This window comes from Melghirimyces algeriensis (assembly GCF_900182565.1).
GTDB classification, from domain to species: domain Bacteria; phylum Bacillota; class Bacilli; order Thermoactinomycetales; family DSM-45169; genus Melghirimyces; species Melghirimyces algeriensis.
Map to the genome: position 1 here is coordinate 113,548 of NZ_FXTI01000004.1, position 57,671 is coordinate 171,218.

60 protein-coding genes and 1 other annotated feature (2 of these 61 only partly in view) are annotated in these 57,671 nt (G+C 45.1%); of the genes, 46 read left to right on the top strand and 14 right to left on the bottom strand.

Annotated features, from left to right (window positions below; all coding sequences use genetic code 11):
• The 3 genes in view from FN782_RS07660 to FN782_RS07670 are tightly spaced (at most 3 nt apart) and all read right to left on the bottom strand, a layout consistent with a single transcriptional unit that may run on beyond the window.
• Nucleotides 1-294 carry the 5' portion of a GntR family transcriptional regulator gene (locus tag FN782_RS07660; RefSeq protein WP_142505194.1) on the bottom strand. The gene continues 102 nt to the left of window position 1, outside the view, so only the first 294 of its 396 coding nucleotides appear in the window; it begins with the start codon at nucleotides 292-294; its stop codon lies beyond the left edge, outside the window.
• Between the two features lie 3 nt (nucleotides 295-297).
• Complete coding sequence (locus FN782_RS07665) at nucleotides 298-981, bottom strand: hypothetical protein (protein WP_142505195.1); 684 nt, start codon at nucleotides 979-981, stop codon at nucleotides 298-300.
• A 2-nt stretch (nucleotides 982-983) separates the two neighbouring features.
• A complete protein-coding gene (locus tag FN782_RS07670; protein WP_142505196.1) occupies nucleotides 984-1,703 on the bottom strand; it encodes a hypothetical protein in 720 nt (239 codons plus the stop codon).
• 158 nt (nucleotides 1,704-1,861) lie between these two features.
• Between FN782_RS07670 and FN782_RS07675 the strand changes: the two genes are divergently transcribed.
• From FN782_RS07675 to FN782_RS07720, 10 genes are all read left to right on the top strand, one after another.
• Nucleotides 1,862-2,551 (top strand): DUF421 domain-containing protein, encoded by a 690-nt coding sequence (locus FN782_RS07675; RefSeq protein ID WP_185956130.1) that lies wholly within the window; start codon nucleotides 1,862-1,864, stop codon nucleotides 2,549-2,551.
• A 93-nt stretch (nucleotides 2,552-2,644) separates the two neighbouring features.
• Entirely contained in the window at nucleotides 2,645-3,073 is a 429-nt protein-coding gene (locus tag FN782_RS07680; protein ID WP_142505198.1) for a CBS domain-containing protein, read from the top strand.
• Nucleotides 3,074-3,268: 195 nt separating this feature from the next.
• Entirely contained in the window at nucleotides 3,269-3,955 is a 687-nt protein-coding gene (locus tag FN782_RS07685) for a DUF421 domain-containing protein (protein WP_142505199.1), read from the top strand.
• An 81-nt stretch (nucleotides 3,956-4,036) separates the two neighbouring features.
• Complete coding sequence (locus FN782_RS16770; RefSeq protein WP_185956131.1) at nucleotides 4,037-4,546, top strand: YhjD family protein; 510 nt, start codon at nucleotides 4,037-4,039, stop codon at nucleotides 4,544-4,546.
• 274 nt (nucleotides 4,547-4,820) lie between these two features.
• On the top strand, nucleotides 4,821-5,303 hold the full coding sequence (spoVAC, locus tag FN782_RS07695; RefSeq protein ID WP_142505201.1) for a stage V sporulation protein AC: 483 nt from the start codon (nucleotides 4,821-4,823) through the stop codon (nucleotides 5,301-5,303).
• A gap of 28 nt (nucleotides 5,304-5,331) precedes the next feature.
• Complete coding sequence (gene spoVAD, locus FN782_RS07700) at nucleotides 5,332-6,336, top strand: stage V sporulation protein AD (RefSeq protein WP_142505330.1); 1,005 nt, start codon at nucleotides 5,332-5,334, stop codon at nucleotides 6,334-6,336.
• Nucleotides 6,337-6,987: a GDSL-type esterase/lipase family protein gene (locus tag FN782_RS07705; RefSeq protein WP_142505202.1), complete on the top strand. Its 651-nt coding sequence runs from the start codon at nucleotides 6,337-6,339 to the stop codon at nucleotides 6,985-6,987.
• A 57-nt stretch (nucleotides 6,988-7,044) separates the two neighbouring features.
• Nucleotides 7,045-7,295 (top strand) — a binding site (T-box leader).
• Nucleotides 7,296-7,347: 52 nt separating this feature from the next.
• Complete coding sequence (gene aroF / locus FN782_RS07710; RefSeq protein ID WP_142505203.1) at nucleotides 7,348-8,364, top strand: 3-deoxy-7-phosphoheptulonate synthase; 1,017 nt, start codon at nucleotides 7,348-7,350, stop codon at nucleotides 8,362-8,364.
• A gap of 77 nt (nucleotides 8,365-8,441) precedes the next feature.
• Entirely contained in the window at nucleotides 8,442-8,858 is a 417-nt protein-coding gene (locus tag FN782_RS07715; RefSeq protein WP_142505204.1) for a DUF2642 domain-containing protein, read from the top strand.
• Between the two features lie 119 nt (nucleotides 8,859-8,977).
• Nucleotides 8,978-10,063 carry a S8 family peptidase gene (locus tag FN782_RS07720; RefSeq protein WP_142505205.1) on the top strand — a complete coding sequence of 362 codons (1,086 nt, stop codon included), beginning with the start codon at nucleotides 8,978-8,980 and terminating at the stop codon, nucleotides 10,061-10,063.
• 284 nt (nucleotides 10,064-10,347) lie between these two features.
• Here the strand turns inward: FN782_RS07720 and FN782_RS16775 are convergent, their stop codons facing one another.
• The 3 genes from FN782_RS16775 to mgtE all read right to left on the bottom strand — a co-directional run bounded on the left by FN782_RS16775 (nucleotide 10,348) and on the right by mgtE (nucleotide 13,459).
• Nucleotides 10,348-10,524, bottom strand: coding sequence for a hypothetical protein (locus FN782_RS16775; protein WP_185956132.1), 177 nt, complete (start codon nucleotides 10,522-10,524; stop codon nucleotides 10,348-10,350).
• Between the two features lie 61 nt (nucleotides 10,525-10,585).
• Nucleotides 10,586-11,926 (bottom strand): hemolysin family protein, encoded by a 1,341-nt coding sequence (locus tag FN782_RS07730; RefSeq protein WP_142505206.1) that lies wholly within the window; start codon nucleotides 11,924-11,926, stop codon nucleotides 10,586-10,588.
• Nucleotides 11,927-12,091: 165 nt separating this feature from the next.
• On the bottom strand, nucleotides 12,092-13,459 hold the full coding sequence (gene mgtE / locus FN782_RS07735; RefSeq protein ID WP_142505207.1) for a magnesium transporter: 1,368 nt from the start codon (nucleotides 13,457-13,459) through the stop codon (nucleotides 12,092-12,094).
• 570 nt (nucleotides 13,460-14,029) lie between these two features.
• Between mgtE and FN782_RS16780 the strand changes: the two genes are divergently transcribed.
• Nucleotides 14,030-14,179 (top strand): hypothetical protein, encoded by a 150-nt coding sequence (locus FN782_RS16780; RefSeq protein ID WP_185956133.1) that lies wholly within the window; start codon nucleotides 14,030-14,032, stop codon nucleotides 14,177-14,179.
• A 75-nt stretch (nucleotides 14,180-14,254) separates the two neighbouring features.
• Here FN782_RS16780 and FN782_RS07740 read toward each other — a convergent pair whose 3' ends face one another.
• Nucleotides 14,255-14,806 carry a protease complex subunit PrcB family protein gene (locus FN782_RS07740; RefSeq protein ID WP_142505208.1) on the bottom strand — a complete coding sequence of 184 codons (552 nt, stop codon included), beginning with the start codon at nucleotides 14,804-14,806 and terminating at the stop codon, nucleotides 14,255-14,257.
• A gap of 264 nt (nucleotides 14,807-15,070) precedes the next feature.
• Here FN782_RS07740 and FN782_RS07745 point away from each other — a divergent pair, with 264 nt between their 5' ends.
• From FN782_RS07745 to FN782_RS07820, 18 genes are all read left to right on the top strand, one after another.
• A complete protein-coding gene (locus tag FN782_RS07745; RefSeq protein WP_142505209.1) occupies nucleotides 15,071-16,762 on the top strand; it encodes a DNA repair helicase XPB in 1,692 nt (563 codons plus the stop codon).
• Entirely contained in the window at nucleotides 16,759-18,630 is a 1,872-nt protein-coding gene (locus FN782_RS07750; RefSeq protein WP_142505210.1) for a helicase-associated domain-containing protein, read from the top strand. Before FN782_RS07745 ends, FN782_RS07750 begins: the two co-directional genes overlap by 4 nt.
• Before the next feature lie 489 nt (nucleotides 18,631-19,119).
• Nucleotides 19,120-20,112: a hypothetical protein gene (locus FN782_RS07755; RefSeq protein ID WP_185956134.1), complete on the top strand. Its 993-nt coding sequence runs from the start codon at nucleotides 19,120-19,122 to the stop codon at nucleotides 20,110-20,112.
• The gene (locus tag FN782_RS16785) at nucleotides 20,105-20,272 is read left to right on the top strand and encodes a hypothetical protein (RefSeq protein ID WP_185956135.1); all 168 of its coding nucleotides are present in this window, start codon (nucleotides 20,105-20,107) and stop codon (nucleotides 20,270-20,272) included. The genes FN782_RS07755 and FN782_RS16785 overlap by 8 nt, the downstream gene beginning before the upstream one ends.
• 84 nt (nucleotides 20,273-20,356) lie before the next feature.
• Entirely contained in the window at nucleotides 20,357-20,776 is a 420-nt protein-coding gene (locus tag FN782_RS07760) for a YlbF/YmcA family competence regulator (RefSeq protein WP_142505212.1), read from the top strand.
• Nucleotides 20,777-21,306: 530 nt separating this feature from the next.
• The gene (locus FN782_RS07765; RefSeq protein WP_142505213.1) at nucleotides 21,307-21,567 is read left to right on the top strand and encodes a YlbG family protein; all 261 of its coding nucleotides are present in this window, start codon (nucleotides 21,307-21,309) and stop codon (nucleotides 21,565-21,567) included.
• Between the two features lie 114 nt (nucleotides 21,568-21,681).
• Nucleotides 21,682-22,911: an MFS transporter gene (locus FN782_RS07770; protein WP_142505214.1), complete on the top strand. Its 1,230-nt coding sequence runs from the start codon at nucleotides 21,682-21,684 to the stop codon at nucleotides 22,909-22,911.
• Between the two features lie 131 nt (nucleotides 22,912-23,042).
• The gene (locus FN782_RS07775) at nucleotides 23,043-23,333 is read left to right on the top strand and encodes a hypothetical protein (RefSeq protein WP_142505215.1); all 291 of its coding nucleotides are present in this window, start codon (nucleotides 23,043-23,045) and stop codon (nucleotides 23,331-23,333) included.
• Nucleotides 23,334-23,461: 128 nt separating this feature from the next.
• Nucleotides 23,462-24,055: a hypothetical protein gene (locus FN782_RS07780; protein WP_142505216.1), complete on the top strand. Its 594-nt coding sequence runs from the start codon at nucleotides 23,462-23,464 to the stop codon at nucleotides 24,053-24,055.
• 307 nt (nucleotides 24,056-24,362) lie between these two features.
• Nucleotides 24,363-25,163, top strand: a complete 801-nt coding sequence (gene minD / locus FN782_RS07785) for a septum site-determining protein MinD (RefSeq protein WP_142505217.1) — start codon at nucleotides 24,363-24,365, stop codon at nucleotides 25,161-25,163.
• 20 nt (nucleotides 25,164-25,183) lie between these two features.
• Complete coding sequence (locus tag FN782_RS07790) at nucleotides 25,184-25,447, top strand: cell division topological specificity factor MinE (RefSeq protein ID WP_142505218.1); 264 nt, start codon at nucleotides 25,184-25,186, stop codon at nucleotides 25,445-25,447.
• 110 nt (nucleotides 25,448-25,557) lie between these two features.
• Nucleotides 25,558-25,719, top strand: coding sequence for a hypothetical protein (locus FN782_RS16790; RefSeq protein WP_185956136.1), 162 nt, complete (start codon nucleotides 25,558-25,560; stop codon nucleotides 25,717-25,719).
• A gap of 141 nt (nucleotides 25,720-25,860) precedes the next feature.
• Entirely contained in the window at nucleotides 25,861-26,079 is a 219-nt protein-coding gene (locus FN782_RS07795; protein WP_142505219.1) for an alpha/beta-type small acid-soluble spore protein, read from the top strand.
• Nucleotides 26,080-26,213: 134 nt separating this feature from the next.
• Nucleotides 26,214-27,788 (top strand): acetate--CoA ligase, encoded by a 1,575-nt coding sequence (locus FN782_RS07800; protein ID WP_142505220.1) that lies wholly within the window; start codon nucleotides 26,214-26,216, stop codon nucleotides 27,786-27,788.
• A 61-nt stretch (nucleotides 27,789-27,849) separates the two neighbouring features.
• Nucleotides 27,850-28,383, top strand: a complete 534-nt coding sequence (locus tag FN782_RS07805) for a hypothetical protein (protein WP_221930166.1) — start codon at nucleotides 27,850-27,852, stop codon at nucleotides 28,381-28,383.
• 183 nt (nucleotides 28,384-28,566) lie between these two features.
• Nucleotides 28,567-30,075, top strand: coding sequence for a glucose-6-phosphate dehydrogenase (zwf, locus tag FN782_RS07810; protein ID WP_425462694.1), 1,509 nt, complete (start codon nucleotides 28,567-28,569; stop codon nucleotides 30,073-30,075).
• 26 nt (nucleotides 30,076-30,101) lie between these two features.
• Nucleotides 30,102-30,743, top strand: coding sequence for a cyclase family protein (locus FN782_RS07815; protein WP_142505222.1), 642 nt, complete (start codon nucleotides 30,102-30,104; stop codon nucleotides 30,741-30,743).
• 171 nt (nucleotides 30,744-30,914) lie between these two features.
• The gene (locus FN782_RS07820) at nucleotides 30,915-31,244 is read left to right on the top strand and encodes a hypothetical protein (RefSeq protein ID WP_142505223.1); all 330 of its coding nucleotides are present in this window, start codon (nucleotides 30,915-30,917) and stop codon (nucleotides 31,242-31,244) included.
• Between the two features lie 50 nt (nucleotides 31,245-31,294).
• Here FN782_RS07820 and FN782_RS07825 read toward each other — a convergent pair whose 3' ends face one another.
• Nucleotides 31,295-31,741, bottom strand: coding sequence for a hypothetical protein (locus FN782_RS07825; RefSeq protein WP_142505224.1), 447 nt, complete (start codon nucleotides 31,739-31,741; stop codon nucleotides 31,295-31,297).
• A 288-nt stretch (nucleotides 31,742-32,029) separates the two neighbouring features.
• On the opposite strand from FN782_RS07825, the gene FN782_RS07830 reads away from it, so the two are divergent.
• Nucleotides 32,030-32,965 carry a S8 family peptidase gene (locus FN782_RS07830; protein ID WP_185956138.1) on the top strand — a complete coding sequence of 312 codons (936 nt, stop codon included), beginning with the start codon at nucleotides 32,030-32,032 and terminating at the stop codon, nucleotides 32,963-32,965.
• On the opposite strand, the gene FN782_RS07835 is transcribed toward FN782_RS07830, so the two are convergent.
• On the bottom strand, nucleotides 32,955-34,247 hold the full coding sequence (locus FN782_RS07835) for a S8 family peptidase (RefSeq protein ID WP_142505226.1): 1,293 nt from the start codon (nucleotides 34,245-34,247) through the stop codon (nucleotides 32,955-32,957). The genes FN782_RS07830 and FN782_RS07835 overlap by 11 nt on opposite strands.
• Nucleotides 34,248-34,511: 264 nt before the next feature.
• Here FN782_RS07835 and FN782_RS07840 point away from each other — a divergent pair, with 264 nt between their 5' ends.
• On the top strand, nucleotides 34,512-36,491 hold the full coding sequence (locus FN782_RS07840) for a peptidoglycan D,D-transpeptidase FtsI family protein (RefSeq protein ID WP_142505227.1): 1,980 nt from the start codon (nucleotides 34,512-34,514) through the stop codon (nucleotides 36,489-36,491).
• Between the two features lie 91 nt (nucleotides 36,492-36,582).
• Here FN782_RS07840 and FN782_RS07845 read toward each other — a convergent pair whose 3' ends face one another.
• Nucleotides 36,583-36,777 (bottom strand): gamma-type small acid-soluble spore protein, encoded by a 195-nt coding sequence (locus FN782_RS07845; RefSeq protein WP_142505228.1) that lies wholly within the window; start codon nucleotides 36,775-36,777, stop codon nucleotides 36,583-36,585.
• A 79-nt stretch (nucleotides 36,778-36,856) separates the two neighbouring features.
• On the opposite strand from FN782_RS07845, the gene asd reads away from it, so the two are divergent.
• The 8 genes from asd (at nucleotide 36,857) to FN782_RS07885 (ending at nucleotide 46,109) form a co-directional block, all read left to right on the top strand.
• Complete coding sequence (asd, locus tag FN782_RS07850; protein WP_142505229.1) at nucleotides 36,857-37,702, top strand: archaetidylserine decarboxylase; 846 nt, start codon at nucleotides 36,857-36,859, stop codon at nucleotides 37,700-37,702.
• Between the two features lie 25 nt (nucleotides 37,703-37,727).
• Nucleotides 37,728-38,324 (top strand): rhomboid family intramembrane serine protease, encoded by a 597-nt coding sequence (locus FN782_RS07855; protein ID WP_142505230.1) that lies wholly within the window; start codon nucleotides 37,728-37,730, stop codon nucleotides 38,322-38,324.
• Nucleotides 38,325-38,413: 89 nt separating this feature from the next.
• Complete coding sequence (locus FN782_RS07860) at nucleotides 38,414-39,628, top strand: MFS transporter (protein WP_142505231.1); 1,215 nt, start codon at nucleotides 38,414-38,416, stop codon at nucleotides 39,626-39,628.
• A gap of 35 nt (nucleotides 39,629-39,663) precedes the next feature.
• A complete protein-coding gene (locus FN782_RS07865) occupies nucleotides 39,664-40,632 on the top strand; it encodes a 2-hydroxyacid dehydrogenase (protein WP_142505232.1) in 969 nt (322 codons plus the stop codon).
• A 277-nt stretch (nucleotides 40,633-40,909) separates the two neighbouring features.
• A complete protein-coding gene (gene greA / locus FN782_RS07870; RefSeq protein ID WP_142505233.1) occupies nucleotides 40,910-41,386 on the top strand; it encodes a transcription elongation factor GreA in 477 nt (158 codons plus the stop codon).
• A 110-nt stretch (nucleotides 41,387-41,496) separates the two neighbouring features.
• Complete coding sequence (locus FN782_RS07875; RefSeq protein WP_185956139.1) at nucleotides 41,497-41,865, top strand: hypothetical protein; 369 nt, start codon at nucleotides 41,497-41,499, stop codon at nucleotides 41,863-41,865.
• Nucleotides 41,866-42,153: 288 nt separating this feature from the next.
• On the top strand, nucleotides 42,154-43,257 hold the full coding sequence (locus tag FN782_RS07880) for a metallophosphoesterase family protein (RefSeq protein WP_185956140.1): 1,104 nt from the start codon (nucleotides 42,154-42,156) through the stop codon (nucleotides 43,255-43,257).
• The gene (locus tag FN782_RS07885) at nucleotides 43,254-46,109 is read left to right on the top strand and encodes a hypothetical protein (RefSeq protein WP_142505236.1); all 2,856 of its coding nucleotides are present in this window, start codon (nucleotides 43,254-43,256) and stop codon (nucleotides 46,107-46,109) included. Before FN782_RS07880 ends, FN782_RS07885 begins: the two co-directional genes overlap by 4 nt.
• A 93-nt stretch (nucleotides 46,110-46,202) precedes the next feature.
• On the opposite strand, the gene FN782_RS07890 is transcribed toward FN782_RS07885, so the two are convergent.
• Entirely contained in the window at nucleotides 46,203-46,382 is a 180-nt protein-coding gene (locus FN782_RS07890; protein WP_142505237.1) for a hypothetical protein, read from the bottom strand.
• Nucleotides 46,383-46,594: 212 nt separating this feature from the next.
• Here FN782_RS07890 and FN782_RS07895 point away from each other — a divergent pair, with 212 nt between their 5' ends.
• The 5 genes from FN782_RS07895 (at nucleotide 46,595) to tkt (ending at nucleotide 54,193) form a co-directional block, all read left to right on the top strand.
• The gene (locus FN782_RS07895; RefSeq protein ID WP_425462695.1) at nucleotides 46,595-48,667 is read left to right on the top strand and encodes a transglycosylase domain-containing protein; all 2,073 of its coding nucleotides are present in this window, start codon (nucleotides 46,595-46,597) and stop codon (nucleotides 48,665-48,667) included.
• A gap of 209 nt (nucleotides 48,668-48,876) precedes the next feature.
• On the top strand, nucleotides 48,877-49,209 hold the full coding sequence (locus FN782_RS07900) for a hypothetical protein (RefSeq protein WP_185956141.1): 333 nt from the start codon (nucleotides 48,877-48,879) through the stop codon (nucleotides 49,207-49,209).
• Nucleotides 49,210-49,401: 192 nt separating this feature from the next.
• Nucleotides 49,402-51,555: a RelA/SpoT family protein gene (locus FN782_RS07905; protein ID WP_142505239.1), complete on the top strand. Its 2,154-nt coding sequence runs from the start codon at nucleotides 49,402-49,404 to the stop codon at nucleotides 51,553-51,555.
• A 23-nt stretch (nucleotides 51,556-51,578) separates the two neighbouring features.
• A complete protein-coding gene (gene dtd / locus FN782_RS07910; RefSeq protein WP_142505240.1) occupies nucleotides 51,579-52,037 on the top strand; it encodes a D-aminoacyl-tRNA deacylase in 459 nt (152 codons plus the stop codon).
• A 143-nt stretch (nucleotides 52,038-52,180) separates the two neighbouring features.
• Nucleotides 52,181-54,193, top strand: a complete 2,013-nt coding sequence (gene tkt / locus FN782_RS07915; protein WP_142505241.1) for a transketolase — start codon at nucleotides 52,181-52,183, stop codon at nucleotides 54,191-54,193.
• Between the two features lie 109 nt (nucleotides 54,194-54,302).
• Here tkt and FN782_RS07920 read toward each other — a convergent pair whose 3' ends face one another.
• Both FN782_RS07920 and FN782_RS07925 read right to left on the bottom strand, forming a co-directional pair.
• Nucleotides 54,303-55,655, bottom strand: a complete 1,353-nt coding sequence (locus tag FN782_RS07920; RefSeq protein ID WP_246064889.1) for a YjiH family protein — start codon at nucleotides 55,653-55,655, stop codon at nucleotides 54,303-54,305.
• A gap of 230 nt (nucleotides 55,656-55,885) precedes the next feature.
• On the bottom strand, nucleotides 55,886-56,098 hold the full coding sequence (locus tag FN782_RS07925) for a hypothetical protein (protein ID WP_142505242.1): 213 nt from the start codon (nucleotides 56,096-56,098) through the stop codon (nucleotides 55,886-55,888).
• Nucleotides 56,099-56,246: 148 nt separating this feature from the next.
• On the opposite strand from FN782_RS07925, the gene FN782_RS07930 reads away from it, so the two are divergent.
• Together FN782_RS07930 and FN782_RS16795 are read left to right on the top strand one after the other, a co-directional pair.
• The gene (locus FN782_RS07930; protein WP_142505243.1) at nucleotides 56,247-56,429 is read left to right on the top strand and encodes a hypothetical protein; all 183 of its coding nucleotides are present in this window, start codon (nucleotides 56,247-56,249) and stop codon (nucleotides 56,427-56,429) included.
• Between the two features lie 103 nt (nucleotides 56,430-56,532).
• Nucleotides 56,533-56,670 carry a hypothetical protein gene (locus tag FN782_RS16795; protein WP_185956142.1) on the top strand — a complete coding sequence of 46 codons (138 nt, stop codon included), beginning with the start codon at nucleotides 56,533-56,535 and terminating at the stop codon, nucleotides 56,668-56,670.
• Nucleotides 56,671-56,974: 304 nt separating this feature from the next.
• On the opposite strand, the gene FN782_RS07935 is transcribed toward FN782_RS16795, so the two are convergent.
• Nucleotides 56,975-57,671 carry the 3' portion of a glycerophosphodiester phosphodiesterase gene (locus FN782_RS07935; protein WP_142505334.1) on the bottom strand. The gene runs 107 nt beyond the window's last position, so 697 of the gene's 804 nt are visible here — the last part of the coding sequence; the start codon falls outside the window, past its right edge; the stop codon is at nucleotides 56,975-56,977.

A 57,671-nucleotide genomic window follows, 5' to 3' on the forward strand; every position in this document is an offset into this window, starting at 1 on the left:
CTGGACAAACGTACGGATTTGCTGTTGACGAAGGTCTTCCCGCAGTTGTTCCAATCGGGATTCATCCTGTGTGATGAACGTTCCCTGACCTCTTCTGGTTTCCACGATTCCCATCCTCTCCAATTCGCTGTAGGTTCGTTGCACCGTATTGGGATTCACATTGGATGCTACGGCCATTTCCCGCACGGAAGGAAGTTTTTCCCCAGGGGTCAGTTCCTGTCGCAGGATTCGTCGCTGGATCCGGTCAGCCAATTGGAGGTAAATCGGGCTGGATGTTTGAAAATCATCCTTCATCCGCTACACCTCCGTTTTTCTTTCTAATAACCAAGTAGCAAGAAGGAAAGAAAGGACTACGGTCGTTAGATGGAACACCCAGGATGTCCAATAGAGATTGATGGTGAAGCTCCAACCGTTTTCATTTTGTATATGACTCTGAGTGGTTACCACATTGGTAAGAAAATTGAAAATGACAAAGTAGAAAACAAAAACCAATCCACTCCATTTTCCAATGTGGCTTTTTAATCCCTGCTGAATCATCCAGACGACCATCAACAAAAACCCGAAACTGAGTGATGAGAGAAGGATGATTCCAATGGTTTGCGTGATATCTTCCCATATTTTTGGGAGGAATCCTTCCTGGAACAAGTACCATACCGGATAGAAACAACCGATACTGAAAGAGAGAATGGTTGCCGATAAAGCAGCCAGAATTTTGGACGCCAGCAATTTCCAAGCGGGTTGAGAGCTGTGGAGCCATTGATGCAGCTGTTTACTTTCCTGCTCCAGGTTGCTGAGAAGGAAGATAGAAAAGTAGAAGTAGTGAACAAGTATGGTAAAAAAGAAGATTCCTTTTTTTAAATCGGGATTCTCCACGAACCATATGGAAGTGAGATCAATTCCTATAAGAATCGATAATCCTGTCAACAGCCAGGGGGCTCCCATCCGAAAATCCTTTTGAAACAATGCCCACCAACCGCCCATGTTTACACCTCCAATTTTCGTTCAAGAATCCATACAGAGAGAAAGAAAAAGGATGTCCCCAACAGCAAATCATGGAGTAATTCTCCCATGTACATTGTTAAATTGTCAGGAAGTGTCACAATGGCTCCCCATTGAGTCAGCGTTTCATAGGTTGGGCTTAAGGCCCATTGGGCGGACAGATACAGAAAAGCCAGTCCTACAACAGAAAGGACTACCCAGCTCCATTTGCCAAAAAAGGGACGAAGCCAATGAAAGATTGACCAGAGGATCAGTCCCCAAAGGGCAAGGTCCAATGAAAACCAGACAGTGGAAAGCAGAAACTGCCCGATCGTAACCAGATTCAGCTGTTTCTCCAACAGGTTTATATCAAGATCTAGCGATACAAGCAGATAGACTGGGTATATTCCACTGATTATCAAGGATAGGAGCATAAGGGGAATTCCAAGCACCAGTTTGGATAACAATAATTTCCACATACCGTGCGGGTTATGTAACCATTGGTGCATCTGTTTTCCTTCCAACCACAGGCTGATCATTAAGTAGATCGGCAGATAAAGGATATGGGCAAGAATAGGCATAAGGCTTAATCCAAAGCGACCCGATGCTTTGCTGGTCATCCAGACAGCCCAAAGATCTGCCATCAGGATTAGGGCGAATCCTCCTAACACCCAGGGGAGAGCCAGTTGGAAGTCCTTTTTCAGCAAACCTCGCCATGTGCTCACAATCGCTTCCCCTTTCACAGTTGCGTCTTTGTGTATTAGATACATAATACACTGGTGATCTAGGTAGATAGTACACTAATTCAATGGGAGTGTCAACGATTTTTTATGGATTTTTATAAGGAGACAGTGGAAAGCTAGAAAAAATGGAGGGTGAATTGATGGAAAGCTATTTTGAAGTGTTTTACCAGACCGTATTCGCCTTTGCGACCATTTTGATACTGGCTCGTTTGCTGGGGAAACAACAGCTTTCAGAGATGACATACTTTGAGTATATCAATGGGATCACATTTGGTTCCATTGCGGGAAACATGGCGACAGATATGGATGGAAATACCCTGCAGCACTTTTTTGGCGTGGTTTTGTTTGGTTTATTAACTTTTTCAATGTCTTATCTATCCCTGAAAAATCGCAAGGCAAGAAGGTGGTTGGAAGGAGATCCGGTGGTGATGATCTCCAGGGGAAAGATCATAGAGAAAAATCTGCGTAAAACGCGTTTCAATGTGGATGAGTTAATGGAAACGCTACGAAAAAAGGACATTTTTGATATTTCCAAGGTGCAATATGCCGTGCTTGAAAACGATGGAGATCTATCGGTGATGTTAAAACCGGAGGAAGAGCCGCTCACTCCAAAAAATTCCCTGACCCCCCCTTCCGAAAAACCCCATCTTCCAATGGAACTGGTGGTGGAGGGGCAAATCATTTATGACAATCTCAGAAAAGTGGGGAAGAGTGCAAAATGGTTGTTGGAGGAAGTGCGAAAAACAGCGTCTATAAGTTCAGTCAAAGATGTTTTTTATGCAGCGTTGCAATCAGATGGCACCCTGTATGTGGATAAGTATCAAAAATGAAGGCTTGAGTTACGAAGGAGATTCTTCTCTTATTTGATGCGTATGGATTTTTTTTGAATGGAGACCATAACCAAGGAAAAGGAGGGAATAGGTATGAGCCAATTACGTGAGATTATGACAAAGAGTGTGGCTTCTGTTTCTCCGGAAGACAATGTATACCGGGCCGCGTCTTTAATGAAACAACATAATATCGGGGTCATTCCGGTAGTGGAAAATGGCCAGGTCCGGGGGATGGTGACCGATCGGGATTTGGTACTTCGAGCTCTTGCTGAGCAAAGGAATGAAGAGGTGACGGTCCGGGAAGTTATGTCCAACGACATTGTCACCGGAACCCCTGACATGTCGGTGGATGAAGCCTCTCAAATCATGGCTAAAAACCAGATTCGCCGATTGCCGGTGGTAGAAAACAATCAACTGGTCGGAATTGTCTCTTTGGGGGATTTGGCTGTTCGCCAACCTTTTGCCAATGAAGCAGGTCAGGCACTCAGCAATATCTCAGAGCCCAGCTCCCCTCAAATGTAGATCCGATGTTTCGAAAAAGCCTGCCCCGTTATTCTTGAAGGCAGGCTTTTTCCTTGATACAACATCAGATTTTGACTTGGATTCAGCACCCCCCTTCCCACTGGATGAAGAGGTCAAGGCGGATCGATGTGCAATTTCTCTATCAAACTTGGAATCATTGCTGGGATTGTTTCATTCAGTCAGAGGTGACGTAGGATGTTGCTATACATCGTTAAGGTGACGTTTTTGTTTTCTGCTGCGATTGCTGCCCTGCGGCTGATGGGGAAGTCTACCATGGCCCAAGTGACCCCTTACGATTTAATGGCCATTGTTGTCATTGCAGCCTTGGCGACTCATCCCGTTTTGGTGGAAGATTGGTTTCAAGCCATTCTGGGAATGGTTCTGGTGACCTTGCTTCATATTCTGTTTGCCAAGTTAACACTTTATCGGAAAACCAATCAATGGATTTTGGGAGAGCCTACGATTTTAGTGAAACACGGCAAGATTATCCGTGATAACCTCGCTCGATGTGAAATTTCCATTTCGGAGCTGTTGTCTACCATTCGTTCAGAGGGGTTTCCAGATTTACGCTATGTTCAATATGCCATTATGGAACCCACCGGTGACATCAGTGTCCTTCCAAAGGATGACTTGTATCCTGTCACCCCTAAAGATCTAAACCTTTCCACTCCTTATCGTGGGCTGGCTTTATCTCTTGTCGTGGACGGGGTGATTCAGAAAGAAAATCTGAAACAGATTGATAAAGATGTCGCTTGGTTGAAGCAAACGTTGAAAAAACAGGGGTTTTCGGATGTGAGTCAGATTCTTTATGCAGCAAAACGGGAGAATGAAGATGAAATCTATGTGGATATGGGTAAAGGCGGATCTGCAAGAAATGACTAACTTCCAAAAAGAACCATGAATATAAAACATTTGTTCCTATATAATTGGAACAAATGTTCTTTTGAAGAAAGGTGAACAGCGTTGTGGAAAGCAGACCGATATGAATGGGGCATGCACCTGGTAAAACAAACGGTTTTTTTGGAGGTTCTGGAGAAAGTTCTTAAACGAGATCAGGCATGGTTGAGAAATGCGTCTTTGAAAACAGAAAGGGCTTTGATGCGTTATTATGCTCAAACACTAGAAACCGTTCAGGAAGAGCTTGTAAATCTCAGAAAAAAGCTGAAAAGTCATGGTGTGCAAATGATTGATGTTCGGCAACGGGATCATTACCGGGAAGTAAAGGTTCGGATTCAAGGGTACTTATACACTTTGCGTTTTTTAAATGGATGGATTCACAGCCAGTGTGATGAACTTCTGCTATGGATTTGGACGGGTAAAAGTACCAGCGAGCAAAACGGCTTTGATGTACACATTAATAGTGAAAGGGGGGATTTGCATGAGACGGACAGGCATGATCACCTGTATTCTCGGCTTGATTGTAACGATGACCGGATTTTTGTCACTGTTCAGGAGAGAACAGACAGTCAGTAACCTCCGCAATCGTCAGGCATGGGGGTATTGGGTGTCCGGGTTTGGTATCGCTCATCTGGTTCTGGGAGGCATGGCAGCGGTTATGGGACGAAAGCTTGACTAAGAGAAAAAAGATAAATCACTTTCTTTGAGCCGATGCGGGCAAAAGAGCCCGCATTTTATCAGACCCAACCGCTTTTTGGCGGTTTTTCTTTTTCCGTTTTTCAAAGGTGGAATAAAAGTCCTTTTATTTTCGAAACCTAGAAAAAAGGATTGGGGATAAGGAGTGACCTCAATGGCTCAAAACAAAGATCAGAAGCAAAAACAGCAGAAAAAGCAACAGATGTATCAAAATATGGCCCGTAAATACCAACCAACTCCAAATGTCTGGATAAACTGTCTCAAAGCATTTATTGTTGGTGGGCTGGTTTGTGTATTGGGACAGTTACTCCAAACACTCTATATCAAAGGGTTTGGAGTTTCCCCTAATAATGCCGGGGATATGACTGTGGCTACATTAATCTTTCTCTCTTGTTTGCTTACTGGATTGGGTGTATATGACAAAATGGGACAATGGGCAGGTGCCGGAACGGCAGTTCCGGTTACAGGTTTTGCCAATTCCATTGCTTCAGCGGCTTTGGAACATCAGTCGGAGGGTTATGTGCTGGGAGTGGGAGGCAATATGTTTAAGCTGGCAGGATCTGTCATTGTATTTGGTGTGGTGGCGGCCTTTTTTATCGGAGTGATCCGTACACTGCTGACGTACATCATAGGTTAAAGGGGGGAGAAGTGTGCCTGAAAAACGGATGGGTAAACGTTCTTGGGCGTTTGACAGCGGTGTGCGAGTGCTTGGATGCGCTGCTGTATCCGGCCCCAAAGAAGGTGAGGGCCAGCTAAAAGACGTTTTGGATCATGTTTATCCCGATCTTTATGCAGGAGAAGATACATGGGAAAAAGCGGAGAAAAAAATGATGGAGGATGCGGTCAGTATTGCTGTGGAAAAAGCGGGTCTACAGACGGACCAAGTGGACCTGTTTCTTGCAGGAGATTTGCTAAATCAAAATATCACTGCGTCCTTTACGGCCAGAACCCATAGTATTCCTTATATCGGAATGTTTGGTGCCTGCTCGGCATCGATGCTAACGCTGGCTACAGGCACAGTTCTAGTGGAAAGCGGTTTTTGCGATACGGTTGTTACTGCAGTCAGCAGTCATAATGCAACGGCTGAACGGCAATATCGTTATCCTACGGAATATGGTGGTCAGAAACCCGACAGTGCTCAATGGACCGTAACCGGCGCCGGCGCTGGTGTTCTTGGCAAAGGGCAGGCGGGACCGGTAATCCGGTATGCTACGATCGGTAAAGTGGTGGATATGGGATTAAAAAATCCCTTTGATATGGGATCAGCAATGGCACCGGCTGCCGCGGAAACCATTCAAACGCATTTTGAGGATACCGGATTGAAACCTGACGATTATGACTTGATCGTGACAGGAGATCTGGCGAAAGTAGGGCACCCCATCGCAGCAGACTTGTTGAAAGAAAAAGGATATACATTGGGTGAACGCTTTCAGGATTGTGGATTAATGATCTTTACCCCTGAACAGGAAGCTTTTTCAGGAGGAAGTGGTTGCGCCAGCAGTGCGATTGTTACCTATGGACGAATTATCGATGATATGCTTCAGGGAACACTTGAGCGAGTCATGGTGGTGGCGACTGGAGCTCTGATGAACCCGGTTTCCTACCAACAGGGGGAATCGATCCCCTGTATTGCTCATGCGGTTACTCTTGAAGGGCGGGGGAACGTTTGAATGGATCATCCAATCATCTATTTGGCGCTGGGAGATTCTTTGACGCAAGGAGTGGGAGCCGATCAACCCGATCGTCATTTTGTAGCACAATACTTTGGTAAGCTGAAGCACTCCAATGAGTGCCGACTGATGAATATGGGGATATCTGGCCTTACTTCGGGGGAATTGCTTGAATTGATTGGAACGTCGGCGATTCGCAAATTAATTCCTCATGCTACCCATATTACGATTACCACGGGTGGTTGTGATTTTATCGATTGGTATGAAAAGGGTGCTTCAATGGCAGTTTTGACCCAATCGATGAAAAAGGTGTGGGATCGAACAGGAAAGGTAATGCGCCAGATTCGGGATTTAAATCCTGATGCTTCGGTTCAGGTTTTGGGATTTTATCTCCCTCTTCCCGCTTATGAGTGGGGGTTTAAGTTGGCCTCGCGAGTGCTAAAAAGCATGAATTTCGGATATGCTCATCTAAGTCGAAAATATGGGGTACAATTGGTCAATCCGTTTGATGCCTTTTTGTATCGCAAGGATTTTTTTGCCGATGAAGTGCATCCCAATCAGAAAGGATATAATGTATTGGCCGAGTTATTTCAACAATCGTGCGTGATGGAAAAGAAAGAGAGTATACCCAGATTCTCTTTAAAAAAATGAAAACAGGTTATTGACAACGACATAACAACATGTTAAATTATCCACAATATTTAATAACAAAAAGCGTTGAAGGGATAAAGTAAAAGGCGGGAGCTGATTGCAGAGAGCCGGTGGTTGCTGCAAACCGGTATCGGTCCGATCTTTGAATTACATCCCGGAGCAGACGGTTAAAGCCGGTATTTCCGGTGAACCCCGTAACGGAGATCCGCCGTTATCCGGATTGGCACAGGATGATCTGTGTGTACTTGAGTGGGATTCAGTGATGAATCCAAAAAGGGTGGTACCGCGAGACAAATCTCGTCCCTTAGAGGGGGGCGGGATTTTTTGTTTTTCAACTTTGAGAAAGGGAGGTCCATTGCGATGATTATTGTATTGGAACGAGATGCGAGTCAGAAGCAAGTGGATTCCATTGCAAAAGCTTTGGAAGAAAAAGGAATACGGATTCACTACTCTAAAGGTGTGGATAAAACCATACTGGGTCTGATTGGAGATAAAAAGACGTTGAGTGGGCTTTCAGTAGAGCGCTTTTCCGGTGTGGAAAAAGTGGTTCATGTAAGTGAACCGTTTAAATTGGCGGGACGTTCCTTCCAGCCGGAATCGAGTCGAATCCAGGTGAGAAATGTGGAGATTGGGGGAGGAAATCCGGTAGTCATTGCAGGACCCTGTTCAGTGGAAAGTCGGGAGCAAATTCTGGAGAGTGCGCGATCAGTCAAAGAGTCCGGAGCCTCATTACTCAGAGGTGGAGCGTTTAAACCCCGTTCGTCTCCATATTCCTTTCAGGGCTTGGGTGAAAAGGGATTGAAATTATTGGCAGAGGCTAGAGAAGAAACAGGACTGCCAATTGTTTCAGAGGTGATGGACCCGGAAAATCTGGACATGATGTTGGAATACGTGGATGTCCTTCAGTTGGGTGCGCGAAATATGCAAAATTTCCACTTGTTAAAAAAAGTGGGTCGAACGGATAAACCGGTTCTTCTGAAACGCGGGCTGTCATCCACCATTGAGGAATGGCTGATGTCTGCGGAATATATCTTAAATGAAGGAAACCCCAATGTTATTCTGTGCGAACGGGGAATTCGCACGTTTGAAACGCATACGCGAAACACATTGGATTTGTCTGCGGTGCCAGTGATCAAGCATTTAAGTCATTTGCCGATCATTGTTGACCCCAGCCACGGAACAGGAAAATGGAGATATGTAGCTCCGATGTCCCTTGCGGCTATAGCGGCAGGAGCGGATGGTTTGATGGTGGAAGTGCACCCCAATCCTGAAGTGGCACTTTCCGATGGTCCACAGTCTTTGACATTGGAAAACTTTCGTTCCATGATGAAGGAACTTGGTCAGGTAAAATCAAAGAAGGCGATGGTTTCTGGATAAAAAAGACAGAAGGCCAGGCTCCGAATTTCGGACAGATGCATAGGGTATGGTGAGATCCCCAATGGGAGTGATTCTCCATGAATGATTTTTTCCATCCCATGCCCCCCTATTCCGGGTCTCCTTGGATGTCCGATGATGAACCGATTCAAGGGCCATTTCCCAATCAAACCATTCGTCCTCCCTATGCGCAACCTTTGCCCAATGTTCCTGATTCCTTGCCACCTATACCGAGGGAAAAGTCCCCTTCCGGTCCTGACCGGGGCTTTAAGAATCCGTTGAAAGGGTTGTTGAGGCGAAGGGGTAAGGCATTGCTGTTGTCTGAACAGATGTACCAGGTGTTGGGGCAGCGGGTGAACGTTTGCACATATACAAAAGAATTGGATGGAGAGGTTGCTGGGGTTTATCCAGATCATTTACTGATTTCCAAGGAAGACCAAAAGTTTTATATCCGATGGGATGCAATTGTTTATGTATCTCCGAAGGAAGAATTGTGAGAATCGAGCGGTCTAAGCTGCTCGATTCTTTATTTTCTACCAATCTTTTCGTTTTTGCGATAGAAGCACAAGCCGGTAAGAATCGCTCCTCATATGTTGCATGTATGAGGTGATTTTCAATGAATACAAAAAATCATGCATCCTATACCCTTCTTCTGAAAAGTCCTTCCGCAGTCAATTCGATACGTAGGCTCGGAGGTTTCGTTGATTACGTAAGTGGTCACACTGGACTGATTTCCATGCGAATTCCCAGGCAGGAAATATCGAAATTTCAGAATCATCCTGATATTATGTTGAGTGAAAAAGACAACTTCACGATGATTCCTCATCCGAAAGTAAGTCATATTCTGACACGGGAGGAGTACCAAAAGGTTACTCAATCTGCTCGACAGGTTTACACTTGGAATGTTGGACGGGTATGGCGTGGAAAGCCTGAACCCAAAGCTGGAAAGGGAATTCGAGTTGGAGTGATTGATACAGGCATTGATTTAAATCACCCCGATCTGGTTCGCAATATTCGGGGTGGGGTCAACCTTGTCCACTCTGGACGAAGCCCCCAGGACGATAACGGTCACGGAACACATGTGGCTGGTATTATTGCTGCGCAAAACAACCGACTGGGAGTTGTTGGAGTGGCACCATCCGTAAACCTGTATGCCATCAAAGTCCTAAACAGCCAGGGTTCCGGTACCGTTCAAGGTTTAATTCGGGGGATTGATTGGGGAATTGATCATGGGATGCACATTTTGAATATCAGTCTATCGACAAATGCAACAGCTTCCAAAGCCTTGATTCATGCTATCAATGCAGCTGTCCGGAAGGGGATTTTGGTGGTTGCCGCCGCTGGAAACAGTGGGAATCGTCAAGGAACAGGAGATAGTGTGGAATCTCCTGCCCGAATTCCTTCTGCGGTTGCTGTAGCCTCTATCAACCGCAATAATCGACGTGCTTCTTTTTCCTCTGTGGGTTCTGCTTTGGATCTCTCAGCACCAGGTGTAAAAATTCTCAGTACCTATAAAGATGATAAATATGCGGTTTTAAGTGGCACTTCCATGGCTGCCCCGCATGTTTCCGGGGCAGCTGCTGTTTTATGGCGTTGGGGAAAGACAGCTCCATCTGTACGGAATCTTTTGTACCAAAGAGCCATGCCCATAGGGAGCAGACGTCTCTATGGAAGAGGGTTGGTTCAGGTGAAAGGACGTTGAGACTCTATACACTTAAAGGCATGGGGTTCGTCGTGAACTGCTCCCCACAAAAGTGGTAGAGCTTCTCGGTTCATCGAGCCGCAGGCGGGTACTCTCCGCGAGCTTCACTTCCCGTAGTTCCTACGGTACATGTTGAAAATGTTTTTGTGGGTCTTCCCACATGACAGGAATTGTTTTACGTGGTGACTGTTCCTTCCTCACTACAACCCCATACGATTCGGTTTTCAAGGTACAAATCGTTTAACGCGTTTTCGCTTACCAAAAATTGTCTTATTTGCAATGTATTAACATTTTCCTCGTCCGACGACCGAAGGAAGTGCCCGTGGTGCGACCGAAGGAAGTGCCCGTGGTGCGACCGAAGGAAGTGCCCGTGGTGCGACCGAAGGAAGTGCCCGTGGTGCGACCGAAGGAAGTGCCCCACAGGCATTTCCTTCGGTCACCCGTGGTACGCTCGCTTTCATCTACCCCATTAAAATGGGGAGGATTCCCGCTCGCATTTCCTAAACAAGACCACTGACAAAGTCAGTGGTCTTGTTGTGGCTTGGTTTCTTCTGGTTGTTTTGTTCGGCTGACCAACAATCGTTCCACGCTGTGATGGTCCATTTCTTGAACTTTGAATTGAAGATCCTGATGACGAACTTTGTCTCCAATCTTGGGGACTTCGTTTAATTGGGAGAAGATCCAACCCCCAATGGTATCATTATTGGGGTCTACGATGTCGGTCTGAAAGTATTCATTCACTTCTTCAATTAAAAGCCGGGCATCAATGGAGGTTTCATGACCGCTTTTTTGAAAGAACGGACGTTCATCATCAAATTCATCCTGAATTTCGCCAAAGATCTCCTCAATGATATCCTCCGTGGTAACAATACCTGCTGTACCCCCGTATTCATCGACTACAATGGCCATTTCGGATCGCTTCTGTTGCAGGATACGAAGCACATCTTTGATTTCCATTGTCTCAGGCACGCGGATCACCGGTTGGGTTAGATCGGCTAGATTGGGAGTTTCATTGGACAGAAGCTTTTCGTAGATATGTCGGATATGAACAATACCGATAATATTGTCTTTATCTTCCTTGCAAAGAGGGAAGCGTGTGTGACGGGCATCCCGAATCGTGTTTAAATTTTCTTCCAAGGAATCCTCGGTGTATAGACAGATGATGTCCACCCTTGGAACCATGATTTCCCTAGCAACCCGGTCGGTAAATTCAAATACATTATCAAAAAGAGAAAGCTCTGTTTGATCAATGTGCCCGCTTTTGTGGCTTTGTGCGACTAGCATTCGGATTTCTTCTTCTGTATGTGCCTGTTGTTGTTCTGGGTCCAATTCAATTCCCAGCCAGCTGAGAATTTTGTTGGCCGCGCCATTTAGAGTCCATATAAATGGATAAAAACCCCTGTAGAACCAATCTAGGTATCTGGCAGTCCAAATTGTGGTTCCTTCGGACCTTCGGATCGCCAGCGATTTGGGGGCCATTTCACCCAGTACAATATGGAGAAAGGTGATGATGGCAAAGGCAATCCCTAGGGAAAGAGTGGACTGAAGCCATTCAGGCACATTGAATGGAAGCAGGGTTAATGCGGGTTCCACCATCAGATGAGCGATCGCCGGTTCTCCAACCCAACCCAGTCCCAGTGAGGCTAGGGTAATTCCCAACTGGGTGGCGGATAGATAGGCGTCCATATTTGCAATCACTTTCTCAGCGATTTTGGCTCGGCGGTTTCCTTCTTCACGCAATTGCTTAATCCGTGTTGCCCGCACTTTGACAATGGCAAATTCAGAGGCGACGAAAAAACCGTTCAGAAAGACAAGAAAACCTACCAAAAAGAGATTCCAAACAATCTCAAGAAATAACTCCAACCGAAGCAACCTCCTGCTCAAGTTTTACTTATATTTTATAGTGTGTACGGAGCTTAATTTTTTAGTTGGAATAAGTGTATCAGAGATACCTTCGTTTGAATAGATAACAGTCGGTTTTAAAAAGTCTCCTCAGTAGTTCCGGTCCCAAAACCCTTTGGGAATAGGCTAAAGAAGATAATGAAGGAATAGAGTAGCAAATCCAAAATAAATGAGCAAGGAGAAAACATCGTTGATTGTGGTGATGAGCGGACCGGAAGCCACGGTAGGATCAACTTTCAACAGAGTGAGCATCAGGGGAATCATTGTCCCCCCCAAGGTTCCCAGAATCAGCGTAAACCATAGAGATGCTCCAACAACCAGTCCCAGAGAAAGACTTCCCTGCAATAGTGTAACCATAGCGATGATGAGGATACTACATACGGTCCCGATGATAACGCCTACGAGTCCTTCCTGCTTTAAAATACGGATATATTTGTCTTTGGTCAGTTGTCCCGATGACAGGCCACGGATGACAATGGCAAGGGATTGTGTTCCCGTGTTTCCTGTCATACCAGCGATCATGGGCATAAAATAAGCGAGAGCAGCAACTTTGTTGATCGTATTTTCAAATGAGCTAAGGAGAGTGGCAGTCAGCATTCCGATAAACAGAAGAAGGATGAGCCACGGGATTCGGCGTCGGGCAGATGAAAACGGATGAGTTAAAATATCCATTTCCGTCTGCCCGACGGCGGACAGCTTTGAAATATCTTCTTGTGCTTCTTCAATCAAGACATCAACGACATCATCAATGGTAATAATCCCAAGCAATCGATTTTCATCATCCACAACAGGAATCGCCAAAAAGTCATATCGTTGCATGAGTCGAGCCACTTCTTCCTGATCCATTTCAGTAGGAACAGAAATGATTCGTTCATACATCGCTTCTGTGATCGGTTTTTCCGGATGTGCAATCAAGAGTTCACGAAGAGAGATCACTCCGACCAGCCGATCATCGGCATCCGTTACATATACATAATATACGGTTTCCGCCGTTGGAGCTTCTCTGCGTAAATACTGAATCGCTTCTTCAACGGTGTAGTAATCATACACGCTGACATACTCCATGGTCATTTTTCCGCCAGCGGTGTCTTCCGGATAATGGAGGAGAGCCCTGACTTTGTCCGCTTCATCCCGTTTCATGGATCTGAGCAGGGTCTGAACGTTGCTTTCTTCCAACTCGCCCATCAGATCGGCCACTTCATCGGAAGACATTCGATTTAAAATTTCAGAGGTTTTTGCTGGCCCGATGGTCGTCAGGATCTCCTGTTGTTCTTCTGTCTCCAATTCTGACAGCAACTGGGCAATATCCTTGGGTTCCAACATCCGAATAAAGTGGGGCCGATAAATATCTGACAATCGAAAAAAGATCTGTCCGAGATCATAAGGCTGGAGCTCTTCAATCAATGGGCGGAGGAAGCGTTTTTCCTGTTTCTGAAGAGCTACCTTAATCGAATCGAGATCAATATCCTGTTGTTGCTCATTCGCTTCAGACATGATCCTTTCCTCCTTTCTTTCAGAGTTCCAAAAGCCTTCATCATCATATCAGATCCTTCAGGGATTTGGGAACAGCCTCATGCCCAGTTGTATGTGACAAGGGCCTATTTCATATAAATCATTTGGTGGTTTAAAATTCAGCCAGTAAGGGAGAGAAAATATGTTTCCATATCCTGTATATCCAATGTCTCATCAAAGGAGAGGACACCCTTTTGCACCTGTGCCGATGGGTGTTCCTCCCCATGTTCATCATGCTCATCCGCTTATTTCAGCGTTACCTTCTTCCAACGTTCCGTATGGATTTCCTTCAGTAAAAGTCCCAAAGCCTGATACACTGGAAGATCGAGAATTTAGAAAAGAAAAAAGCCATTCTGAACCGATCACTCCTTTGTGGGATTCTCCAGAATCGCCTGAGTCTCCATGGTTTACATTGAAAAGTGAAGATAACATCCAGCCTTCATAGTATCGACAGAAGGAAACGATTTTTTCCATATGAAACGGGGACCGGGTAAGCTGTGAAATCAGGGGCATAATAAAAAAGCCGAAAGGTGAATAAAAGGAGGTTTTTTCATGCGTATTCCTGAAATGCCATCTCCGGAACGAAATCCGGAAATATCCACTCCCAGGGAACCGATCACGACATCTCCTGAACAGCCGGACCGTGGTGGAGATCCAGAACGACGCAGAAAGGAGCCTGATCGAGAGAAACGGGAACGCTGACGGAATTTCAAAAAGCCCTGCGCCTACTGGCACAGGGCTGAATACGATGGAATTCGCTATGCTTTTACGTGACGATTAATGGTGATCTTCCGTTCTGTCATTCACTCTAAAGGACTCCGCTGTTTCAAATTCCGTATGATTGGCCGCGTTTTCCTTCTTGGGTGCTTCTTGAACCTTGTAAGTAAACTGAACATCCTGATCCGGCGTTTTTAAAGAGATTACTGTAAATGGGTGAGAAATTGCCTGTGTGGTAATGGTTTCTTTGGAAGGAGCCATTTCCTCTGCAATCACATGAATGGTTGTTCCTTTTTTCACGACTTCATTGACTCGGATGGAATATCCACCTGTGGGACGTTGACCAAGTGAGAGAATGATATAGGTTTTATCTCCATGACGAACCTCGGTATGGGACAGCCCATCCTTGCTGGCATTCATCACTTCCATATGCTTATGTTGTACTTCTACAGGAAGCTGCTCCATGGATTCTTCTTTGAAGGAAAGAGACTGTTCCTCAGAATCAGCTGTTCCACCCCTTGAATCATCTGAAGCGAAGAGGCTTCCGCAACCACTGATTCCAATGGAGCCGACCAAGAACATCATAAGAAGGGCCACCTTCCAGAGTTTCATTTTCGTACCTCCTGTCAACGGCTACTTTAAACGGACAGGGACAAAAGAAGGGAAGTTGCAAAAATTTTTCGCAAAATAGCAGGTCTGACTGTTCACGAGACAACCCGCTTTTGTTGCGAATTAAGACCAAGGAGCCAGACAAAATCCATTCTGTTATAAGGGTTATTCATTTTTTTAACATTCTACCATATAACGTCCATTATTGTCATGTTTTCCGGTATAAATGTAAAAGATAGTGAGAGGGAAGAAAGGAGAGCGTACTCGATGAGATGTCGTCCGGATAAACCGCTGATTGTACAGGACAAGCAAAAAATACTGCTGGAAGCGGACCATCCGTCCTATATCGAGGTTCGAAATCGATTATCCACGTTTGCCGAGCCGGTTAAAACGCCGGACCCTCTTCACACCTATCGAATGACACCTGTTTCACTATGGAATGCGGCTTCTCAAGGAGTAAGAGCGGAGAGTATTCTTTCATTTTTGGATGAAGAGAGCAAATTTGGTCTTCCCTCTACAATTGGTAAGGAAATAAAGGAAACGATCAACCGCTATGGGATATTCAAACTGATGAAAAAAGACGGGGAATTGGTTCTTTCTGTAGCGGATGTTTCGCTGTTTCATGATATGAAGGAAACAACACCATGGAAGAACTGTCTGGTTCCAACAGAGGATGGATGTTTTATTGTTCCACCTGACAAGCGGGGATGGATCAAACAACAGATGATCAAGGCGGGTTATCCTATAAAAGATGTGGCTGGATATGATGACGGTGAACCTCTTTCCTTGAGGTGGAGAACGATCCCCCTGTCTGGAAACAAACCGATTCAACTTCGAGACTACCAGCGGAAAGCTGTGGATTCTTTTTACCAGCAAGAAGATCCCACAGGTGGAAGCGGAGTGTTGGTTCTTCCCTGTGGTGCAGGAAAGACATTCATCGGGATGGATGTGATGGAAAAGGTGGGACGAGCCACCCTGATTCTTACCCCAAACACAACGTCTGTCCGCCAATGGATACAAGAGCTATTGGACAAAATGGATCTTACAGAGGATCAAGTGGGGCAGTATACAGGTGCACGCAAGGAAGTTCGACCGATCACTGTGGCCACATACCAGATTCTTACTCACCGTGCAGGAAAACAAGAACCCTTTACCCATATGAAGTTGTTCAAGGAAAGGGGTTGGGGGCTGGTGATTTATGATGAAGTACATCTACTTCCGGCACCTGTCTTTCGTGCCACGGCTGACATACAGGCATGTCGTCGGCTTGGGTTAACCGCGACTCTGGTTCGGGAAGATGAACGGCAGGAGGATGTTTTTTCCTTGATTGGACCCAAAAAATATGAAGCTCCCTGGAAGGAGATTGAACAGAAAGGCTGGATTGCACGAGCTGTGTGTACAGAGGTACGTACTCCATTAAACGAGGGGAAAAAACGGGAGTACCTGAAGGCATCCCATAAGAAAAAATATCGGATTGCCGCGGAAAATCCGGAAAAAATCAATGTTCTGCAAAGAATCCTTCATCAGCATCAACAGGAACCGGTTTTGGTGATCGGTCAATACTTGGATCAGTTAAAAGAGGTGGCAGAACGTTTGAAAGCCCCCCTGATCACAGGAGAAACGGACCAGAGGGAAAGGAATGATTTGTTTCAACGGTTTCAGCGAGGAGAGGAAAAGGTGCTTGTTGTATCAAAAGTGGCCAATTTTGCCGTGGATCTCCCCAATGCAAAAGTGGCTGTTCAAATTTCCGGGACTTTTGGATCCCGTCAGGAAGAAGCTCAACGTCTGGGTCGAGTGCTACGGCCCAAAGAAAAGAACAACGAGGCATATTTTTATCATATTGTTTCCAAAGATACGATCGATCAGGATTATGCATTGCGTCGTCAACTGTTTTTGGTAGAGCAAGGGTATCAATATCAGTTGATGGAATCGGACGAGTGGGGGGGAAAAAAAGAATGAAGCCGTCTCTAATCTGTTGTTTGCAGGGGTTGTCAGAAGATACACGCTATCACATTGCGAATCATTACCATTGTACAACGCATCCTTCTATATTAGGAGAACACATTTTAAAAGCGATTCACCAGGGGTTAATGGAACAAATCCATCCATGGGAACAGTATGTAATGGAATTTTTGGTATTTCAATGGGGAGATCGTCCGTTTTCTGAAGAAGATCCTGTTTTACGGTCTTTATCGTTATCTCCTTCCCGTTTTCGAACGGCATTAATTCTTCTTCGGCGCAAAGGGCTTGTTTACAAACTTCGAAACCAGCCAGGTGGCTGGGTCCATTGGTGTCCCAGAGAGATTCGCCGAACGTTTTTAACTGCGAGGGATTCAGAGCCAATTTCGACAGAAGACTTGGTATTAAACGAGCAGGATGGAGCGTTTTCCAAAGGACTGTGGGAGGGGTTGTTTCAGTTTGCGGTTCAGTTGGAGAGAGAAGGTCTTCCCTTAACCCGTCAAGGGGAGGTGATGAGGTCGGCAGTGAGAAAGCTGGAAGTGGAGCTGGATATATCGGATGAAGGGCTTCATTTTTCACGATGGAAAGGTGCAGCCGGTTCCCCGGTTATTCAGTTGGTTGCAGATTGTGCTGAAAGGCTAGGGATATTAAAAAAGGAAACTCATCGATGGATGGCTGATCGAGAATTTCTTTCCCGTTGGCTGTTTCTCCCCTGGAGCAGCAGAATTCAGGAACTGTTTGGTCTGACCGAAGATCTGTTATTGGAGGATCATCCTGAATGGGATGGATTGTGGTGGGAAATGATGCGTTATTCCGGGGGATGGATTTCTTTCAGGGAAACCTGCCTTCATTGGTTGGAAATGAAGGGAACACCGTTTCATACCAGCTTTTTGGAAAAAACAGATAAGCATTGGTTATGTACACTTGAAGCGTTGGGGTGGGTGCAGCGCAAAGAACAAAAAGGGGAGGTTTTCTGGCGTTGGACCCCTTGGGCTCCACCTGTTGGAACAGAAATTCCGGATATGAAAGGATATGTTAAACCGGATTTTGAAATACTGATTCCCACCTTTTTTCCTCTGCATCAACGCTTTCTTCTTGCCCAATTTGCTGATTGTATGGGTGGAGAACCCTTGATCACTTATGAATTGAGTTATTCTTCCGTACAGCGCGGTTTGAAGAGAGGTTTTACGGAAAAAGATATGCTGGAGGTATTAGAAGGGATCTCCGGTGGTCCACCGCCTGACAATATCACAGAAAGTCTGCGTGGATGGACGAATGACCGGAGACGTCCCATATTGGAGGAGGTTTGGCTGCTTTGGTTGCCAGAGAGCGATATGTGGGGGTTGGATGCGGAAAAACGAAGAAAGTGGGGGATAAAATCGGTTTCCGATGGGGTCTTTATTGTACCGCAACAGCAAGTGGAAGAGGTAAAGAGCGTTCTGGAAGCAGAAGGGTGCACACCTGTACGAAAAGGTGATGAGGAACCTTGGTGGAGGTGTATGCAAGGAGAGCCCCAGTTGGATGAACAACCGTTGACCGAGGAGGCCGTTTTGGTTGATCCTCGGTACCCTTCACCTAAAGAGGCCATCCCTGGATGGAAACAATTACCTAAGATATGGACTTCAGGGCTTCGGTCCTATCATTCATCCACTCTGGGGGTGATCTTAAAAAAGGCTGCTTCCATGGAGTTGGATGTTCTTTATTCCTTTGGAAACAACGAACCGTCCCGCTTTACTCCAACGGAAGTTTTTCGCTCCGGAGAGCAGTGGTTGGTGACAGGAAAGGATGCTGACGGCCAAAAGCGACAGTTGTACCTTAAAGATATGGTCAAGGTACAGCTTCTGTCTCCATGGAACGATCTTACCTGATGTTTTGATCGGAGAGCCTCTCTCTTTGATGGATGAGAAGGACTTTCCGCCTGAAAGACGAAGCTATACAGAGAGACTGGGCCAAACCGATCCACACCTATACATAAAACCCAACATGGGGCGTTTCGCATAACAGCAAATGGAAAAGGAGGGAGACCGTTACGGAAAACGTGCAGTCAACCGGAGCAAAGAGTGATGGAGTTAAGAACCTGAATAACCCATATCGAGGGACTCAATACGAATTCACCGCTGGGTAGAAACATAGTCACAACCATTTATTTACGTTTGAAGATTGCTGAGAAAGTAGAAAATTGTCAAAGGGGATTCGATTTTCAGTAAAGCATTCCTTGCCAACACCCAGCGAATCTCTGTAGAACCCGGCTCCCCCTCGTTGCTCAAAGATGGCAATCGAATCTTTGCTCCCCACCTTGTCAATATCCTCACTTTGAGGGTTTGGTCGTTTTTCGTAACGGGGAGCTTATGCAACCGATGCCTCAGAAAAACGGGATGTTGAAATCTGAAACGAAACCTCCTCGCTTTTCAGGGGATTTTGTATGGAAATTTATCGGAGCATTTTTTGCCTCAGCGATCATGTGGACGGAGAAGGTCGGCATTTTGCTGCGTTATGGTGCTGCATTGCTGACAATATTGTTTATTACACCCGTATTGAGCGGGGATTTCCGTCTAGTTTGGCGGGATGCTCCTTTGGTGGCATTGATGTACTTGGCTTTGGTTACTGTGATTTTGGCACAGTCTGCTGCCAAAAAGGTGAGCCAACCGGATTCTTACTTTTACAGCACGTTCGGTGAATATATCTTTAACAGAAAACAATATGAGGAAAGAGAAAAATGGGCAGAAGAAAGAGCAAATGCAGGAGATGAAAAATGGAACAAGCAGATTGCCCAGCTAGAAGAACGCTTAAATCAGTCAGAGATGAAAAAGAGGAATTTGCAAAGGCAGCTGAAGCAAGTGGCAGAGAAGTATGAGAGTTCGGTTCACCTTGCGGCTCAAGTGAGAGCGGAAGTACACCTTTATGAAGTAATATTGCATGGGGATCCATCTGTCAACCCGGATCTTTTGATGGAGCGGCTTTTAAAAGAATTGGACCTCGCCTGTTTGGCGGTTGCCTGTTATCGGTCAGAGAAGGAAGGACTCAGTCTCTTGGGATCAGCTGGAGCAGAGTTTGTGGCCTTTTTCGATCAAAAGCAAGATCAAGGTTGTCCTGAGGTGGAGAGCTGGACGACCGGTGCCGACATCGTTTCCCAGAATGATGCATACCCATATGAATATATGGTAACCACCGTCTTACAGAGAAAGCTATTTGTTCTGGTATTTCGCCTCGATATGACCGATTTGGGCAAAGCCACCTCAATGCTGTATGATATAATAGTAGAAAATAAACACCTTCTCATGATTGTTTCTCGTATTCTAAACACCAGCCAGCAACAATTCCCGATGAAAGGAAGTGTTGCCGATGATTGAAAAACTGGCTGATCATGAACCGATTAATGCCAAGGGAAAGTTTAAAAAAAGGAGCCGAATGGATACCAAGAGCGCCTGGACCCCTGAGTCGATTGACACCAAAGTGGAACAGGCAGTGAAGAGTCATAACAAAGAGCGATCCCGTAAAGAGATCGTTTGAGGTTGTTCCTGACTTTCCCCACTCCAGGGAAGGTTTTTCTTTTCAATTGACGTGTTATGTTAAGTCCTGGGAGGGATTTCTGTTTTGAAATCGTTGGATATGACCGAGTTGTTACTCGAAACATATAAATTGGCTGACCAAATCAAGGAATCGAAGGAAGTAAAACGTTACCTGGATCTGAAAAGAGAGATTCACGATGATCAAGAGGCTCAGCGTTTAATCAAGGAGTTTCAGCGAAAAAAAGAAATGTTTGAGGAGTGTCAGCGCTTTGGACACTTCCATCCGGAGTATCACAAAGCAAAACAAGAGGCAGAGGATTGGTTAACCAAAATGAAGGGAAACCCCAAAATAAGGGAATATATGGAGTTGGAGGAACGGCTTGACTTTATTTTGGGCGAAGTGAGTCGCACCATCGCCAGAACCGTTTCCAGCTCCATTAAGGTGCCGGTGAACGATTCCAAAGAGTTGAAAATGCCAAACCGCAATCGACGCAAGAGTCATTGAGAAGACAATAGGATACAGTTGGGACATTGGTTTCCGCAACAAAAACTTTTTTTGGATGGTACCCGAAAGTGGAAACGATAAACCCATCGATCTTTGCTTTGACGCACAAAGCGACATTCGAATGTGAAATCGGTATCTTGAATGAGGGGTTGCGCGGCTTCTTGAATCATCTGGGAGAGGTTGACGGATTGATTTTTATTTTCGGTTGAAATATACAAGAACCGCGTTCCCGCATAAGTCCGGGATTCAACATCGCTCAAACCACTGCGACGGAGCTGTTGTACGAATTGATTTGTCAAGGTGTCAAACACGTTGCTCACCTCCTAGGGGGCATAGGGCCTACAGTGGCTCTGAGTGATGTTGTTTTGTTGGGTGGTAAGAGAAGTGTAACATGTTATCTCTTTATAGGCGACTTTTCTTCCCTCTCGCAAGTATAACGATTTTGTGCTATCATTTAGTTAAGTAAATATGACTTAGGTTCTATAAAGTATGAGAAGTGAAAATCACGTATAAAAAAGGAGATATCCTTTATGGCTTTGGAGATCGCAGAACGGCTTGGTTTGGCTGTTTGGGTGAAGGATCTCAAGGCAGCTCGTTCTCTGGGACGCTTTGGGAACATCCATTATGTCTCCAAGCGGCTTAAATATGTATTTCTCTATGTGGATGGAAAAAAGGCCAATCAATTAATTTACCGAATTGAACGAATGCCTTTTGTAACTCGTGTAGATCGGTCGCTTCGTCGGGAATTGGCAACCGAGTTTCATAAACCAATGAATACAACAAGTAATTAGTTGTTCGATGTGCTGCCTGGTCATGTAACTGGGTGGTTTTTTTTACGGATTATACTTCGTTTTACGAAATATACGAGGGGAACTGGAGAAATCAGGAGGGAGTATTAACGCAAAATGGAAATTTGGAGACGCAATCTTTACATTCTGATGGTTTCGCAATTTCTTGTAATGTGTGCAATGAGTATGATCATTCCATTCCTCCCTCTTTATCTTCAGGAGATGGGCGTGACAGACCCAGATCAAACCCAACTGTGGTCCGGTTTGATTTTTGGTATCAACTTTTTGTCCGCTTTTTTAATGGCTCCAATATGGGGGAATTTGGCGGATAAAATGGGACGTAAGATTATGATTCTCCGATCAGGATATGGAATGACCATTGTCATTTTTTTAATGGGACTTGCTATCAGTCCCTTGCAGTTATTGTTCCTTCGTTTGCTCAATGGGACGATCTCCGGGTTCATTCCTGCATCGATCTCCCTGGTTGCTACAAACACTCCAAAGGAGCGAGCGGGTTATGCTCTAGGAATGTTGCAGTCCGGTACAGTGGCCGGAAATATTATAGGGCCGTTTATCGGGGGATTGATGGCTGAAATTGTTGGATTTCGAACGATCTTTTTTCTGACCTCTTTAACGATTGGATTGGCTACTGTTGTGGTTAATCTTACAGTTAAAGAGGAAGCAAAACCTGATCCAGAGAAAAAGCAAAAGGGATTTATTGCAGATGGATCGGAAATCTTGCACCAAAAGGCATTGCCAATCCTTTTTTTGGTCGGTTTTATGCTTCAATTCGCAATGGTGGCACCCATGCCGCAAATGTCCTTATTTGTATCGGATCTTGGTGCTCCAGGTGGGTACATTGCGTTCTTTGCCGGTTTGGTCTCAGCTGTCACCGGTCTAGCCAATATGCTGGCCTCTCCCTTGTTAGGGCGCTTGGGAGACAAGTTTGGATCCGAAAAGGTGTTGTTCTTTTCCATGCTGGGGGCATCTGTCTTTTTTATTCCCCATGCAGCAGTTTCTGCTGTTTGGCAGTTGCTGATCTTTCGTTTTCTATTGGGTCTCTGTGTGGGAGGATTGTTACCTTCTCTAAATACTTTGATCCGCAAAAATGCACCGATCGGGAAGGAAAGCACAGCATATGGCTACAGTACAAGTGCAGTTTTTTTGGGGAATATGCTCGGACCGATCACGGGGGGAGTACTTTCCGGAATCATTGGAATTCGGGGATTATTCCTTTTGACAGCTTTTCTCTTGATTTGTGGAGCCTTTTTGCTCCGCCGCAGACTTCCGGACTCCCCTTCACAATTTCAAAGGCAATCGCATTCACAGAAAGTCGCTTCAAAGTGATGCGAGTGTCCGTATTGGCAGGTTCATTTTCCGCTTGAGACCAGGTGATTTGTCCCATTTGGAAACGAAGAAGCCAACATAGGATATAAAAGACCTGTGTTTTTACTTGGATAAAACAGGAGGGTATTTCTATGCTCGGCTTTTTTCTTGGCAAGATGTTAGGAGGGTTTGGTAAAAGGGGCCTTGGTGGACCGAAACCAAAAAGGTTGAAAGGTCCCAAAGGAATTGGTGGTCCTGGCCTGGGTGGACCACCTCCACCACCGCCTCCCGGTCCTGGTCCCGCTGGATTTGGTCCCGGCCCCGGTCCTGGTCCCGGATTTGCTCCTGGCCCCGATCCTGAATATGGTCCCGGTCCCGGATTTGGTCCGGGTCCTGAATTTGGCCCCGGTCCCGGATTTGGTCCTGGCCCCGATGATTTCTAGCGCATCCCGGTTTTTCTTTCAGCCCCCAACAGGGGCTGATTTTTGTTTTATGGAAAATACTTCTGGAAGAAGGTGCTTTTTCATCGTAAAATAATAATACAGCCTATAGAATTGAGGAGCGGATTACATTGGGCTTGTTTGATGATCTGAAACACAAATTTGAAAAAGGCATTGAAAGTACAGGCCATCAATCAAAGAAAATGTTGGATATCAGTCGGATTAAGTTTATGGTTCGGAATGAGAAAGAAAAGGAAGAGGCACTTTATTACAAGCTGGGAAAAGAAATTTTTCGTTATTGGGATCGAAAAGGAGATCTGGAATTGACGGATCTCACCCGTGCTACATTACAACATATTCAGGATGTTCGGAGAAAAATTGTTGAACTGGAAGAGACTGTGGAAAAGCTGAAACAACAACATGCTCCCGTACAGGAAAAAAAGGAGAACTCACAATCGATTCCAGCTCCCGACAATCGGAGTCAACCGGAAGCATCCGAGGAAAAGCGTTTGAAAAAAGAACCGGTCCGAATGGAAAAGAAAAACACCCACACGGCTTCCCAAACAGATCAAACAAACCATCAATCCACGCATACTTCCACACCGGAACTCTCCGAAAATTGGGCGGAAGGAAAGGCGTTTTTTGTCTGTCCGCACTGCGGGGACCGCATTGAAGAAACAACGATAATCTGTTCCCATTGTCACAAACATATCTACGAAGATTGAGGTTTTTAACGAAGATGAACAGCAAAATACGTCGAATGATAAGTGATTTTGATGATAAATAGGGGATTTTATCCAATCCCTTCAGTTATGAAGTGGATTTTGATACAATAAAAGGGAAACATGTTATAGAATGTCAATAGAGAGCGTTAAATGTTAAAAATTTCAGCGATCATTCCATAATGATCAAAAAGATCCCGGGTTCTTTGTATATACATAAAAGACAGATGAAGCTGGGTTCGATTTTTTTCTTTCGGGATCCCTGTAAGCTGTTTTATGTAGACAGGCATTGGGAAAGGGGTAACGAGTTATGAAGCATGATTCCGTGGCGATTACGGTGACAAGTGGTAAAGGCGGTGTGGGGAAATCCACGACAGTGGCATCCGTTGGCCTTGCTCTGGCAAAGCTGGGCAGAAAGGTATGCGTGATGGATACCGATATTGGTCTTAGGAAGTTGGATTTGATGTTGGGGTTGGAGAATCGGATTGTTTATGATTTGGTCGATGTGGTGGAAGGAACCAGCAAACTCCGACAATCCCTTGTTCGACATAAGGAATTTGAACATCTGGCATTGTTGCCGGCTGCTCAAACACGGTACAAGGAAGAGATCACTCCGGAACAGGTGAAACAGATTGTGGATGAATTGCGCCATGAGTTTGAATTTATTCTGATTGATTCTCCTGCCGGGATTGAGGGAGGATTTAGAAATGCCATTGCACCAGCAGACAGAGCTGTATTGGTGGTTAATCCAGAAATTCCTTCTGTCCGGGATTCAGATCGGGTAATCGGATTGCTGGAATCTGCCAATTTGGACAAGATTGATCTGGTTGTGAACCGAGTCCAACCAGGAATGGTAAGAGATGGAGATATGCTAAGCGTGGAACGCGTTCAAAATCACCTAGCGATCAATTTGCTGGGAATTGTACCTGAGGATCGGCGAATTGTCCGTTCCTCCAACACAGGTGAGCCGGTGGTATTGGATGATAAATCAATGGCTGGATGCGCATTTAACAATATTGCCCGTCGACTGAATGGAGAAAGAGTTCCTTTTTTAGAATTGGAGGAGCCAAGCCTTATTCATCGGATCAAACGGATTTTCCATATCGCCTAAGAGCTGACGAGGTGAAAAAAGTGGCTTTTTTGAACATGTTTAATAAAGAAAAAGAGAGACCGACAGCTGCGACAGCGGATGATCGTTTATCTTTGGTGCTTAGCTACCAACGATCCGATATTGATGAGCGTAAATTAAAGAAGTTTCAGAGCCGTCTGGTTGAATTGTGCGATGAATTTGGCTATGACGTGGTTGGACAAGTGGAAATTCGTCCTCAATCCAGGGATTGGGATAATATGACAGTTTTAAATGCAAGCATCCCGGTTCGCCTGCGTGGAAAATGAGGCTGAAATCGACCATGGTTTTCGATTTTGATTTTTAGGGTATAAATAAGCATGGTGTTTCAATATTTGCTCAAGCTCATTTCCATTGTTGGGAAAGAGGTGTAAATTCTTTGAAAAATCAATTGCAAGAAATCAAAGATAAGTATCGCCTAAAGCAAGAAGAGTATAAGGAGGCAGTGGAGAGGCACGAGTTTTTGGAGCAAATTCGAATCAAGGAAGAACTGGAAAGCTTACGTGTAGAATGGAACCAACTAATGAAAAATACAGGATGATACAATGTATGGCGCCACTTGGCGCTTTTTTATTTATTTTGTTGTCCATTATAAGGAAAGAGCATTCCAGAAATTCACTTGAATGTACCCAGCCAAATCAAAGCATGATAAGAGTACCATCCATAAGGAGGTGAAACGAGAATGCAACAACAACAACAGCAACGTGAGCGTAACACCAACCAACTGCTGGTTGCCGGTGCGTCTCAAGCTTTGGATCAAATGAAGTATGAGATTTCTTCCGAATTTGGTGTACAACTGGGTCCTGACACCACTTCCCGTGCCAATGGTTCTGTTGGTGGAGAAATCACAAAACGTTTGGTTTCCATGGCTGAACAACAACTGAGCGGTGGCATGCAGTAATCAAGTGAATAACTGGTTACCTGGACAGCGGTTTTCCGCTGTCCTTTTACATATAAAGAAAGGATCTAAAGCTTTTTTATCGAAATATTTGCATTAGATATTCATATTTCCTAATTGAGAGGATGTGATTGGATATGGAAATACCTGAATATTATAACATGTCTCAAGATGTGGACCGGCATGCAACCAATCCTCGTAAAGTAGCCGTTCGTTGGGAGAATGACCAAGGTGAGCAGCGTGAAGTAACTTACCGGGAGTTGAAAACCGCTTCAGATCGGATGGCTCAGGGATTTCTTCAAAAAGGGTTGAGAAAAGGGGATCGGATCATGATCCTTCTCCCTCGCATTCCCGAAGCTTATATAGTTTATTTGGCCGCTCTAAAAGCGGGGCTTATTGTTTTACCCGGATCTGAAATGCTTCAACCAGGGGACATTACTTATCGTATCCAGCATGCAGAAGTCAAGGCGGTGGTTTTTGACGGTTCTTTACAAGATCGGGTTGAGAAAGCGGTATTGGATTGTTCTTCTTTACAGTGGGGATGGATTCATGGGCAAAAAACGGAGCGCTGGGAATCTCTTTCTAGACTTGGTGAAAAGGCTGAAAAGATCGCTCTTCCTCAAACCCGAAGCGATGATATTGCCTTTATTTCCTATACATCGGGAACAACAGGAGGTCCAAAAGGAGTGATTCATCATCACAGTTGGGCCATTCCCCACCAAAAAGTAGCAGCACGTGAGTGGATGGATATTCAAACAGAAGATACCGTTTGGGCTACCGCCGGGCCGGGGTGGGCGAAATGGGTGTGGAGTCCGTTTATTTCCACATTGGGAAGTGGTGCAACATCACTGGTGTTTCATGGTCGGTTTAATGCCCGGCGATATCTTGAAATCATGGAAACGTATCATGTAAATGTACTTTGTTGTACTCCTACAGAATACAGATTGATGGCAAAAGTGGAGAATCTGGAGGATTACAAACTGTATTCTCTTCGCAGTGCTGTCAGTGCAGGGGAACCCTTAAACCGGGAAGTGATTGATACGTTTCGCAAATATTTTGGTGTAACGGTCAGAGACGGGTATGGTCAAACCGAAAACACATTGCTGGTTGGAACAATGAAGGATATGAAAGTAAAACCGGGGTCGATGGGAAAACCTACTCCTGGAAACCGGGTGATTCTGGTTGATCCCGAAGGTCATCCTGTCCCGGAAGGTGTTGTGGGGGATATAGCTGTTCACCGAGACTCTCCGGCCCTCTTTAAGGGGTACTATCGGGACGAAACCCGTACGGCGAATACGTTTCGCGGTGAATGGTATATAACGGGGGATCAAGCACGTCGCGATGAGGACGGTTATTTCTTTTTTGAAGGAAGGGCCGATGATATTATTATTAGCTCAGGTTATACAATCGGTCCGTTTGAAGTGGAAGATGCTCTTGTCAAACATCCTTCTGTACAGGAGTGTGCAGTTGTGGCAAGTCCCGATCCCATCCGGGGAGAGGTTGTGAAAGCGTTTGTCGTTTTAAAAGATGGAAAAACAGGTTCAAAAGATTTGGTAAAGGAACTTCAGGAACATGTGAAAAATGAAACAGCGCCATACAAATATCCACGGAAACTGGAATTTGTACAGACTCTCCCCAAAACGATGAGTGGAAAAATCCGCAGAGTGGAGTTGAGACAGCAAGAGTTGAAACAGAAGAAAGGGAATCCTTGAATGCTACCTGTTCAATGGGGTATAATCTGGGGGAATCGCTGAGAAGGAGCCGACGAAGCAGATGCGTATTTTCCCCCATGGAAACATTATAAATTTTGAGGCTTCAATCCGGGAAATGACAGCTCCCGAACTGGAACGCTTGATGCAAAACTTCATATCTAGGAATACTCCCGTTATGACAGGTCTTTTGGATATGAGTGATCAAGCTGTTTATGTATACGGGAATACGGAAACAATAACATTGGATGAAGAATCAGACCGGGTTGAAATGATAGCTTGTTCAGAAGAAGGAGAGAATCGGATTGTCCGCCCATTTTCCAGTCTGGAGATCAGTCATGAAACACACTTTGATATTGAAGATCCGGATCAAGGGGTGATAAGATTTCCGGTTTTTTATGTATCTTTTTCCAAGGGAGAAAAAGATACCGGTGAGGAAGAAACCGTCTTTTTTGCTCCCAAAGAGATTGTCTCTTATCCATTGGATTGTGTGGTTGAATTTTGGAACCAGATTGGGGAACTGGGTCGGGATGTTCAATTTCACCCTGGAGGCTGTTCGATCTCTTCAGATTTCAGGAAATCGCTCAAAGGAAAATGACAAGCTGTCAGAGTTCACTATATCAGATGGACAGGCTGTTGACTCCGACTGTCAACAGCTTTTTTCTGTATCATCCGCTCCTGATTGTAATGATTGTCTGATCCGGTTGGGGGGAGGATAAAAGAAGGCTCCACCTGTTAATAAGAGAAAAGAAGGAAGCAAACGGAACAGGAGTGAATCTTGGTGTCAAACAAAAAAAAGAACCCGTTTGTCATGGTTCTCTTTGGAGGAGCAGGAGATCTTGCGAAAAGGAAATTATTTCCTGCGCTTTATGGACTTTATCGAAACGGATTCATTCATGAACATTTTTCGGTTATTGGATTGGGACGTTCCCGGAAAGGGCAAGAAGAATACCGGCAGATTGTTCGCCAATCGGTGAATGAGCATTTTCGCATGTCCGTAAACGACCCGGAAGAACTGAACTCATTTTCGATGAAGTTTGATTATATTTCGCTGGATGTTCACGATTTGGATGGATACCAAAGATTAAGGGAGTGGTTGGAAATCCGGGAAAAAGAGGTGAATATCCCTGTAAATCGCCTCTTTTATCTAGCGATTTCCCCCAAACTGTTTGGGCAGGTTTCCAAAAACCTGAAAATAGCGGGTCTTACAGAAGGAAACGGATGGAATCGCTTGGTCATCGAAAAGCCTTTTGGTCATGATTATGAATCCGCAAAGGAACTGAACAATCAAATTCGAACGTCCTTTGCCGAAGAAGAGATTTACCGAATTGATCACTACTTGGGAAAAGAAATGGTTCAGAACATCCAGATGATCCGTTTTGCTAATACGCTCTTTGAAAACATGTGGAACAACCGGTACATCAGTAATATTCAAATTACTGCCAGTGAAACGGTGGGGGTGGGAGATCGCGCCCAATACTATGATCATGCTGGAGCTCTGCGGGATATGGTGCAAAATCATATTCTCCAAATGGTAACACTGGTGGCGATGGAGCCTCCCAGTCGACTGAAACCGGAAGCGATTCATGATGAAAAAGTAAAGGTGCTTCGCTCCCTTCGCCGATGGAAAAATGAAGATGTGCTTCAAAACATGATCAGAGGCCAGTATACGAAAGGGTTCATCGGTGGTCAACCGCTTCCGTCCTATCGGGAAGAAGAGGGGGTTCAAAATGACTCCGTCAATGAAACGTTTGTGTCAGGCAGACTGTTGATTGACAATTTTCGTTGGTCCGGTGTTCCCTTTTACATCCGAACCGGAAAGCGGATGTATCGGAAAGAAACAGTGGTTGTCGTTCAATTTAAAAATGTGCCGGATAATCTTTATTTCAATAAAAATAATGCATTGGAACCGAATCTGTTAATTATAAATATCAATCCAAAAGAAGGTCTCTCACTTCAGATCAATGCGAAACAACCGGGAACAGTGAGTGAAGTGGTTCCCATAAGAATGGATTTTTGTCATGATAGTAAGGAGGGATTGCCAGAAGCCTATGAAAGCTTGCTTCATGATGCAACGGAAGGGGACAGAACTTATTTTACGCATTGGGAAGAAGTGGCGCTTGCCTGGAAATTTATTGACCCGATTCGAAAAGTGTGGGACGGACTGGATGAGTCGACTCTTTCCTATTATGAAGCGGGTTCAACCGGTCCAAAAGAGTCGGATCTGCTTCTGAAAAAGGAAGGGTTTCATTGGCATGATTTGGGTGAACAGCATGGGTCTAGCAAATGAATGGGAACAGAAGGGGGAAGTCACCAATGGGTTATCAGGTCTATGATGTATCCATGTCGATTCATGAAGGAATGCCTGTTTACAAGAATAAACCGGAAAAAAAACCGCTGATTCAGGTGGTTCAGGACTTTGAGACAAGCCCTGCCAGGGAATCCCGAATTCAGTTGGATGTTCACACCGGAACGCATGTGGATTCACCATTGCATATGCTGCCTGATGGTGGAACGATGGAGACATTAAATATTGAAAAGTTGACAGGCACCTGCCGTGTGTTGGATTTGACGGAAGTGAAAAACGGTATTACGCGTTCAGATTTGGAGGGCAAAGGAATTGAAAAAGGGGATTTTGTCCTTTTAAAAACACGAAATTCCGACAGCGAATCGTTTGATTTTGAGTTTGTCTTTCTGGCTGAAGATGGTGCCTCCTATTTGGCATCTTTAGGTGTTCGGGGAGTCGGGATTGATGCACTGGGTGTGGAACGGAGCCAGCCGGGCCATCCGACCCATAAAATTTTGTTCAAAGCTGGTGTGCTCATTTTGGAAGGACTGCGCTTGAAGGAGGTCCCAGAAGGAGAGTATTTTATGGTAGCGGCTCCGATTAAACTGAAGGACACGGAAGCTGCACCGGCACGGGTTCTTTTGTTTAAAGGACTATCCGTAACAGGATGAGCGTCAAGTCCGATCGTTTTTTATACTCATTTTGTCATGAACCTCACCGCCCATTTGGGCGGTTTTTTCATGTCGCCCATTTTGTACTGTGTTGGGTGATTGTCCTGTGCAAATCCGGGCGAGTCACATACATCTAGGATGTAAGGGTACGAAATAGAGGAGGGTCTTTCCATGGCTAGTTCAGGACCGACAAAGAAAGATTTTGCTGACTTAATCAATCAGATGATGGGACAAAATGTCGTCAATAGTCAATTGCTGGACCAAGTGTTGAAAGAAGCCAAAAAGGGATATCATCAACAAGGGTTGGAAGGCTTTTTTGAATATATTCGTAACTTAACAAATATTCCATTAAGCAATACGGAATTGAAACAGTTGATGGATATTGTTATTGGTGCAGGGACCCCGGATCAAGCACTCAACCATTTAGTCAATCAAAAATGGATCTCGAAAGATAAAGCGGAAACCATTGAACGGAAAATTGGTTCCCAAGGGAAGAGATAGATTGGAGATATCGATAAAACAGAGTGGGCTCTCTGAGCCCACCATGTAAGTTATTTACGACGCTTTTTCGCTTTTTTGTTTTTTAACACTTGATCCACGATTTTTATCATACCGGGGGCATTGATCAGATCATATAAACTGTCTCCATCCTTTGAAAACGGTTTGGGAGTCGATGTATTCTCTTTATCGCCCTTTTGGTTGTTGATCGACGGACGCTTGGAATCAGGTGACTTAGACGGTTGTTCTCCTGAAGAATTGGGATTCATTTTGGAAATGGACTGGATAAATTCCTCAAATACCTTTTCATTTTTCATAGCATGGCTCAAGTTTGTCATTGCGGCCAACCATTGTTCCATTTTTGCGCTGGCGGAGGAAATTTCGCGGGAAAGGTTCCGTATTTCTTCCATCCGTCCGGTTATGGACGCTTCTTCAGAAGTAAAAGGTGTTTGGCGAGGAAATTGACGTTTTCTTCGATTATAGATTCTGGATTGTTTCAAATGTACCACACTCCTCAGATGCGATTTGCTCTCATAGATTATTCCATTCCGGTCTTAAAAGTGAGATAAGGAGTTGAACGGAAGATGCCGAATCCAGATTGGTTTCAAAGATCATTCCCCAAATTCAGGAAGGCAAACAGGATTCGCAAGATTTTTTATTTGAGAAATTTCAGCAATGTAAAACGGTGTATTCGACAAATCCAACGGTCTGGGGGAAGACCTGTACGTGTTCTTCCGCATTTAGGGATCATTGTCGGGGAATTCCCAGAGAAGAAGGATGTTTACAGTTTGGAAAGACATCCTGATGTGGTTCACTGGGAAATGGACTCCCATGTGAATATTACGGACCCATATGCAGGAGAGATTATTGAAGGGACTACCCAGCATCTTCCATGGGGCATCCGGGATGTGGGTGCCAATAAGGTGTGGCCTTATACAAAGGGTCGGGGAGTTAAAATCGCAGTGATTGATACTGGGATTGACAATGAACATCCTGCCATTAAAAAAAACTACAGTGGTGGAGTCAATATCTTGTCTCCGATGTTTACCCCCCATGATTACAACGGACACGGAACGCACGTAGCCGGTACGATTGCAGGACGGGCGGAGGCTATGAATGTCATCGGGGTGGCTCCGCGGGTACATCTCTATGCAGTTAAGGCATTCAACCGGAAAGGAAGTGCAAATCTTTCCGATCTCCTCAGTGCCATCAACTGGTGTATCGAAAATGAGATGGATGTAGTCAATATGAGCTTTGGAATGGCAAAAGTGAGTGATAGCTTGGGGCAAGCCATTCAAACTGCTTATCGAAAAGGAATTGTGATGGTGGCCGCAGCTGGTAACCAAGGAACATCTGATCATGTCGATTATCCAGCACGATTTAATGAAACAATTGGGGTGACGGCCACCACCAAGGACGGATCAATTGCTTCCTTCAGCAACACAGGGAAAGAAGTGGATATAGCGGCTCCTGGAGAAAAAATTTCTTCCGCTTGGTTGAATACAACGATTCGGGACATGAGTGGAACTTCGATGGCCGTTCCTCATGTAAGTGGAACAGCGGCTCTTTTGCTATACCTTCGACCGGATCTGACTCCAGATCACGTAAAGGATTTGATGATTCAAGCGACAACACCAATCAAGGGCTGTTCTGATTACGGAAAATTGAGTTCCTATCGCTCAATCCAATACCTTGCATACAATATGGGTCGATTTATTCCTTAAACCAGTTGGAGTGCATTTGGGCAATGCCTGCACCTTGTGTGTTGGAGGGAAGTTGGAGACTTTTTGCTGAACGGATCAAGGCTTGCTTCACCTCATTTGGACTCCAGTCCGGATGTTGTGTCAGTAGAACAGCGGCCATGCCGGCTACAATCGGGGTTGCCATGGATGTTCCGGAAAGCGTAGTGTAGTGGCGGTTCATCCGGCTGTCTGGGGACATTTTATCAATATAGGAACGTGCAACGCGCAGGGAAGTAATATTGCTTCCGGGGGCTACAATATCCGGTTTTGTTATCCCGTCCGGGGTGGGTCCGCGGCTGGAAAAAGGAGCGATACTATCATCATTTTTGTTGGTTGTCTTTTTATCATCGATGGCTCCCACAGTGATAATCTGAGGATGGATGCCTGGACTGGAAATGGTCCTTGGTTCCGGACCATCATTTCCGGCAGCGGCAACCACGATCATACCGGAATCCCAAGCTTTTTCCGCAATCTGTGCTACGGGGTCGTCTTGATAGGAATCATTGGTTTGGCTTCCAAGCGATAAAGAGATCACTCGGATATTGTATGTTTGCTGATTGGCAATACACCATTCCATGGCGGCAATAACATCTGAGAGATTTCCGGACCCGGTTTTACCAAGCACTTTCACTCCCACGATTTTTGCCCCAGGGGCAGGCCCTTTGTATTTTCCCTCTGAAGAATAGCCATTTCCTGCAGCACAACCAGCGCAGTGTGTCCCGTGTCCATTATCATCGTAAGGCTTTGTTTTTCCTTTTACAAAATCCTTGAAAGCAATAATTCGTGAATTCGGCTTCATCAAATCGGGATGAGGGTGAACTCCAGTATCTATAATTGCAATTCCAGCTTTTTCTCCAGTGTTTTCGTGTGACCAACCCATCGGGGCATTTACTGTGGAGGAAGCAGTATCCAACAGTGCATAGACTTTACGATCCAGATAAACTTTTTTTACTTCAGATAGATTCATCATTTTGTGCAGTTGAGTCAGGTTCAGTTTCATTTTAAATGTATGAATAGAACGAAAATAATCGACTGGAGAATACATGTTCTGAAGTGAATGTTCAAATTGAGAACTGACAGAGTTTTGATCCACTTGGACAAGGACAGGAACCTGAGTCATTCGATTTAAGAAAGACAACGAAGATCGATGAAGCAAACATGGAATATATCGGAGAATGTGTAACCGTTGAATCAATGAGGTGCGCAAAGAAGAATCCATTCTTTTTCCATGTTCACGAATCCACTGATAATGGGTTTGAGACATAGGTATTATCTCCCATCTATGAAGGTTCTTTTTTTGTAAAGTATGATTCATAGAAGAAGAGAGTCACCTCACCTGTCCAGTTTTAAATACAGGTGATCATTGACAAGGCGAGGTATATGGAATCCCAGACTCTATTTTCACACGCTTTTTTCTTTGCTGAGCAGTTAGAATGAGTCAGTTAATAACCTGGCGACACAAAATGGAGTTGTTATGTTAAACTTAAAATTGCCAATCGTTATGGACAGAGAGGCTGGAAAAGAATAAATGATCAGACCCAAATCAAAAACTGTCGGACACAGGGAGATGAATGTTCATCGCCTTCACGTCTTGTGGCTGATCGTTTTTTTATTGTTTGTGGCTTTGCTTCTTCGCCTTTCTTGGGTTCAATTGGGTGAAGGAGAAAAATTTTCAAAGATGGCAGACCAAAACAATTATAAGCAGATTCCCGTGGTCGCTCCCCGCGGGCGTATATACGATACAAACGGGAATCTTGTCGTGGGAAATCGATCCCTTTTTTCTGCCATTTATTTGGAAACGGATGAGGGAAAAAAAGAAAAGCTGCAAACCGCAAAAAATCTGGCTCAAACGTTGGAGATGCCAGTAAAAGACGTTTTGGAGAAGATGGACGTGGGACTGGATGTCAAGGGAAATACAGTTCCCAGAAATCAACCTCCCTACTATCCCAAAAAAATCAAGGATCGATTAACGAAAAAAGAAGTGGTAAAGCTTTCGGAAAAACCATCCGATTACAAAGGGGTAAATGTTTTTCTGGAACCCCTCAGGGAGTATCGTAAAGATACTTTTGCCGTTCAAACCATTGGATATGTACGTCCCTTTGCGGGGGCCAAAACATCCCTGGAAAGGTACAAAAAAGCAGGAGAAAAGTCGGATAACGGTGGATATCTCGACTGGGAGTCCGTTGGGGTGGACGGAATTGAATACAGTTTCCAAAACCAGCTTCGGGGTCAAAATGGGTACAAGGTGGTTCGCGTTAATTCCACTGGAAAACCGATTGAAGTGATCAAAGAAGTGAAACCTTTGCCTGGAAATGACCTAGTTCTTACTCTGGACGAAACCATGCAGCTGGAGACAGAAGCATTTATTGAAAAACAACTTCGTTGGTTGCGAAACGAAGCTCCCGGTCGCCACCGGGCTCCCTATGCACGGAATGCCTACGCAGTGGCAATGGAAGTCAAAACAGGAAAAATTCGCAGTATGGTGAGCTATCCCGATTATGATCCAAATATATGGAATGGAAAAGTTTCATCCAAAGACTATCAGCGATTGACGTATACCATGCGCAATGGAACGATTATGGAGGCCCCTTATGATGCCCGTTATGCGCAAAATCCGGAAAAGGAACATAAACGGCATCCGTTTTCCGTCCTTCCGCTGGGATCTACTTTTAAGCCAATGATGTCTTTAATGGCATTGAATGAAGGTTTAATAGGTCCCCATAGCGTTTTCCAGGACCCAGGCACATACTATTACGCCCCGGCCACTCCCCCTGTACGAAATTCAGGGAATCATAACTACGGTCTTCTCAATGTTCAAAAGGCTCTTCAGAAATCAGCCAATACCTTCTTCGCTTGGAATGCCAATAAATGGTATCGAGAAGAAGGAAAAAAGAGTTTGAAAAAATTCAAGGATTATACTCATCAGTTCGGCCTGGGAGTCCCAACACAGGTTCCTCTGAAAGGCGAACAGGATGGAACGGAGGATTATCTATCCATCGCTGATCACTACTCTCCTATGGGAGCGATGGTATTGGGGTCCTTTGGACAGGCCCAACGCTATACAACCATGCAGCTTGCTCAGTATACGGCTACATTGGCCAATGATGGAAAACGGATGAAGCCTCTTTTGGTGGAAACGGTTAAGAATTATAAGGGAAAGGTGATCAAAACCTTTGAACCGGAAGTTTTAAACCGTGCAAAAATCGACCCCATTCATTTTCAGACGGTAAAAGAAGGAATGGTTAAAGTGACCCAGCCAGGGGGGACAGCTTCCCGCTTGTTCCGGTCATTGCCTTTTCAAGTGGCTGCCAAGACAGGAACTTCTGAGCAGGATATTCCCGGCCGGGGTCGGGTGGAAAATTCAGTGTTTATCGCTTTTGCTCCAGCGAAAGATCCGGAGATCGCAGTTGCAGTTGTTGTTCCGGAAGGTGGATATGGAGGGATTGCTGCTGGGCCGATTGCTGAAAAGATGATTAAGTTATATTACCAGGAATATATGAAAAAATAAATTGTATCTTTGTCCCGCGATCAGGCGATTCGAATGGAAAGGAAAAAATCCCATCCCGCTATGCGCGGGATGGGATTCGCTGTCATTCATATTATTGTTGGTTTTGATTCTTTTTCGCTTGAGATTGCTGGTTCTGTTGACGAACTTTTTGAGCGTTCGTCTCAGTAGCAAACTCATTTTGAAATTGTTGCTGTTGTTGCTGCGGAGAAGCCTGAGCAGATTGGCGGTTTTGCTGGCGCACTTTTTGGGCATTGGTTTTGGCAGCGCCTTTGGGTTGATAAGCCATTTTTTTATCACCTCCGTGTTTAGTATTGTGTCCAGAATAAGGGGTTTCACTCGATACATTTATTGCCTTGGGAGGTATCATGAAGGAACAAATCTTAATGGCGATGATGAATGTTATGCCGAAAAAAACGGTTTCCCGCTGGATGGGGCGGTTTGCTCGTTCCCCGTTTAGCCGTCGGTTGATCCCCTATTTTATCCGACGCTTTGACGTTGATTTGTCTCAAGTGGAAAAACCGATCTCTCAATATCCCACCTTACTTGACTTTTTTGTTCGAGGTCTGAAAGAAGGTTCAAGGCCGGTCGATTTGGATTCCACATGTGTTGTAAGCCCTGTGGATGGAACCGTTTCCCAGTCAGGGACCATTGAAAACGGGACACTTCTTCAGGCCAAAGGGGTCACGTATACTCTTGAGGCGCTTCTTGGGGGAAACCAAGAAAAAGTTGAGAAGTTTTCAGGAGGTCAGTTTGTTACGATTTACCTAAGTCCAAGAGACTATCACCGAATCCATCTGCCGATTCGCGGGAAGGTAAAAGGATTAACATATATACCGGGAAGTCTTTTTCCGGTTAACCCCTTTGGTGTTCGTCGCATTCCGGGGTTGTTTGCCCGAAATGAACGGTTAATCACTTATTTGAATGGACCGGTTGATGAAATGGCATTGGTAAAAGTGGGAGCTACGAATGTGGGAAGTATCCGGGTGGTTTATGATAAAGAGATATATACGAATCGCCGAGGGAAAAAAGTGATTGAAAATCGCACGTATGTAGATTTAGATGAAATGGAAAAAGGGGAAGAATTGGGGCGCTTTGAATTTGGTTCCACAGTCATCCTGCTCTTTGAACCTGGGAAAATCGAATGGATCGACACACTTGTTCCCGAAACCCAGGTCCGTATGGGTGAACCCATTGCACGGATTCTCCAGTAAGGGTGGAGCAAAGGAGGTATTCCGGTTGTTTCAGCACACACAATTGCCTTTTCGACGTTTTAAATCTTATTTTCCGGTGGTAACAGGAATTCTTATTATACAGGCCCTTTTGTTTCTGTTAATGACATTCAGTGGAGGATCGACAAATGTTGAAGTGCTTTACCGCTTTGGGGCTTTGGTATATCCACTTCAAGGTGAGTGGTGGCGATTAATCGTTCCGATCTTTTTGCATATCGGACTGACTCATTTTTTCTTTAACAGCTTTTCCCTTTATATTTTGGGTCCTCAACTGGAGTGGTTATTTGGTCGTGGGCGGTTTATCTTTTTATATCTGTTGACAGGGATTGTAGGGAACTTGGCAACCATTTATTTAAGTGTTCCTGGAATCAGTGCAGGAGCATCCGGGTCGATTTACGGGTTATTCGGGGTCTATGCCTACTTGGTTTTATTCAGAAGGGGAGCGATGGACCCGAATACAGGGAAAGGATTTTTAGCGTTGATTGGAATCAACCTCCTTCTCAGCTTTTTTGTTCCGTCCATTAATCTGATCGCTCACCTTGGCGGTTTGGTATCTGGATTTTTATTGGCAGGTCCGTTGCTTCGCAGGAGAAAAGGCATTTGAGGAAATAGGAATATCCACTGAAGTTTTTACCTTTTCACTTCTTCAGTAAATCGAACGAAGTTTGGTTAAGCTATGCTTGGTGAGGCCATATGAATTTATTTGGAGAAACAAATCGTTTGGATCGCCCGGCATGGCTTCTTTTGGTGATTAGTGGTTTGTTTGCGGTATCCACCGCAATGTCCAATACGTTTGTCAATGTGTATCTGTGGAAGCTGAAACAGGATTTTTCCGTCATCGGTCGATTTAACCTGGCCAGCTATCTGGCGATGGCTGTTACGTTTGTACTTGCCGGTCGTTTGGCGAAAAAGGTAGACCGTGTGATCGCAATCCGGGTAGGGGTGGCATTACAGGCTTTTTTTTATTTGTCTGTACTGCTTCTTGGACCCAAGGCGGTAGAGCAGGTCCTTTTTTTGGGGATATTTTTAGGTGTGGGTTCCGGGTTCTACTGGCTTTCGTACAATGTTCTGTACTTTGAAATCACGGAAAAGTACAATCGGGATATTTATAACGGCATTAACGGATTTTTGACTTCCGCCGCAGGTATTTTAGCTCCGGTGATCTCAGGCTGGATCATTACAAAAGTGGATCATTTTACCGGTTATCGGATCATTTTTGCCTCTTCCTTAGGGGTATTCCTGTTAGCTGTCGTTGTCAGTTTTATGTTGAAGCGACGAAGTGCTCATGGGGATTATGAGTTGGGAAGAATCATCCGGTTGGCATTGGATCGCAGCAACCATTGGTTTTGGGTGAATTTGGCAATGATTGCTCAAGGGACACGTGAAGGATTATTCGCTTTTTTGATCAGCCTGTTGATCTTTGTGGCGACGGGAAATGAATTGGCTTTGGGTGGATATCTTACGGCGTCTTCTCTTGTCGCCCTATTTTCCTATTTTGCAGTGGGTCGGTTGATGCGAATAAGCTGGAGAGATGAGAGTATCTTTCTGGGTGCAGCGATGTTGGGAATCGTTGTCATACCACTGATCTGGGACGTAAACACTTGGACTTTGGTGGCCCTTGGCGTAGGGGCGGCGCTCTTTTATCCTGTTTATATGGTTCCGTTGACATCGGCCGTATTCGATGTTATTGGTGAAACCCAAGAAACTGCCCGTCTACGGGTAGAATATGTGGTTGCCAGGGAGTTGGCACTTAATGTGGGGCGTGTCATAAGCGTCAGTACGTTCCTGTGGTGGATTGAGAAAGCTCCCAACCTGACTCAGCTGAGATGGTTGTTGTTGCCCGTAGGATTTATCCAGCTTTTTGCCTGGCTTGCAATCCGTCGGGTGCCGCTGTTGGAAAAAGAGTAAGAGAATGGGTTTGTGCTTAAAAGGAGGAATCGATGATGAGGAATCGTCCAAAAGTACTTGTCAGCCGAAAGATTCCTTTCAAGGGGTTAAGTCTTTTGCGAGAGTATTGTGAAGTTACCGTTGGGGCTGAAGATCGGATGCTGACCCGGAAAGAGCTGCTGAAACTGATAGAGGGAAAAGATGGGGTCTTGTCCATGTTGACTGATCAGATGGACAAGGAAGTGATGGATGCCGCACCGGATTTAAAAGTGATCAGCAATTATGCAGTGGGATATGACAATATAGATATAACGGAAGCAACCCGGCGCGGTATTTCCGTCACGAATACCCCGGATGTATTGACGGATGCGACAGCAGACCTCGCTTGGGCTCTTTTAATGGATGTCGCTCGCCGTGTAACGGAAGGCGATCGGTTAAATCGGAAAGGGAAATGGAAAGAATGGGCCCCGATGTTTCACTTGGGAAAAGAAGTGACCGGATCTGTATTGGGCATTGTGGGTTTTGGTCGGATTGGTCGTGCAATGGTTAAACGGGCTTTGGGATTTGATATGGAAATTGTCTACTTTTCCCGGACTCGATTGAGTCCAGCAGAGGAACAGCGCTTGGGTGTTCGCTACCTTTCCTTTACAGATCTTCTGCAACACGCCGATTTTGTATCGTTACATGCTCCATATACAAAAGAAACACACCACCTGATCGGGGCGGACGAACTTTCTCGGATGAAAGCGACAGCTTATTTGATCAATACATCCCGTGGAGGGCTGATCGATGAGAAGGCTCTGCTGACAGCGCTTAGGGAAGGGAAGATCGCAGGTGCAGGGCTTGATGTATATGAAATGGAACCCCAGTTGACTCCGGGGTTGGAAAAATTGGAAAATGTCGTCTTGGCTCCTCACCTGGGCAGCGCCACCCGCGAAACCCGGGAGCTTATGGCATGGCGGGCTGCCAAAAATGTATTGGCTGAACTGTTTGATGATATGGGTCAATCAAACCGGGTCAATTGAAAGTGAATAAGAAGAAGGTTTTTTCTGAAGCCGTAACGAAAACAAATGGGAATCCTTGAATCATGTACATAAAAAACGGGTTGGCTCCGTCTTCACTTTTACGGTGGAAGGATTTGTGATAATATATCTCTCAGTCATCTTTTTTGGATTTGAAAGGATTGTTTGGCTAAGGATTATAAATTAAGCATACAATGCAAGGTGTCATTTCTAAATGTTGTTGTGAAAGGGATTGCAAAAAGAAAATGGTGACATTGTGTCTTCTCAAGGAGGAATCGGTATGACACAAAAAAAAGAAGTTCTTCTTACGGAAGAGGGCTTGCAAAAAATCAAGGAAGAATTGGACACATTTAAAACAAAACGCCGCCAAGAAGTAGCGAATCGATTAAAAGAGGCGATCGCTCAGGGGGATTTGAGTGAAAACGCGGAGTATGATGCAGCAAAAGAAGAACAGGCATTTGTAGAGTCCAGGATTGTGACACTGGAAAACATGATTCGAAATGCCAAAATCATTGATCAGGACAGTCAGAATAAAAACTTTGTCAGTGTTGGAGCCAAAGTAACCATCCAAGAAATCCCTGATGGTGAAGAGGAGACTTATACCATTGTGGGGAGTGCTGAATCAGATCCATTGTCCGGAAAAATTTCTAATGAGTCTCCGATTGGAGCTGAACTGATTGGGAAAAAAGAGGGAGAGATTATTAAAGTTCCTGCTCCTTCTGGAACCATTGAATTTAAAATTGTATCCATCAATTGAAGCGAGTGCCGTCACAAATCTGTGACGGTTTTTTCTTTTGTTATACTGGATGTTCCTTTTTTTGGCTGTATGGTATTCTGGACATGAACAGGTATAGAAGGGATGGTTTGATGATACATTTTCCCGCTGCCGATATTTTTATTGGAGGATATGAAAAAGAGGAACAACAACCTCATCCATTTGTGGCCATCGATTTTGACAGCCTAGATGAAGCGGAAAGTGCCATTGATCGACTGAACCAGTTCCATGACCTGGGTCTAAAAATTACTCCTTCCCCTGAAGGGGAACTTCAAGTGAAAATTTTTTCTGAATCAGGGGTGATTTGCGAAGAGGAGGTTTGGAAGGATGAGATGTGGTTGATTTTTATGCAATATATTCAACAGGGAGAAAATGTTCTTCTAGGTGTCTCAGTGGATCGGGATATCCTACAGAATAGCCTAACCTCATTACCATTGGAATCGGTTTGTATTAAAATGTAGAGTGTTGAAAGAAAAGAGACTTCATGGAGACTGCTGACAAAGAGAATAAGAGGGGAATTTCCGGAGGAGCACATTTCCGGCGACAGGACAGAGATGCGGAAACGGATATCACCCCTTCGCCACTTTGTCATGAACCTCCTTCACGGTTTCTTTTCTGGTGATACAATATGTTTGTTGGAAAAGACGGCCTGTTCCACGAGGCCGCCCTTTTCAATTTAAGAGAAAACGCGATTGACCAATTTCACCAGTGAAGTTAAACATATCAGTTGGATGAGGTGAGTCATCCCGGTGAAAGCTTTTACCTTTATACACACATCTGATCTTCATCTTGACCTTCCGATTAGAGGATGGAAGGGAAGCACAGAGGAATTGTTGCTTCGTCAGCGTGAATACCGACAAACGTTTGAAAGAATTATCCGTTTGGCAAAGGATCGTCAAGTTCATTTCTTATTGATCAGCGGAGATTTTTTGGAACATCAAACGATTGCCTGGTCCACAGTGAAATGGATTATGGACCAATTTCATCAACTTCCTGCGACCCGTGTATTCATTTCCCCTGGTAAAAGTGATCCTTGGATTAAGGATTCTTTTTATCGAACATTGGATTGGCCAGAGCATGTTCATATTTTTACAGATAAGTGGGAAGAGCTCGTCTTTGAGGAATACTCTCTTCGTATCATAGGAAAAGGAAAGGGAGAAAACGTGTCGAATGTTGCGCTTCCCGCATGGGTTACTGGTCCTGCCGAAGAAGAACGGAGAATGATGATCACTTACGGGGATGTTAATGAAGCGGATCTTGTACCTTTGGAGTTGGATTATGTTGCTTTAGGTCAAAACCATCAACGAAATGTGTATCAGTTGGACAACACCCGAAACACGGTTGTTTGCCATCCAGGATCTCCTGAAGGGATCAGTTGGAAGGAAACCGGGGAACGGACAGTGACTTGGGGCCAGTTTGATTCCGATGGTCTGACCATAGAGCACCTTCCCATTCAGACGCGTCGCCTTGAAAGGATTGAGGTGGATGTTACAGCTTGTAAATCGATCGACGAAGTGTTAGAGAAAATCGTCCAGAGCATTCCGGAGAGAAAAGATCGGGAAGTCTGTTGGTGTTTGAAAATTACTGGCCGACGGGACCCTGGTCTGATCCTTCATCCCGACCAGGTTTCACAGAAGTTAAAAGAACGGTCCTTTTTTCATGTGGAAGTCCAGGATCAAACGACTATGGGTTATAACTTGGATCAATTGAGAAGTCATGGGGGGCTGCTGGGAGCTTATATTCGAAAAATGGAGAAGAAAATCAAAGAAGCTGCCCCTGAGGAACGCATGGTGCTTTATCGTGCTCTCGAACAAGGATTGGATGCGTTATTGAAGGAGGTGAAGTATCTGTGAAATTGGATCGCCTCTATGTTAGGGGGGCTGATCATGAGAAAAGTCGTGAGTTTCGATTCAGCCACGGAATCAATCTTTTGGAATTATCGGATGAAACAGATCGAAGGATATTCTTTCAGGGATTGAGTGCTCTTTTATATGGGGTAAAAAATCCACTTCAGAAGAAAGGGATTTACAGCCAAACAGGATTTGTTGGAGGTGAACTGGATTTTACCCTTGAGAATCGGTCATACCGCCTGGTCCAGTCTCATCATTCAAATGGGGAACAACCAAAGCTGTTGGACCTTGAGTCTGAAAAGGATCTGACGGACGAATTTCTTTTGGACGGGAAGGAACCCTGTCTTTTGAAAAAATTGACAGGATACTCCCCCAATCACTTGATTACCATGTCCCATGTCCATTCCAATCCAAGGTTAAATAATGACGAGATAGTGGAAAAAATACGGCAGTTGGCCAATCGGGGAGAAGAGACGAATCTTGATTCTGTATTGAAACATTTGGGGAACCGTATGCAACGGACGAGCGATTTTGACTCATCCTTGCGGTCTCAATATGAGAAACAAAAAGAGGAAGTATCCCATTTGCGGGAGCGCTACCAACGGCTTCGAGAGGATTATGTCCGGCTCAATCAAATGAAAAATGATATGGATTCTCTTCAAAGGCAACGATGTCGATTGACTCATCGTATAGAGCGCTTACAGGAACGGTTGAGAAAAGCGGAAAAAGTTGCCTTTCTTCAAAAGAAAGTGGATGATGTTAAGAATAAATTAGGGAAATGGAAAGAAATAGAGGAGCAAATTGCCCAATTGGAGAGGCGGAAAGTGGAAGCGATGCCACCACATCGGCTGACCCGTGAAGAGATAGATGAATTGCGGGAAATGATGGATAAAAAGAACGAGCCGAAAGAACAGGTGGATGCGATGAAAGAGAGATTGGATTCCCTTTCCAAAAAGATTGAGAAATGGGAAGAAGATCAGTCTGCGTTTCTTGGTGTGGATGAATCGCTGTTGGATACGTATTGCTCCAGGTTGGAAGAATATAGACGCTTGGAAGAGCGGTTGATGCCCCTCGCCTCTTATAACACGATGGAGGACCGTGTCAGGGGAATGCAGATAGAGAAAGACTATCATCGTCTTCATGAACTTCGTCAACAGGATAAAAAATGGCGGGAAATCAGGGAGGACCTGGACAGAAGGGTGAAGAAATACCGTCATCAACTGGAAGTGTTGGAGCGGGAAGACTTTTTGACGCGTATGGTTGCGGAGGAGTCTCCCCCTGCTCGTTCCAGTTCCCGTTGGCTGTGGATTACATGGATCAGTTTTATCCTTTCTCTTTTCGTTATCATCCCTTTGCCGTTTCTTGGACTTCCAGGGTTGGTTTTCGCTGGGATCTCTTTTTACCGCTACAGACACTTGTCCCAAGTGGACGCCCAGGTTCATCAAGAATGGCATGAGAGATATCAACGTTTGGAAAATGATCTTGCGCATATTCGACAGGAGCGGAGACACATAGAGAATCATGAGGGGTCATTGCCGGATCTTCATACATTGCGAGATCATCTTTCTGAAACAGAGAGGGAACGGAAGGAAATCAAGGAATCAATGGCTGCCGGGATGCATGAACGGGAAGTACTGCTAAACCGATGGAATGTCAAGTCCGGAGAAGATTTAGCAAAAGCCATGGATCGGTATCGACAAAAACTGCGTGAAAGGGAAGAAGCTCGGAAGGCGGATCGGGAAAACCGGGAACATTTAAAAAGAATTCGAGAAGAAGTGGAAAGCTGGGCGAAGGACTTTTGTGAACGTTTGGGACCCTTCCATCCAGAAACATGGTTGAAGGAATTGCAGAGAATCAGAGATGAAGCCCGGAACGTGCAAGAAAAGCTGCAACGGATGAAATTGGAAGCGGCTTCTCTTGAAAAGGAATTGGCACGTGTGATTCCTGAAATGGAGAATCGGAAACAAAGGCTGATTTATTGGAAGGAACGTTTGGGTACCGATCATCTTTCACAGTGGTCGGAATGGATACTCGCAAATGAGGAAGTCCAACGATTGGACGATCAACTGAGGATTCTTCGGTTGCAAAGTGAGAATGAATGGGAAAAAGAAAAAAGAAACCGTTGGGAGAGCGTGCTGAAAAAACTTCAATATCGATTGGATCAGAAGGCATCTGAAGAGCGAGAATCCCCTGAACGGATTTCCACGATGTTGACATCAGCGAAAGAGGAATTAGATGGTCTCGACTCTAAACATCAAGAAACAAAGACTGCCTTCATGCGTTTGAAGGAACAATTACGCACGTTGAGAGAGAATTTTTCTTCTTTGGCAGTTCAGGAAACGTTGTTGTTTCAGATACGGGAGGAAAAAAAGTGTTTGGAGTTGGAGCATCGGGCGCTGGAAACAGCTAAGGCGGTATGGAGTGAAACCGCAAACGAACTGCGGGAGGAGCTTTCTCCGCAATTGGCTCCTTATATCATCCGTTGGGTAGAGCAAGTAACCAATGGACGATACACCCATTTTCTGGTCGACCCTGCCAAAGGGATTGAAGTCAGTGTGTTTGTTCAGGATATGGGCAAGCGACAGCCGATTGAACGTTTAAGCCGTGGGACGCTGGATCAGTTCTATTTGGCGATCAAACTTGCTTTAAACAATTTTTATACAACACAAGGAAAAGACCCGTTGCCAGTGATTTTACACAACAGTTTTGTACATTTTGATGATCATCAGTTACGGGAATCTTTTCATATACTGAACAATTTTGCTTTGGATCACCAACTTATCTTGTGTACCGATCAAACCAGAGAACGTCCGATCCTGGAAGAGGAGGAGATCGATTTTACATATTACAATTGATAACAGGATTTTTCTTTCTATATTTTTGGAAATAACCGGCAAATCCTTTGTGATTTTTGCCGGTTATTTGATTATATGGGTTATCCGATTGTTTCATCCTTCATCCCGCGTATCCAGCTCTCGGTCTGGAGAAGGACCGATAAAAGGATTGTGTTCTCGATGGGGAGTGGATATTTTGCGTTCTCCATGAACGGATTTTTGAATGGATTTTTGTTGACGCATGTCTTCATTTTCAACCGAAGTGGACGGCAAACGCTGGTTTTGAGGTTTCATCAACCATTCTCCTTTTTAGAGTACTTCAGCGAACGATTATTCATAGGATTTCCTATAAAAACGAAAATCATGTACAAAGGCAAGAGGGTTTCTCTCGCAAGTTAAAGGTCTTTTTGATACAATTTAGCTATTGTATGGAAACAGCAAATGAATGAAATGATTTCTTCGTTACTTGGCTCCCGTTCTAAGTTAAAATTATCATGGAAGGGGGGGTGATTTTGAGAGAGTTTCTAATGAAACTGAAACCGATCCAAGATAGGGTGAAACAAAAAATTTTGGGTTGGTGGAACAAACGATGGGTCCGGAAAACAGTCTGGATTCTTGGGTCATTGATCCTCCTTTCTACTCTCACTTTTAATCTCCTCATCTGGACTCAAGATATCAGTGCCCTAGAAAAAGCAACTCCCCAACCAACGGTGATTCTGGACAGGAATGGGAAAATTGCCAGTAAAATCTCTGTTTCCAAATCAGAAGGGGTCGATATAAAAGAGATTCCAGAGCATATGATCCAAGCTGTAGTGGCGATTGAGGATCGTCGTTTTTACAGCCATTCCGGGGTGGATTATAAGGGGACTTTTCGTGCAGCATATACCAACCTTCGGGCCGGTTCTACGGTGCAAGGTGGTAGCACGATCACCCAACAGCTCGCTAAAAATATTTTTCTTACCCATGATCGAACCTATAAACGGAAGCTCAAAGAAGTTCTTTTGGCCAAAAAGATTGAACGGACTTATTCCAAAGATGAAATTATGGAGCTGTATCTGAATACGATATATTTTGGTGAAGGTGCTTGGGGATTGAAAAAAGCGGCTCAAACCTACTTTGGAAAAGAACCCAAGGAGCTGACTGTTGGTGAGTCAGCTTTGCTTGCAGGAATCATTAAAGCTCCTTCCACCTTATCTCCGTTTAAAAATTTTAATCAGGCGATGGTCCGTCGGGATGTGGTTTTGGATCGTATGGAAGCAGAAACGTTTATTGATGAAAAGAACGTAGCCAAAGCCAAGAAACAGGACATCGTTCTTGAAGGACAGGAATCAGATGACTATAAAGGTCGATATCCTTCCTATGTGGATGCAATGATCCTTGAAGCGATTGAGCGGTATGATCTGACAGAGAAAGAGGTTTTAAACGGGGGATTGCGCATTTATACAGAGTTGAATCCCCAAATGCAAAAAGTGGCTGAAAAGGTGTACAGTCAAAATGAACTGTTTCCTGAAGGCACCCAGGATCATATGGTTCAAAGCGGAAGTGTACTGGTAGACCCAAAAACCGGAGGCATTCAGGCGTTGGTTGGAGGGCGAGGGGAGCATGTTTTTCGTGGTTTTAACCGGGCCGTACAGCTGAAACGACAGCCTGGCTCCACAATCAAACCGATCTCTGTCTATGCTCCTGCTTTGGCTGAAGGGTATGGGATCGATGCCCGACTTGCAGATCGCAGGATGGAATTTGGTGACTATGCACCTGAAAACTACGATAAACAGTATCGTGGTGAGGTGACGATGTACGAAGCGGTCGTCGATTCACTCAATATTCCTGCGGTATGGTTGCTGAATCAAATCGGCGTGGAAAAAGGGATTCACTTTACAAAATCTCTTGGAATTCCTTTGACAAAGGAAGATCAACAGCTTGCACTCGCTCTTGGCGGCTTGAATGAAGGGGTATCCCCCTTGCATATGGCTCAAGCTTATGCCGCTTTTGCCAATAACGGAGTGATGGTGGATGCCCATACCATCCGTCGTGTGGAAACAGCGGATGGAAAACTGTTGGGGAAATGGTATAAAAAGTCGGTGCGTGTCACCACACCCAAAGTTGCCCAGCAAATCACCTATATGCTACGGGGAGTGGTGCGGGAAGGAACGGGAAAAAATGCCCGGATTCCTGGACGGTCCACTGCCGGGAAAACGGGTACAACCCAGCTTCCTGGCAGTCAAGGAAAAGGAGCAAAGGATCACTGGTTTGTCGGTTATACTCCCGATTTAGTGGGAGCGGTATGGATCGGTTATGATCAGACGGATTCTAAACATTATCTGTCCGGTTCCAGTGGGTCGACTGCTGCTTCTGTATTTCGTGAAATCATGGCTGGAGCACTTCAGGGGAAACCAGTCAAGCATTTTGATCTTTCCGAAGTAAAGTGGAAGAAGCCACCTAAGATTGAAAAAGAAGATGATGAAGCGCGAAGCAGAAAAAAAGGAAAAGATGAAAGTTTGAGGGAAAAATTGAAAAAAGAGTGGGAGAAAAAGAAGGACGAATGGAAAAAGGAACTGGATCAATGGATAAAGTGGTAGTGTTTCTGATCGATCATAGAGGGGATTTTGCCCCTGCAACAACCATTCGTGAGTTGTGTTCGGTTAGTGGCTTAGTCCGAAGGAGACAGAAATGACTTCCCTAGCGATGACCAGAAACGTCCTAAACGTATCAACCAGGATTCTTCTTTCTTTGATGAGTGATCCGGAAATGTGTTTGCGACAGATTAAAGCAAAGGAGCGAACAAACGTTGTTTGACGATGTGATTGGTGGTTTTGCCCGTTTGGTGGTGAGTGGGTTTGTCATTTGGATGGCTTTGGTACTGCTCCTTTTTTTTAAGGAACTGTTTACTCCCGGCGATATCAATGTACGGGATTACCTTTTCCGCGCCTGGAAAAGATTTTTACTCTCCTTTGAGGTGACGGCCTATGGGGGAGTGTTTGTGGCACCATATATGATGAAAAACAGTGAACAAACAGCACAGTATACAGCCATGCTGATCTTCGCGATTCTTTTCTCGGCACTTTTTCTTTACCTTCGCTTTCAAAGTGGAGGCTTTAAATTGCGTCGCCGTCAGCGCTGATGCCCCCGGCCTTGTCGCCGGGTTTCTTTGTTGGCTCATGGTTCAAACGTCGGTTAGCATTGGAACACTGAAATAAATGGAACTGACCGAGTGAGGAAGACTCCGATACTGGAATCTCTTTCTCTTTACTTTAGGGCGTTCATTCGAGATAATGTAAGGAAAATTATTTTTTGAGCGACTGGGTGAGTGGTTATGTTAATCGAAGAATTGCTGGAAATTGTGGGTCGATATTTAAAAACGGAAGAGTTGGAACAGGTGGAAAGGGCTTATCTTTTCGCTGCGGAAGCACATAAAGGGCAGACTCGCAAATCCGGGGAGGAATATATTCTTCATCCGGTGGCAGTGGCAGGAATCCTAGCAGAGTTGCAGATGGATGTAACCACTTTAACGGCTGCGATTCTTCATGATGTGGTGGAAGATACGGGTGTCACGTTAGAAACATTAAGAGCGGAGTTTGGGGAAACCGTGGCTCAAATTGTGGATGGTTTAACCAAGCTGAAAAAGCGCATGAAATATACATCCAATGCAGAACATCAAGCGGAAAATCACCGAAAGATGTTTGTGGCGATGGCACAGGATATCCGGGTGATTCTGATTAAATTGGCGGATCGGTTACACAATATGCGAACACTTCGCTATCTCCCGGAAGCAAAAAGGCGCCGGATTGCCCAGGAAACATTGGAGATTTTTTCTCCATTGGCCCATCGACTGGGGATCTCCACCATCAAATGGGAATTGGAGGATATTGCTCTTCGAAACTTAAATCCGAAACAATATTATCGCATTGTGAATCTTATGAAGCAAAAGCGTGCGGAACGGGAGAAAAACCTGGGTGAAGTGATTGATACAATCCGCAAACGGTTGAAAAATATGAATTTGGTGGCAGAAATTTCTGGCCGCCCAAAACATATATACAGTATTTATCGCAAAATGGTGAAGCACCACAAGCAGTTTAATGAGATTTATGATCTTTTGGCTGTTCGCGTGATTGTGGAATCGATACGGGATTGTTATGCGGTTTTGGGAATTATCCATACGATATGGAAACCCATGCCGGGTCGGTTCAAGGATTATATTGCTATGCCCAAGTCAAACCTGTATCAGTCTCTGCACACCACAGTGATCGGTCCCAAAGGGGAACCGATTGAAGTTCAGATCCGTACAAAAGAAATGCATCGGATTGCGGAATACGGGATTGCTGCTCATTGGGCCTACAAGGAAGGGAAACAAACGGAGGAGAGCTCCTTTAATGATAAGCTAAAGTATTTCCGTGAGATTTTGGAGCTTCAACAGGAAACACAGGATGCCCAAGAGTTTGTGGAAAATCTGAAAGTGGATTGGTTTTCTGATGCGGTCTTTGTCTTTACCCCAAAGGGAGATGTATTGGAATTGCCCGCCGGTTCCGTTCCCTTGGATTTTGCTTATCGCATTCATACAGAAGTGGGCAACCGTTGTATCGGGGCCAAAGTAAACAATAAAATCGTTCCTTTGGATCACAAGCTGAAAACCGGGGACATTGTAGAAATCCTTACGTCCAAACACAGCTATGGACCCAGCCGGGATTGGCTGAAGTTGGTGAAGTCCTCCCAGGCGCGGAACAAGATCCGGAACTGGTTTAAGAAAGAACGTCGGGAAGAGAGTGTGGCTAAAGGGCAAGAGATGATTGAGCAGGCACTGAAGAAACAAGATCTTGATCCAGCCACTGTCTTGAACAACGAACGGATCAAGGAAGTGGCCAAGAAATTTAACTTTAATGACGAAGGGGATATGTATGCGGCTGTCGGTTATGGAGGGATTACTCCGACTCAAGTTGTCAATCGACTGACGGAAGGACTCCATCCGGAGGATGAGAGGCCATTAGAACTTCCTGAAGTGAAGGCGATGCCACCCCGTCGGAAACAGGTGGGGCATGGTGTCCGGGTGAGAGGTGTAGACAATCTGCTGGTACGTTTATCGCGCTGTTGCAATCCGGTTCCTGGCGATGAGATCAAAGGGTTTGTCACTCAAGGGCGAGGAATATCCGTACACCGCTCAGATTGCCCCAATTTTAAAGGTGTGAAAGAAAACCGGATGATTCCAGTGGAATGGGAAGGTGCTCCCGATCCATTTTATAATGTGGATATTGAAGTATCGGGACTGGATCGAAACGGACTGTTAAATGAAGTGTTGCAAGCTGTTTCAGAAAGCAGAGTGCAACTTTCCGCAGTGAGTGGCAAAGTGGGGAAACGGGGGATGGCCCAAATCAATATGTCCATTTCTGTTCGCAATATCAACCATTTGCAGTCTGTGGTGGAAAAAATCAAGAGCGTACGCGATATTTACAGTGTTCGCCGAATCATGCAGTAAGGATTTATAAAAGGGGGAGGAATATGCGGGTTGTGGTACAACGGGCGAAAGAAGCCCAAGTAATCGTGGAAGGGAAAACCACTGGGAGGATTGACCATGGATTGGTCTGTCTGGTCGGATTTACGGATGGAGATGGAGAAGAAGAGATTCGTTATCTGGTTGAAAAGTTGATCCATCTGCGAATCTTTAATGATGAACAAGGAAAGATGAACCGTTCACTTTTGGATGTGGGTGGAGAAATCTTGTCCGTGTCCCAATTTACCTTGTACGGAGATTGTCGAAAAGGACGGAGGCCCAACTTTTTGGCTGCCGCCCCGCCGGATGTGGCGGAGAATTTGTATCATCAGTTTAACCGCGAGCTGGAATCCCGTGGAGTAACAGTGGGTACGGGTGTTTTTGGGGCCATGATGCAAGTGCAATTAACAAATGATGGCCCGGTAACCTTAATTCTTGACAGTCGGGATCTTGTCAAAAAAAGATGAATGTTTCTGGAAAATGGAAGCGATCTCGCGTACTTTTCAAATAAACCCCGAAATTTCCTTATTGGAAGTAAGGGGTTTTTATCTTCGGCTATGCTATAATAACCAGAAGTGAAAAAGCAGAGGACAAGGAGGACTTTGTACTTATGTCCAACACCAGCCAGTCTGTTGAACAATTAGCCGTGAATACGATTCGTATGCTGTCCATTGATGGTGTGGAAAAGGCACAATCCGGTCATCCGGGAATGCCTATGGGAGCCGCACCCATGGCTTACACACTCTGGTCCCGTTTTATGAAGCACAATCCAAAAAACCCGGAATGGTTCAATCGGGATCGTTTTGTTTTGTCTGCGGGTCATGGGTCGATGCTTTTGTATAGCTTACTGCATCTTTTTGGATATGATCTTACCATGGAGGATTTGAAAAACTTCCGACAATGGGGCAGTCAAACACCAGGACATCCGGAGTTTGGCCATACACCCGGCGTTGAATCGACCACGGGTCCACTGGGTCAGGGAATCTCCAATGCAGTTGGAATGGCGATGGCAGAAGCCCACCTGGCTGCGGTTTTTAATCGGGAAGGTTATCCGGTTATTGATCATTTTACTTATTCCATCTGTGGTGACGGAGACCTCATGGAAGGGGTGGCATCTGAAGCAGCCTCATTGGCAGGACATCTTCAATTGGGTAAATTGGTGGTTTTGTATGATTCTAATGATATCTCTCTGGATGGCCAAACCGCCCGCTCCTTTACGGAAGATGTTCAAAAGCGTTTTGAAGCGTATGGTTGGCAGGTAATTCGTGTGGAAGAGGAAAACAATCTGGATGCGATTGCTGACGCTATCGAAAAGGCTCAAAAAGAAACCCTTCGGCCAACATTGATTGAAGTGAAGACCACGATCGGTTATGGAAGCCCCAATCTTGCTGGCACTCATGAAGTCCATGGTAAAGCGATTGGTTCGGATGAGGCGGCCAAAGTCCGTAAAGCTCTGGATTGGAAATGGGAGGAGCCTTTCTACGTTCCTGACAATGTAAGAGAGCACTTCGCCCAGTTGAAAGAAAAAGGAATACAGGTGGAAAAGGAGTGGAGCACTCTTTTTGAAAGCTATAAACAAGCACATCCCGATCTTGGAAAACGACTGGAATCCGCAATAAAGGGTGAACTGCCCGATGATTGGGACCAGGCGTTGCCGACATATGAAGAAGGGAAGGAGGTTGCTACCCGAACGGCATCCGGCGATGCATTGAATGCGTTGGCGAAAAGAGTGCCCAACTTGTTTGGAGGATCTGCCGACCTTGCTTCTTCCAATAAGACCATGTTAAAAGGTGTAGGTGATTTCCATCCCGAAGACTACTCCGGTCGAAATATCTGGTTTGGAGTGCGGGAGCATGCGATGGGCGCTGCGCTGAATGGGATGGCTTATCATGGAGGTCTTCGTCCCTATGGGGGAACCTTCCTTGTCTTCTCCGACTATCTCAGAGGAGCGATTCGTTTATCCGCGTTATCCGGACTTCCGGTTCTGTATATACTGACTCACGACAGCATTGCTGTCGGTGAAGATGGTCCCACCCATGAACCGGTGGAGCATATTCCTTCCTTGCGGTTGATTCCCAACCTGAAAGTGTTCCGTCCCGGCGATGCCAATGAAACCATCGCTGCTTACCGCTATGCGATGTTAAACCAAGATGGTCCAGTGGCGATGGCTCTTAGCCGGCAAAATCTCCCTGTCTTGAAAGGCACGGCAGAAAAGGAGCATGAAGTGTTGAAAGGGGGCTATATCCTCGCGGATGATGGAAAGGGTCACCCTGATGTCATTCTGATTGCAACAGGCTCAGAAGTTAGCCTGGCCTTGGAAGCCAAGGAGGAACTGAATAAGCGGGGGACGACCGTTCGGGTGGTCAGTATGCCTTGCCGGGAACTGTTTGATGAACAGCCAGAAGCCTATCGTGAGGCAGTTCTTCCTCCTGCGGTTAAGGCGCGGGTGGCTGTAGAAGCCGCTCATCCTTCCGGTTGGGAGAAATATGTGGGTGATGAAGGAAAAGTCATCGGTATTGATACCTTCGGTGCTTCGGCTCCAGGTGGTTTGTTGATGAAGAAATACGGATTTACCGTGAAACATGTTGTTGAACAGGTGAATAAAACGTTAGACAACGTATGATCTTTCTTGAACAATCCCCGGCAGGACGGACATCCTGTCGGGGATTGTTTTTGTTGGAAATCATAAAAAAACGGCACGGGAATGAGCCCGTACCGTCCGTTTATATGATTCAAAAAATCATGTGTGCCATCAGGGCAATCACTGGCAAAGTAATCAGTGTTCGGAGCAAGAAAATTAGAATCAAATCGAAGAAATTGACAGGAATCTTGGAGCCGAGCAAAAGTCCGCCTACTTCGGACATATAAATCAGCTGTGTAACGGATAGACTGGCGATAATGAATCGGGTCATTTCGCTTTCAATGATTCCGCTTCCGATGACAGAAGGAAGGAACATGTCTGCAAACCCGATGACAATCGTCTGAGCGGCTGCTCCGGCTTCAGGGACCTGCAAAAGTGTAAGGAGTGGGACAAAAGGTTCACCAAGCCATTTGAAAACGGGAGTGTGCTCCGCGATAATCAGGGCGACGGTTCCCATGGCCATGACGACAGGGATAACCCCCATCCACATGTCCAACACATTTTGTATTCCGCCTTTTACCATATCTGCAAACCGTTGTTTCTGCGCGCGGTCAACGGCTTGGCGACTTCCCCAACTTAGTGCGGTATAGCCTTCTGGAATGGTTTCATCCATTTTAATTAACGGCTCTTTATAGTATGATTTCGATTTTCTGGACAATGGGAAAATGCGTGGCATGATGATCGCAGCTACAAATCCTGCAACGACAATGGTTAGATAGTAAGGGAGAAATAGGTGTTCCAATTCCATTTGAGATAGGACCACAATGGAAAAGGTGATGGAGACAACGGAAAATGTGGTTCCGATTACTGCGGCTTCCCGCTTACTGTAGAATCCTTCTTCATACTGTTTGTTGGTTAACAGCACACCAACAGTTCCGTCCCCCAACCAAGAAGCAATACAGTCAATCGCAGAACGGCCAGGCAATGTGAAGAGGGGGCGCATCACCCGGAATAAAAGCATTCCACAGAACTCTAGGAGGCCAAAATTCATCAAAAGTGGAAGGAAGAATCCGGCGAACAAAAAGACAGAAAATAATACAGGAATCAGATCAAAGAGGAGTAAACCACCGGTGGCTTCCGACCAAATTTCTTCCGGACCAATCTTGTAAAGTGTCAGGACAGCAAACCCTAATCCCAAGATCCGAACAACCAGCCAAAATGGGCTGACATCAAACAGAGTCTTAAAGAAGGATTTGTCCATGATCCATGAAGGTTTTAATGTTTTGGCAAGAAGGGAACCCATCACGGTCAACAGAATGATGAATGTCATCAGATGGGGTAAAGTATCTCCAAGAGCTTCTTGCAACCACCCGGCCATCACCGCCACTGGAATGGTGACACCATCTTTGGATGGAATGGGAGTCATAAACAGAAGGATACCGATCAACGAAGGGATAAGAAACTTCAGATAATCAGACCAGGAATAAGATAATTGATTTTTCAACTTTGTCACCTCTAGCTGTATTGAAATAGTTCAAAAAAAACAACAAAGAAAGATGAAAGCGTATTCACTGCTTTATATTGTATTATTGAATGAGGAATTAAATCAATGGAATTATTATCCTTGATCAAAAGGGGTTAGCTTATAGATGGTTAGACCATGTATATATAAAACAATTTATTTATAAAAATACTACATCTCAGCACAAATGAAAACTGTTAATATGCAACAATCTACAAAAACATAAGAAGAACCCCGATGATAAGCAGCAATCCTCCAGTGTCCCGAAGAATATTGGAAGGTTGATGGTTCTCTGTCTGAACGGGGGAGTATCGAGGATATAAATAATCATCATCTCTTGCCTTCTGTGGTTGTGATTCAGGAATGGAAAGCCCAATCAGGGTTAATCCAAAGATGATAAGGGTTAATCCGGCGATGGCAGTCATGTTTATCTCCTCCCTTGTCATCGCAAAATGAGATGGTATTTACCATATTATGTCATTCAGGGATGTCCTGTGCCAATTTTTTTTGTCAGCATGTATAGGACCTGGGTGGAAATAATGAAGAGAGGTAAAAGGGGGGAGAATCTGTTTTATGAGGCGAACTGAGAAGGAACAAACCCTTCATGCTCAAATGATTGTGTATGGGGCAGCCGATCCACTGGATCATGGAAATCCGATCCATGAATGGATGTCTGAATCACTTACCCAGGGACGATTTGCATATCAACACGCCCATTCATGCATCATAACCGACAAATGGGTGCGTTACGATTGAACCTGGATCGCTCCTCAAATATGGCTTGCATAAACAACCAGCCTTCCATCTGATGTAGGGGGTGTTTTCGATCAGGGAGAAAAGAAATCCAAGAGGTCAAAAAATGGATGCAGAAGAAATGCGTTCATATCCCGCAGAAGATTTTCGAGAACGAACGGCTGAACAGCTTCGGGATGAACATTTGGGAGAAAATGCAGATGAGAGTCCTATCGACCGGGCACCTGATTGTGGGGGAACATAAGCGATGTGTAAACGTGAAATAACCCGGTTGGATCAACCGGGTGAGACTGCTGACAAAGGGAATATTAGAAAAAGAGGGGGATTTTCATGGAGCATCCTTTTCCGAAGACCCAGCGGAACCCCTAGAGGTTCTAACCGTTTAGCGGACAACCTGCTTTTCCTTTTTGTCCGCTGGTTGGGGTGAAGCGGACTCATTCCACTTCCTTTGGAGGAAAGAGATGACCATCCCTTCATCACTTTGTTATGAACCTCACCCGGTTGGATCAAACCGGGTCTTTATTTTTCGGCGGCAGGGAAAAGGGTTTTTACTGAGCGTAATAAATGTATCCCAATTCCGGATAATCGGTGACAAAACCATCTACCCCGATATGAAATAGTCGATCAGCTGCTTCCGAACTTCGCACCGTGTAGGGGAGGATTTTCATACCACGTTGATGCACACGGTTCACCAGATCTCTATCCACCAGTTTTTTATTGGGATTTACAAAGTCAGCGTAACGGGCAAAGGTGTTCAGATGTTCGTTTGTTACTCCGGTATCTTTGTAGGAAGTGTAGCTGACCAAGGCACCGGTCATCACCCAAGGCATGGTTTGGTGAAAGCGACGGATGGAATCATGATTGAATGATTGAACAACCACCTTCCCCCGCCATCTGTCCATGTGCTTCTCTCTCAAGAGGTTTGCCACCTGTTGTTCGATGCCGGGGTATAGGGAGGGTTTCTTTAATTCAATCAAAATATTGATCCTCTTGTTCCGATACCGTTCCAGAACTTCCTCCAATGTTGGAATCTTTTCTCCAGAATACTTGGAGCTAAACCAACTGCCGGCATCCAGACGTTTCAGCTCAGCCAATGTCATATCCCTTACATAACCCGTTCCATCTGTCGTCCGGTCCACGGAAGTATCATGCAGGACGACCAGATGCCCATCCTTGCTTCGTTGAACGTCCAGTTCAAAGAAATCCGCTTTCATCTCCACTGCTTTGTCAAAGGCAGCAATGGTG

Bases quoted from the DNA above. Each gene is read 5' to 3' on its own strand.
- minD (WP_142505217.1), top strand. From the start codon at position 24,363: ATGAAGCATGATTCCGTGGCGATTACGGTGACAAGTGGTAAAGGCGGT.
- FN782_RS07685 (WP_142505199.1), top strand. From the start codon at position 3,269: ATGTTGCTATACATCGTTAAGGTGACGTTTTTGTTTTCTGCTGCGATT.
- FN782_RS07715 (WP_142505204.1), top strand. From the start codon at position 8,442: ATGAATGATTTTTTCCATCCCATGCCCCCCTATTCCGGGTCTCCTTGG.
- FN782_RS07865 (WP_142505232.1), top strand. From the start codon at position 39,664: ATGAGGAATCGTCCAAAAGTACTTGTCAGCCGAAAGATTCCTTTCAAG.
- tkt (WP_142505241.1), top strand. From the start codon at position 52,181: ATGTCCAACACCAGCCAGTCTGTTGAACAATTAGCCGTGAATACGATT.
- FN782_RS07815 (WP_142505222.1), top strand. From the start codon at position 30,102: ATGGGTTATCAGGTCTATGATGTATCCATGTCGATTCATGAAGGAATG.
- FN782_RS07805 (WP_221930166.1), top strand. From the start codon at position 27,850: ATGCGTATTTTCCCCCATGGAAACATTATAAATTTTGAGGCTTCAATC.
- FN782_RS07745 (WP_142505209.1), top strand. From the start codon at position 15,071: ATGAGATGTCGTCCGGATAAACCGCTGATTGTACAGGACAAGCAAAAA.
- FN782_RS07845 (WP_142505228.1), bottom strand. From the start codon at position 36,777: ATGGCTTATCAACCCAAAGGCGCTGCCAAAACCAATGCCCAAAAAGTG.
- asd (WP_142505229.1), top strand. From the start codon at position 36,857: ATGAAGGAACAAATCTTAATGGCGATGATGAATGTTATGCCGAAAAAA.
- FN782_RS07800 (WP_142505220.1), top strand. From the start codon at position 26,214: ATGGAAATACCTGAATATTATAACATGTCTCAAGATGTGGACCGGCAT.
- FN782_RS16780 (WP_185956133.1), top strand. From the start codon at position 14,030: ATGCGTATTCCTGAAATGCCATCTCCGGAACGAAATCCGGAAATATCC.
- FN782_RS07755 (WP_185956134.1), top strand. From the start codon at position 19,120: ATGCCTCAGAAAAACGGGATGTTGAAATCTGAAACGAAACCTCCTCGC.
- FN782_RS07720 (WP_142505205.1), top strand. From the start codon at position 8,978: ATGAATACAAAAAATCATGCATCCTATACCCTTCTTCTGAAAAGTCCT.
- aroF (WP_142505203.1), top strand. From the start codon at position 7,348: ATGATTATTGTATTGGAACGAGATGCGAGTCAGAAGCAAGTGGATTCC.
- FN782_RS16775 (WP_185956132.1), bottom strand. From the start codon at position 10,524: ATGAAAGCGAGCGTACCACGGGTGACCGAAGGAAATGCCTGTGGGGCA.
- spoVAC (WP_142505201.1), top strand. From the start codon at position 4,821: ATGGCTCAAAACAAAGATCAGAAGCAAAAACAGCAGAAAAAGCAACAG.
- FN782_RS07890 (WP_142505237.1), bottom strand. From the start codon at position 46,382: ATGAAACCTCAAAACCAGCGTTTGCCGTCCACTTCGGTTGAAAATGAA.
- FN782_RS07775 (WP_142505215.1), top strand. From the start codon at position 23,043: ATGCTCGGCTTTTTTCTTGGCAAGATGTTAGGAGGGTTTGGTAAAAGG.
- FN782_RS07840 (WP_142505227.1), top strand. From the start codon at position 34,512: ATGATCAGACCCAAATCAAAAACTGTCGGACACAGGGAGATGAATGTT.
- dtd (WP_142505240.1), top strand. From the start codon at position 51,579: ATGCGGGTTGTGGTACAACGGGCGAAAGAAGCCCAAGTAATCGTGGAA.
- FN782_RS16795 (WP_185956142.1), top strand. From the start codon at position 56,533: ATGGATGCAGAAGAAATGCGTTCATATCCCGCAGAAGATTTTCGAGAA.
- FN782_RS07665 (WP_142505195.1), bottom strand. From the start codon at position 981: ATGGGCGGTTGGTGGGCATTGTTTCAAAAGGATTTTCGGATGGGAGCC.
- greA (WP_142505233.1), top strand. From the start codon at position 40,910: ATGACACAAAAAAAAGAAGTTCTTCTTACGGAAGAGGGCTTGCAAAAA.
- FN782_RS07770 (WP_142505214.1), top strand. From the start codon at position 21,682: ATGGAAATTTGGAGACGCAATCTTTACATTCTGATGGTTTCGCAATTT.
- FN782_RS07705 (WP_142505202.1), top strand. From the start codon at position 6,337: ATGGATCATCCAATCATCTATTTGGCGCTGGGAGATTCTTTGACGCAA.
- FN782_RS07860 (WP_142505231.1), top strand. From the start codon at position 38,414: ATGAATTTATTTGGAGAAACAAATCGTTTGGATCGCCCGGCATGGCTT.
- FN782_RS07925 (WP_142505242.1), bottom strand. From the start codon at position 56,098: ATGACTGCCATCGCCGGATTAACCCTTATCATCTTTGGATTAACCCTG.
- FN782_RS07820 (WP_142505223.1), top strand. From the start codon at position 30,915: ATGGCTAGTTCAGGACCGACAAAGAAAGATTTTGCTGACTTAATCAAT.
- FN782_RS07930 (WP_142505243.1), top strand. From the start codon at position 56,247: ATGAGGCGAACTGAGAAGGAACAAACCCTTCATGCTCAAATGATTGTG.
- FN782_RS07835 (WP_142505226.1), bottom strand. From the start codon at position 34,247: ATGTCTCAAACCCATTATCAGTGGATTCGTGAACATGGAAAAAGAATG.
- FN782_RS07750 (WP_142505210.1), top strand. From the start codon at position 16,759: ATGAAGCCGTCTCTAATCTGTTGTTTGCAGGGGTTGTCAGAAGATACA.
- mgtE (WP_142505207.1), bottom strand. From the start codon at position 13,459: ATGTCTGAAGCGAATGAGCAACAACAGGATATTGATCTCGATTCGATT.
- FN782_RS07680 (WP_142505198.1), top strand. From the start codon at position 2,645: ATGAGCCAATTACGTGAGATTATGACAAAGAGTGTGGCTTCTGTTTCT.
- FN782_RS07740 (WP_142505208.1), bottom strand. From the start codon at position 14,806: ATGAAACTCTGGAAGGTGGCCCTTCTTATGATGTTCTTGGTCGGCTCC.
- FN782_RS07765 (WP_142505213.1), top strand. From the start codon at position 21,307: ATGGCTTTGGAGATCGCAGAACGGCTTGGTTTGGCTGTTTGGGTGAAG.
- spoVAD (WP_142505330.1), top strand. From the start codon at position 5,332: ATGGGTAAACGTTCTTGGGCGTTTGACAGCGGTGTGCGAGTGCTTGGA.
- FN782_RS07875 (WP_185956139.1), top strand. From the start codon at position 41,497: ATGATACATTTTCCCGCTGCCGATATTTTTATTGGAGGATATGAAAAA.
- FN782_RS16785 (WP_185956135.1), top strand. From the start codon at position 20,105: ATGATTGAAAAACTGGCTGATCATGAACCGATTAATGCCAAGGGAAAG.
- FN782_RS07675 (WP_185956130.1), top strand. From the start codon at position 1,862: ATGGAAAGCTATTTTGAAGTGTTTTACCAGACCGTATTCGCCTTTGCG.
- FN782_RS07905 (WP_142505239.1), top strand. From the start codon at position 49,402: ATGTTAATCGAAGAATTGCTGGAAATTGTGGGTCGATATTTAAAAACG.
- FN782_RS07795 (WP_142505219.1), top strand. From the start codon at position 25,861: ATGCAACAACAACAACAGCAACGTGAGCGTAACACCAACCAACTGCTG.